This window comes from Mycolicibacter senuensis (genome assembly GCF_002101885.1).
In the GTDB taxonomy this organism is placed as follows: domain Bacteria; phylum Actinomycetota; class Actinomycetes; order Mycobacteriales; family Mycobacteriaceae; genus Mycobacterium; species Mycobacterium senuense.
In genome coordinates, this window is record NZ_LQPS01000013.1 from 1 (window position 1) to 57,671 (window position 57,671).

The 57,671-nt window shown below is 68.8% G+C and carries 53 protein-coding genes and 3 tRNA genes (1 of these 56 running past the window's edge); 31 read left to right on the top strand and 25 right to left on the bottom strand.

From position 1 onward, the window contains the following. Positions 1 to 72 precede the first annotated feature (72 nt). The 6 genes from murJ (at position 73) to AWC24_RS01755 (ending at position 7,507) form a co-directional block, all read left to right on the top strand. The gene (gene murJ / locus AWC24_RS01730; RefSeq protein ID WP_085081786.1) at positions 73 to 3,459 is read left to right on the top strand and encodes a murein biosynthesis integral membrane protein MurJ; all 3,387 of its coding nucleotides are present in this window, start codon (positions 73 to 75) and stop codon (positions 3,457 to 3,459) included. 93 nt (positions 3,460 to 3,552) lie between these two features. After that, positions 3,553 to 4,173 carry an RNA polymerase sigma factor SigM gene (gene sigM / locus AWC24_RS01735; RefSeq protein WP_085081787.1) on the top strand — a complete coding sequence of 207 codons (621 nt, stop codon included), beginning with the start codon at positions 3,553 to 3,555 and terminating at the stop codon, positions 4,171 to 4,173. Between the two features lie 28 nt (positions 4,174 to 4,201). Beyond that, positions 4,202 to 4,699, top strand: a complete 498-nt coding sequence (locus tag AWC24_RS01740) for an RsmA family anti-sigma factor (protein ID WP_085081788.1) — start codon at positions 4,202 to 4,204, stop codon at positions 4,697 to 4,699. 96 nt (positions 4,700 to 4,795) lie between these two features. Next, positions 4,796 to 5,800: a thioredoxin-disulfide reductase gene (gene trxB, locus AWC24_RS01745; protein ID WP_085081789.1), complete on the top strand. Its 1,005-nt coding sequence runs from the start codon at positions 4,796 to 4,798 to the stop codon at positions 5,798 to 5,800. Continuing rightward, the gene (gene trxA / locus AWC24_RS01750; RefSeq protein ID WP_013831259.1) at positions 5,797 to 6,129 is read left to right on the top strand and encodes a thioredoxin; all 333 of its coding nucleotides are present in this window, start codon (positions 5,797 to 5,799) and stop codon (positions 6,127 to 6,129) included. Before trxB ends, trxA begins: the two co-directional genes overlap by 4 nt. 157 nt (positions 6,130 to 6,286) lie before the next feature. Further along, entirely contained in the window at positions 6,287 to 7,507 is a 1,221-nt protein-coding gene (locus tag AWC24_RS01755) for an N-acetylmuramoyl-L-alanine amidase (RefSeq protein WP_085081790.1), read from the top strand. Here AWC24_RS01755 and AWC24_RS01760 read toward each other — a convergent pair. The 9 genes from AWC24_RS01760 to rpmH form a co-directional block, all read right to left on the bottom strand. After that, positions 7,454 to 8,245 carry an acetyltransferase gene (locus tag AWC24_RS01760; RefSeq protein WP_085081791.1) on the bottom strand — a complete coding sequence of 264 codons (792 nt, stop codon included), beginning with the start codon at positions 8,243 to 8,245 and terminating at the stop codon, positions 7,454 to 7,456. The two genes, AWC24_RS01755 and AWC24_RS01760, sit on opposite strands and share 54 nt — an antisense overlap. 234 nt (positions 8,246 to 8,479) lie before the next feature. Further along, complete coding sequence (locus AWC24_RS01765; protein ID WP_085081792.1) at positions 8,480 to 9,478, bottom strand: ParB/RepB/Spo0J family partition protein; 999 nt, start codon at positions 9,476 to 9,478, stop codon at positions 8,480 to 8,482. 51 nt (positions 9,479 to 9,529) lie between these two features. Beyond that, positions 9,530 to 10,480 (bottom strand): ParA family protein, encoded by a 951-nt coding sequence (locus tag AWC24_RS01770; RefSeq protein ID WP_085081793.1) that lies wholly within the window; start codon positions 10,478 to 10,480, stop codon positions 9,530 to 9,532. Next, entirely contained in the window at positions 10,477 to 11,193 is a 717-nt protein-coding gene (gene rsmG / locus AWC24_RS01775; protein ID WP_085081794.1) for a 16S rRNA (guanine(527)-N(7))-methyltransferase RsmG, read from the bottom strand. Before rsmG ends, AWC24_RS01770 begins: the two co-directional genes overlap by 4 nt. Positions 11,194 to 11,262: 69 nt before the next feature. Next, complete coding sequence (locus AWC24_RS01780; protein WP_174813686.1) at positions 11,263 to 11,826, bottom strand: Jag family protein; 564 nt, start codon at positions 11,824 to 11,826, stop codon at positions 11,263 to 11,265. A gap of 74 nt (positions 11,827 to 11,900) precedes the next feature. Continuing rightward, positions 11,901 to 12,965, bottom strand: coding sequence for a membrane protein insertase YidC (gene yidC, locus AWC24_RS01785; protein WP_234807219.1), 1,065 nt, complete (start codon positions 12,963 to 12,965; stop codon positions 11,901 to 11,903). Between the two features lie 43 nt (positions 12,966 to 13,008). Continuing rightward, the gene (gene yidD / locus AWC24_RS01790; protein WP_407663472.1) at positions 13,009 to 13,362 is read right to left on the bottom strand and encodes a membrane protein insertion efficiency factor YidD; all 354 of its coding nucleotides are present in this window, start codon (positions 13,360 to 13,362) and stop codon (positions 13,009 to 13,011) included. Continuing rightward, positions 13,323 to 13,703, bottom strand: a complete 381-nt coding sequence (gene rnpA / locus AWC24_RS01795; protein WP_085081798.1) for a ribonuclease P protein component — start codon at positions 13,701 to 13,703, stop codon at positions 13,323 to 13,325. The genes yidD and rnpA overlap by 40 nt, the downstream gene beginning before the upstream one ends. A 16-nt stretch (positions 13,704 to 13,719) precedes the next feature. Then, the gene (gene rpmH, locus AWC24_RS01800) at positions 13,720 to 13,863 is read right to left on the bottom strand and encodes a 50S ribosomal protein L34 (protein ID WP_005142265.1); all 144 of its coding nucleotides are present in this window, start codon (positions 13,861 to 13,863) and stop codon (positions 13,720 to 13,722) included. 612 nt (positions 13,864 to 14,475) lie between these two features. Here rpmH and dnaA point away from each other — a divergent pair. The 9 genes from dnaA (at position 14,476) to AWC24_RS01845 (ending at position 26,654) form a co-directional block, all read left to right on the top strand. Beyond that, positions 14,476 to 15,948, top strand: coding sequence for a chromosomal replication initiator protein DnaA (gene dnaA, locus AWC24_RS01805; RefSeq protein WP_085081799.1), 1,473 nt, complete (start codon positions 14,476 to 14,478; stop codon positions 15,946 to 15,948). A gap of 541 nt (positions 15,949 to 16,489) precedes the next feature. Further along, entirely contained in the window at positions 16,490 to 17,686 is a 1,197-nt protein-coding gene (gene dnaN / locus AWC24_RS01810; RefSeq protein WP_085081800.1) for a DNA polymerase III subunit beta, read from the top strand. Between the two features lie 37 nt (positions 17,687 to 17,723). Beyond that, the gene (recF, locus tag AWC24_RS01815) at positions 17,724 to 18,884 is read left to right on the top strand and encodes a DNA replication/repair protein RecF (RefSeq protein ID WP_085081801.1); all 1,161 of its coding nucleotides are present in this window, start codon (positions 17,724 to 17,726) and stop codon (positions 18,882 to 18,884) included. Further along, positions 18,881 to 19,450 (top strand): DUF721 family protein, encoded by a 570-nt coding sequence (locus AWC24_RS01820; RefSeq protein ID WP_085081802.1) that lies wholly within the window; start codon positions 18,881 to 18,883, stop codon positions 19,448 to 19,450. The genes recF and AWC24_RS01820 overlap by 4 nt, the downstream gene beginning before the upstream one ends. Before the next feature lie 219 nt (positions 19,451 to 19,669). After that, the gene (gene gyrB, locus AWC24_RS01825) at positions 19,670 to 21,721 is read left to right on the top strand and encodes a DNA topoisomerase (ATP-hydrolyzing) subunit B (RefSeq protein ID WP_109560285.1); all 2,052 of its coding nucleotides are present in this window, start codon (positions 19,670 to 19,672) and stop codon (positions 21,719 to 21,721) included. Between the two features lie 60 nt (positions 21,722 to 21,781). After that, entirely contained in the window at positions 21,782 to 25,546 is a 3,765-nt protein-coding gene (gene gyrA / locus AWC24_RS01830) for an intein-containing DNA gyrase subunit A (protein WP_085081804.1), read from the top strand. A gap of 50 nt (positions 25,547 to 25,596) precedes the next feature. Continuing rightward, a complete protein-coding gene (locus AWC24_RS01835) occupies positions 25,597 to 26,433 on the top strand; it encodes a DUF3566 domain-containing protein (RefSeq protein ID WP_085081805.1) in 837 nt (278 codons plus the stop codon). Positions 26,434 to 26,495: 62 nt separating this feature from the next. Further along, positions 26,496 to 26,569 (top strand) — tRNA-Ile (locus tag AWC24_RS01840). 12 nt (positions 26,570 to 26,581) lie between these two features. After that, positions 26,582 to 26,654, top strand: a tRNA-Ala gene (locus tag AWC24_RS01845). A 63-nt stretch (positions 26,655 to 26,717) separates the two neighbouring features. On the opposite strand, the gene cwsA is transcribed toward AWC24_RS01845, so the two are convergent. After that, entirely contained in the window at positions 26,718 to 27,143 is a 426-nt protein-coding gene (gene cwsA, locus AWC24_RS01850) for a cell wall synthesis protein CwsA (RefSeq protein WP_085081806.1), read from the bottom strand. Between the two features lie 39 nt (positions 27,144 to 27,182). On the opposite strand from cwsA, the gene AWC24_RS01855 reads away from it, so the two are divergent. Further along, positions 27,183 to 27,731, top strand: coding sequence for a peptidylprolyl isomerase (locus AWC24_RS01855; protein WP_085081807.1), 549 nt, complete (start codon positions 27,183 to 27,185; stop codon positions 27,729 to 27,731). Between the two features lie 21 nt (positions 27,732 to 27,752). Here the strand turns inward: AWC24_RS01855 and AWC24_RS01860 are convergent, their stop codons facing one another. Continuing rightward, the gene (locus tag AWC24_RS01860; protein WP_234807218.1) at positions 27,753 to 28,088 is read right to left on the bottom strand and encodes a PH domain-containing protein; all 336 of its coding nucleotides are present in this window, start codon (positions 28,086 to 28,088) and stop codon (positions 27,753 to 27,755) included. Between the two features lie 236 nt (positions 28,089 to 28,324). Next, entirely contained in the window at positions 28,325 to 28,606 is a 282-nt protein-coding gene (crgA, locus tag AWC24_RS01865; protein ID WP_013826956.1) for a cell division protein CrgA, read from the bottom strand. Between the two features lie 93 nt (positions 28,607 to 28,699). Between crgA and AWC24_RS01870 the strand changes: the two genes are divergently transcribed. Continuing rightward, positions 28,700 to 29,452, top strand: coding sequence for a DUF881 domain-containing protein (locus tag AWC24_RS01870; protein WP_085081809.1), 753 nt, complete (start codon positions 28,700 to 28,702; stop codon positions 29,450 to 29,452). A 69-nt stretch (positions 29,453 to 29,521) separates the two neighbouring features. Continuing rightward, complete coding sequence (locus AWC24_RS01875; protein WP_085081838.1) at positions 29,522 to 30,205, top strand: aminodeoxychorismate/anthranilate synthase component II; 684 nt, start codon at positions 29,522 to 29,524, stop codon at positions 30,203 to 30,205. A 21-nt stretch (positions 30,206 to 30,226) separates the two neighbouring features. Here AWC24_RS01875 and pknB read toward each other — a convergent pair whose 3' ends face one another. The 7 genes from pknB to AWC24_RS01910 form a co-directional block, all read right to left on the bottom strand. Beyond that, entirely contained in the window at positions 30,227 to 32,101 is a 1,875-nt protein-coding gene (gene pknB / locus AWC24_RS01880; protein ID WP_085081810.1) for a Stk1 family PASTA domain-containing Ser/Thr kinase, read from the bottom strand. Beyond that, the gene (locus AWC24_RS01885) at positions 32,098 to 33,330 is read right to left on the bottom strand and encodes a protein kinase domain-containing protein (protein WP_085081811.1); all 1,233 of its coding nucleotides are present in this window, start codon (positions 33,328 to 33,330) and stop codon (positions 32,098 to 32,100) included. Before AWC24_RS01885 ends, pknB begins: the two co-directional genes overlap by 4 nt. Then, positions 33,327 to 34,814 (bottom strand): D,D-transpeptidase PbpA, encoded by a 1,488-nt coding sequence (gene pbpA, locus AWC24_RS01890; RefSeq protein WP_085081812.1) that lies wholly within the window; start codon positions 34,812 to 34,814, stop codon positions 33,327 to 33,329. Before pbpA ends, AWC24_RS01885 begins: the two co-directional genes overlap by 4 nt. Then, positions 34,811 to 36,220: a peptidoglycan glycosyltransferase RodA gene (gene rodA, locus AWC24_RS01895; protein WP_085081839.1), complete on the bottom strand. Its 1,410-nt coding sequence runs from the start codon at positions 36,218 to 36,220 to the stop codon at positions 34,811 to 34,813. The genes pbpA and rodA overlap by 4 nt, the downstream gene beginning before the upstream one ends. Before the next feature lie 20 nt (positions 36,221 to 36,240). After that, positions 36,241 to 37,707 (bottom strand): PP2C family protein-serine/threonine phosphatase, encoded by a 1,467-nt coding sequence (locus AWC24_RS01900; RefSeq protein WP_085081813.1) that lies wholly within the window; start codon positions 37,705 to 37,707, stop codon positions 36,241 to 36,243. Then, on the bottom strand, positions 37,704 to 38,171 hold the full coding sequence (locus AWC24_RS01905; protein WP_085081814.1) for an FHA domain-containing protein FhaB/FipA: 468 nt from the start codon (positions 38,169 to 38,171) through the stop codon (positions 37,704 to 37,706). The genes AWC24_RS01900 and AWC24_RS01905 overlap by 4 nt, the downstream gene beginning before the upstream one ends. Before the next feature lie 151 nt (positions 38,172 to 38,322). Further along, entirely contained in the window at positions 38,323 to 39,894 is a 1,572-nt protein-coding gene (locus tag AWC24_RS01910) for an FhaA domain-containing protein (protein WP_085081815.1), read from the bottom strand. A 265-nt stretch (positions 39,895 to 40,159) separates the two neighbouring features. On the opposite strand from AWC24_RS01910, the gene AWC24_RS01915 reads away from it, so the two are divergent. Continuing rightward, a tRNA-Leu gene (locus AWC24_RS01915) sits at positions 40,160 to 40,242 on the top strand. Between the two features lie 367 nt (positions 40,243 to 40,609). Here AWC24_RS01915 and AWC24_RS01920 read toward each other — a convergent pair. The 4 genes from AWC24_RS01920 to AWC24_RS01935 all read right to left on the bottom strand — a co-directional run bounded on the left by AWC24_RS01920 (position 40,610) and on the right by AWC24_RS01935 (position 45,989). Continuing rightward, positions 40,610 to 40,969, bottom strand: coding sequence for a hypothetical protein (locus AWC24_RS01920; protein WP_085081816.1), 360 nt, complete (start codon positions 40,967 to 40,969; stop codon positions 40,610 to 40,612). 72 nt (positions 40,970 to 41,041) lie between these two features. Next, positions 41,042 to 43,180, bottom strand: coding sequence for a DNA gyrase subunit A (locus tag AWC24_RS01925; RefSeq protein WP_085081817.1), 2,139 nt, complete (start codon positions 43,178 to 43,180; stop codon positions 41,042 to 41,044). Positions 43,181 to 43,201: 21 nt separating this feature from the next. Continuing rightward, positions 43,202 to 45,235, bottom strand: a complete 2,034-nt coding sequence (locus tag AWC24_RS01930) for a toprim domain-containing protein (protein ID WP_085081818.1) — start codon at positions 45,233 to 45,235, stop codon at positions 43,202 to 43,204. Between the two features lie 142 nt (positions 45,236 to 45,377). Beyond that, positions 45,378 to 45,989: a TetR/AcrR family transcriptional regulator gene (locus AWC24_RS01935; protein ID WP_085081819.1), complete on the bottom strand. Its 612-nt coding sequence runs from the start codon at positions 45,987 to 45,989 to the stop codon at positions 45,378 to 45,380. A 126-nt stretch (positions 45,990 to 46,115) separates the two neighbouring features. On the opposite strand from AWC24_RS01935, the gene AWC24_RS01940 reads away from it, so the two are divergent. The 7 genes from AWC24_RS01940 to AWC24_RS01970 are packed head-to-tail and all read left to right on the top strand — an operon-like array spanning position 46,116 to position 52,587. After that, a complete protein-coding gene (locus tag AWC24_RS01940; RefSeq protein ID WP_085081820.1) occupies positions 46,116 to 47,486 on the top strand; it encodes a flavin-containing monooxygenase in 1,371 nt (456 codons plus the stop codon). Beyond that, positions 47,483 to 48,394: an alpha/beta hydrolase gene (locus AWC24_RS01945; protein WP_085081821.1), complete on the top strand. Its 912-nt coding sequence runs from the start codon at positions 47,483 to 47,485 to the stop codon at positions 48,392 to 48,394. The genes AWC24_RS01940 and AWC24_RS01945 overlap by 4 nt, the downstream gene beginning before the upstream one ends. Before the next feature lie 8 nt (positions 48,395 to 48,402). After that, a complete protein-coding gene (gene fadD1 / locus AWC24_RS01950; RefSeq protein WP_085081822.1) occupies positions 48,403 to 50,007 on the top strand; it encodes a fatty-acid--CoA ligase FadD1 in 1,605 nt (534 codons plus the stop codon). Further along, the gene (locus tag AWC24_RS01955; RefSeq protein WP_085081823.1) at positions 50,004 to 50,774 is read left to right on the top strand and encodes an SDR family NAD(P)-dependent oxidoreductase; all 771 of its coding nucleotides are present in this window, start codon (positions 50,004 to 50,006) and stop codon (positions 50,772 to 50,774) included. The genes fadD1 and AWC24_RS01955 overlap by 4 nt, the downstream gene beginning before the upstream one ends. A gap of 4 nt (positions 50,775 to 50,778) precedes the next feature. Then, on the top strand, positions 50,779 to 51,804 hold the full coding sequence (locus tag AWC24_RS01960) for a zinc-binding dehydrogenase (protein WP_085081824.1): 1,026 nt from the start codon (positions 50,779 to 50,781) through the stop codon (positions 51,802 to 51,804). A 46-nt stretch (positions 51,805 to 51,850) separates the two neighbouring features. Next, positions 51,851 to 52,240, top strand: a complete 390-nt coding sequence (locus tag AWC24_RS01965) for a ribbon-helix-helix protein, CopG family (RefSeq protein ID WP_085081825.1) — start codon at positions 51,851 to 51,853, stop codon at positions 52,238 to 52,240. Next, the gene (locus AWC24_RS01970; protein WP_085081826.1) at positions 52,237 to 52,587 is read left to right on the top strand and encodes a DUF5615 family PIN-like protein; all 351 of its coding nucleotides are present in this window, start codon (positions 52,237 to 52,239) and stop codon (positions 52,585 to 52,587) included. The genes AWC24_RS01965 and AWC24_RS01970 overlap by 4 nt, the downstream gene beginning before the upstream one ends. Here AWC24_RS01970 and AWC24_RS01975 read toward each other — a convergent pair. Both AWC24_RS01975 and AWC24_RS01980 read right to left on the bottom strand, forming a co-directional pair. Further along, positions 52,584 to 53,561, bottom strand: a complete 978-nt coding sequence (locus AWC24_RS01975; RefSeq protein ID WP_085081827.1) for a pirin family protein — start codon at positions 53,559 to 53,561, stop codon at positions 52,584 to 52,586. The two genes, AWC24_RS01970 and AWC24_RS01975, sit on opposite strands and share 4 nt — an antisense overlap. Before the next feature lie 48 nt (positions 53,562 to 53,609). Beyond that, complete coding sequence (locus AWC24_RS01980; protein ID WP_085081828.1) at positions 53,610 to 54,026, bottom strand: WhiB family transcriptional regulator; 417 nt, start codon at positions 54,024 to 54,026, stop codon at positions 53,610 to 53,612. A gap of 148 nt (positions 54,027 to 54,174) precedes the next feature. On the opposite strand from AWC24_RS01980, the gene AWC24_RS01985 reads away from it, so the two are divergent. From AWC24_RS01985 to AWC24_RS02005, 5 genes are all read left to right on the top strand, one after another. Next, a complete protein-coding gene (locus AWC24_RS01985; RefSeq protein ID WP_085081829.1) occupies positions 54,175 to 54,954 on the top strand; it encodes a helix-turn-helix domain-containing protein in 780 nt (259 codons plus the stop codon). Continuing rightward, positions 54,941 to 55,774, top strand: coding sequence for a C40 family peptidase (locus tag AWC24_RS01990; protein WP_085081830.1), 834 nt, complete (start codon positions 54,941 to 54,943; stop codon positions 55,772 to 55,774). The genes AWC24_RS01985 and AWC24_RS01990 overlap by 14 nt, the downstream gene beginning before the upstream one ends. A gap of 123 nt (positions 55,775 to 55,897) precedes the next feature. After that, complete coding sequence (locus AWC24_RS01995) at positions 55,898 to 57,244, top strand: DUF4226 domain-containing protein (protein WP_085081831.1); 1,347 nt, start codon at positions 55,898 to 55,900, stop codon at positions 57,242 to 57,244. A 15-nt stretch (positions 57,245 to 57,259) separates the two neighbouring features. Then, positions 57,260 to 57,574: a type VII secretion target gene (locus AWC24_RS02000; RefSeq protein WP_085081832.1), complete on the top strand. Its 315-nt coding sequence runs from the start codon at positions 57,260 to 57,262 to the stop codon at positions 57,572 to 57,574. Beyond that, positions 57,574 to 57,671 carry the start of a DUF2694 family protein gene (locus AWC24_RS02005; protein ID WP_085081833.1) on the top strand. 229 nt of this gene lie beyond the right edge of the window, so only the first 98 of its 327 coding nucleotides appear in the window; it begins with the start codon at positions 57,574 to 57,576; the stop codon falls past the right edge of the window. Before AWC24_RS02000 ends, AWC24_RS02005 begins: the two co-directional genes overlap by 1 nt.

The window sequence follows — 57,671 nt, forward strand, 5'->3', positions numbered from 1 at the left end:
CCGCCCACCCGACCCGGACCGCCCCCGCCCACCCGCGGCAACCGCGGGCCGCACCGACCGGGATGCGGACCGATGACCGCACCGGCGCCGCAGCCCGCGCGGCCGGAGTTGACCGACGCCGCCGTGGTGTCGCGATCCTGGGGGATGGCGCTGGCCACCCTGGTCAGCCGGATCACCGGCTTCATCCGCATCGTGCTGCTGGCTGCGATCCTGGGCGCGGCGCTCTCCAGCGCCTTCTCGGTCGCCAACCAGTTGCCGAACCAGATCGCCGCGCTGGTGCTGGAGGCGACCTTCACCGCCATCTTCGTGCCGGTGCTGGCCCGCGCCGAACGCGACGACCCCGACGGCGGGGCCGCGTTCGTGCGGCGCCTGGTGACGCTGGCCACCGCCCTGCTGCTGGCGACCACCGTCATCTCGGTGGCCGCGGCGCCGCTGCTCGTCAGATTGATGCTGGGCGGGGACCCGCAGGTCAATGAGCCGCTGACGATCGCGTTCGCCTACCTGCTGCTGCCGCAGGTGATCTGCTACGGGTTGTCGTCGGTGTTCATGGCAATCCTGAACACCCGCAACATCTTCGGGGCGCCGGCCTGGGCGCCGGTGGTCAACAACGTCGTCGCGATCGCCACGCTGGTCGTCTACCTGCTGGTGCCGGGCGAACTGTCGGTCGACCCGGTGCGGATGGGAAACGCCAAGCTGCTGGTGCTGGGCCTGGGCACCACCGCGGGCGTGGTGGCCCAGACCGCGGTCCTGCTGGTCGCGATCCGGCGGGAGCGGATCAGCCTGCGGCCGCTGTGGGGCATCGACGACCGGCTCAAGCGCTTCGGGGCGATGGCCGCCGCGATGGTGCTCTACGTATTGATCAGCCAGATCGGCCTGGTGGTGACCAACCAGATCGCGGCCACCTCGGCGGCATCCGGTCCGGCGATCTACTACTACGCCTGGCTGCTGCTGCAGCTGCCGTTCGGGTTGATCGGGGTGACGGTGCTGACGGTGGTGATGCCGCGGCTGAGCCGTAACGCCGCCGCCGGCGATGACTCCGCGGTGCTCGCCGACCTGTCGCTGGCCACCCGGCTGATGATGATCACGCTGATCCCGATCGTTGCGCTGATGACCGTCGGCGGCCCGGCGATCGGCAGCGCGCTGTTCGCCTACGGCAACTTCGGCGACGTCGACGCCGGCTACCTCGGCGCCGCGATCGCCATGTCGGCGTTCACCCTGATCCCCTACGCCATGGTTCTGCTACAGCTGCGGGTGTTCTACGCCCGGGAGCAGCCCTGGATCCCCATCGGCATCATCGTGATGATCACGTCGGTCAAGATCGCCGCATCGGTACTGGCCCCGCACCTGACCGACAACCCCGAGCTGGTGGCCGCCTACCTGGGGCTGGCCAACGGCCTGGGGTTCCTCGCCGGCGCGGCCGTCGGGCACATCCTGCTGCGGCGCGCGCTGCGGCCGGTCAGCGGTCACCTGCTCGGCCCGACTGTGGTTCGCACCATTCTGGTGACGGTGACCGCATCGCTGCTGGCCGGCCTGGTGGCCGAGGTGCTCGACCGGGGACTGGGCCTGCGCGCGCTGACCGACCGCGGCGCGGCCGGATCGATGCTGCGGCTGCTGGTGCTGATGCTGGTAATGCTGCCGATCATCGGCGCGGTGCTGGTGCGCGCCAAGGTGCCCGAAGCCGCCGCGGCGCTGGCCGCCGTGCGCCGCAGACTCGGTGCCCGCCGCCCGCATATCGGCATGTCGAACCCACCGTCTCCCGAACCGGTCGTCCCGTACGCTGAGCACAGCCGTTTGCCCACGCCGGGCGGGGACGCCACCAACGATCCCGGCCGGCACATGCCCCCGGACCACATCGCCGGTGGCTGGACACCGAAAGGCACGGAGGTGGCCAACAAACCCTCGGAGGGTGCCGGGGCTCGCACGGGGTCGCGATCGGTTGCCCCGCCGCAACCCCAGCGGCCTGTCGCCGGCTCCACCGACATCCCCGAGCCGGCCGACGAGGGCCAGCTGACACCCGGCCTGAGCATCGCCGGCGGACGCTACCGACTGCTGGTGCGCCACGGCGACACCCCACTGCTGCAGTTCTGGCAGGCCCTGGACACCGCTCTGGACCGGCAGGTGGCGCTGACGTTCGTCGACCCCGACCAGACGATGCCCGAGGAGCAGCTCACCGGCATCCTGTCGCGTACCCAGCGGCTCAGCCAGATCGACCTGCCCGGAATCGCCCGCGTCCTCGACGTGGTGCGTATCGGAGCGGGTGGGCTGGTGGTCTCCGAATGGGTCCGGGGCGCCTCGTTGCAGGAGGTCGCCGGCACCGCACCCTCGCCGATCGGCGCGGCCCGGGCGATGCGGTCGCTGGCCACCGCCGCCGAGGCCGCCCACCAGGCCGGTGTGACCCTGTCGATCGACCATCCGGGCCGGGTCCGGGTCAGCATCGACGGCGACGTCACGCTCGCCTTCCCCGCGACACTGCCCGACAGCCAGCCCGAAGACGACATCCGCGGGATCGGCGCCACCTTGTACGCGCTGCTGGTCAACCGGTGGCCGCTGGAGGGCGCGGCCGACGTGGGACTCGCCGCGGCGGACCTCGACGCCGAGGGCAACCCGGTCAAACCCGACGCGGTCAACCGGGAGATCCCGTTCCAGATCTCCGCCGCCGCCAGTCACGCGATCCAGTCCGACGGTGGCATCCGCGGCGCCTCGACGTTGTCGAACCTGCTGCAGCAGGCCACCGCGCTGCACGAGCAGACGGAGTTGCTGGGCCCGGTCAGCGATGAGCCCCCCGCGCCGCGTCCGGCGCCGCCGGTGGATGCCGAGATGCGTGCCGAACGGCGCCGCCGGGTGTTGATCGGCGCAGGTATCGGCGGTGCCGTCATCCTGGTCGCGCTGCTGGTGCTGGCCTCCGTACTCAACCGGATCTTCGGCGACGTCAACGGGCTGGACAAAACGGAGCTGGGCCTGAGCACTCCGTCGGCATCATCGTCGGCGACGGGCTCGGCCTCGCCCGGAAGCACCGTGAAACCCGTGAACGCGACGGTGTTCTCGCCCGGCGGCGAGGCCGATCGTCCCCAGGACGCCGGGCTGGCGATCGACGGAAATCCCGCGACCTTCTGGTCGACGGACACCTACTCCGATCCGGTGCCCTTCCCGAACTTCAAGAACGGCGTCGGGCTGCTACTGCAGCTGCCCAAACCCACGGTGATCGGCAGCGTCGGGATCAACGTCTCCAGCACCGGGACCCGGGTGGAGTTGCGGTCGTCGACGACGCCGCGGCCGACCCGGCTCGAAGACACCACGCTGCTGGCGCCCGCCAAGGCGCTGCGGCCCGGGGCCAACAAGATCTCGGCGGACTCCTCGGCGCCGACGTCGAACCTGCTGGTGTGGATATCGACGATGGGCAACACCGGCGGCGAGAGCCGCACCCAGATCTCCGAGATCACCGTGCAGGCAGCGTCTTAGACGGTCCCCGCGGCCACCCCCGCCCGGGGGCAGCCCGGCTGGCCTGTGCACAACTGAAGTGCCCTCGGGCCGCCGGCTGGTTAGTGTCCGCCCATGGGTCACCCGGAGCGCAGCGACGCCGAACTGCTGGCCGCACACGTTGCCGGTGACCGCTACGCATTCCAGGAGCTCTACGGCCGCCACCAGCGCCGGCTACGCCGGCTGGCCCGGCTCACCACCGGCTGCCCCGAAGATGCCGAGGACGCCCTGCAAGAGGCGATGCTCTCGGCGCACCGGAGCGCCGGCTCGTTTCGTTACAACGCCGCCGTCGGCAGCTGGCTGCACCGCATCGTGGTCAATGCCTGCCGGGACCGGATGCGGCGCAACAGGATTCACCAGCAGGTACCGCTCGAGGAGTTTCCGGCCGTGGGCGATCGCACCGCCGAGGTGGAGACCGCACTGGAGGTGCGCGCGGCGCTGCGCCGGTTGCCGACCGAACAGCGTGCCGCCGTGCTGACCGTCGACATGCACGGCTACTCCATCGCCGATGCCGCCCGCGCGCTCGGTGTAGCGCAGGGCACGGTCAAGAGCCGCTGCGCCCGCGGCCGGGCCCGGCTCGCGGTACTGCTGAGCCGAGACCACGCCGGTCCCGCCGCCCCGGCCCGCCCGGCGCGCCGGCGGATAGCCTTGGCAGCTGACGGTGCCATGCACGGCCGGGTCGACGACTGTGCCTAGCCACGAAGCGAGCGGGAGCGGCGCTGCGATGGACGCGGATGATCGAGAACGCCGGGAACGGCACCCGGCGCATTCGAGCCGACCGCTGCCCCGGCTCAACCGGATCGCCGCCGTCGCCGGGAGCGCGGCCGCGCTGCTCGCGGTCGGCTTGGGCACCGCGGCCCTGATCCGGTTTCCCGGCGACACTCCCAGCGGACCCCGATCCTTCGACGCCATCACGGTGGCGTCCGAACCGGCACCGGTGTTGCCGCTGACCGAAGCGGAGATCCTCGAGCTGCTCGACCGCACCCCCGAATACGGCCCCCTGACCGACCCCGGACGACGGGCCGGCTGCCTGACCGCCCTGGGCTATCCGGCCGCGACCACCGCGCTGGGCGCACGTGAGATCGCGGTCAACGGCCATCCCGGGATCGTGCTGCTGTTGCCCGGCGCCTCTGCCGACACGATCGTCGCGCTGGCAGTGGCCCCCAACTGCAGTTCCGCCGACACCGGGCTGCTGGCCGACACCACCGTTCGCCGCCCCTGACCGGCACCGCACAACCCGTCCGTATCGGTCCGGGGAACATCGCCCCCTACGCTGACGTTGGTAGACCCTGTAACGGTCCGAGCGGAAAGGCCCTCGATGTCTGAGACACCGACCATCCACGATGTGATCATCATCGGTTCCGGCCCGGCCGGGTATACCGCGGCGATCTACGCTGCCCGGGCGCAACTGGCGCCGCTGGTGTTCGAGGGGACCTCGTTCGGCGGTGCACTGATGACCACCACCGAGGTGGAGAACTTCCCCGGCTTCCGCAACGGCATCATGGGCCCGGAGCTCATGGATGAGATGCGCGAGCAGGCACTGCGCTTCGGCGCCGACCTGCGCATGGAAGACGTCGAGTCGGTGACCCTGGACGACCCGGTCAAGTCCGTCGTCACCGCCGAAGGTGAGATTTACCGGGCCCGCGCGGTCATTCTGGCCATGGGTGCCGCCGCCCGCTACCTGAACATCCCCGGCGAACAGGAACTTCTCGGCCGCGGGGTCAGCTCGTGCGCCACCTGCGACGGCTTTTTCTTCCGCGACCAGGACATCGCGGTGATCGGCGGCGGCGACTCCGCCATGGAGGAAGCCACCTTCTTGACCCGGTTCGCCCGCAGCGTCACCCTGGTCCACCGCCGGGAGGAGTTCCGCGCCTCGAAGATCATGCTCAACCGGGCTCGCGAGAACGACAAGATCCGGTTCCTCACCAACGCGGTGCCGATCGCCGTCGAGGGCACGGACACCGTGACCGGGCTGCAGGTGCGCGACACGGTGACCGGCGCGGAGACCACCTTGCCGGTGACCGGGGTGTTCGTGGCTATCGGCCACGATCCGCGCTCGGGGCTGGTGCGCGACGCCGTGCAGATCGACGCGGACGGCTATGTACTGGTGCAGCAGCCCAGCTCACGCACCTCTTTGGAGGGGGTGTTCGCCGCCGGCGACCTGGTGGACCGCACCTACCGGCAGGCCATCACCGCAGCCGGAACCGGCTGTACGGCCGCCATCGACGCCGAGCGCTGGCTGGCCGAGGCCGCCGACGCCGCCGAAGCCGCGCAGGCCGCGGTGGACCCAGTTACCGAAACCCTGATGGGAGCACCACAGTGACCGACAACCACAACACGGTGACCGTCTCCGACGCCACCTTCGCCACCGACGTACTGGCCAGCGGCAAGCCGGTGCTGGTCGACTTCTGGGCAACCTGGTGCGGACCTTGCAAGATGGTCGCCCCGGTCCTCGAGGAGATCGCCGCCGAGCAGGCCGACCAGCTCACCGTCGCCAAACTCGACGTGGACGCGAACCCCGAAACCGCACGGGAATTCAGCGTGGTTTCGATCCCGACGCTGATCCTGTTCAAGGACGGCCAGCCGGTCAAGCGGATCGTCGGCGCCAAGGGCAAGGCCGCCCTGCTGCGTGAGCTCGCCGACATCGGCTGACCGCAGCCTGAGCCGTCGGGACCCGGTCAGGTTCGCGCACCTTTCTGGCCTCGCCGTTTTCAATAAATCGGCCAGCATCTGAGACAATGCTGCCTAACCTGCTGGCAACCGCCAGCTACGTTTTCGCTGCCAACAGCGACGACTGGAGGGCTCAGTAATGTCGGGTCGGCATCGCAGCGCGGACGACGCGCTGCGCCGGGGCGACCGCAGCGCCGCTGTCGTCGAGATCCGCGCAGCACTGGCTGCATTGGGCCTGGTGGACAGCCCGGACGCGGACCTGACCACCGGCAAACATGTCGCGCTGGACGTGTTCGACGACGACCTCGACCAGGCGGTGCGCGCCTTTCAGCAACAGCGCGGGCTGCTCGTCGACGGCATCATCGGCGAGGCGACCTATCGGGCACTTAAAGAGGCGTCCTACCGCTTGGGTGCACGCATCCTCAACCACCAGTTCGGGGCGCCGATGTACGGCGACGACGTGGCCACGCTGCAAGCCCGCCTGCAGGATCTGGGTTTCTACACCGGCATGGTCGACGGCTACTTCGGTATCCAGACCCACAATGCGCTGATGTCCTATCAGCGTGAGTACGGGCTGTACGCGGACGGTATCTGCGGGCCGGAAACGTTGCGCTCCTTGAACTTTTTGGCCTCGCGGGTGACCGGCGGTTCACCTCACGCGATCCGCGAGGAAGAGTTGGTGCGGCGCTCGGGGCCAAGGCTGTCCGGCAAGCGGATCGTCATCGACCCGGGCCGCGGCGGCGGCGACCACGGGCTGATCACCCAAACGCCGACGGGGCCGATCAGCGAAGCAGACATCTTGTGGGACTTGGCAAGTCGTCTGGAAGGCCGGATGACCGCCATCGGGATGGAGACGTTCCTGTCCCGGCCGCACGGTCGCAGTCCGTCGGATGCCGAGCGAGCCGCCACCGCGAACGCCGTCGGCGCCGACTTGATGATCAGCCTGCGCTGCGCCACCCACGTCAGTCCGGCGGCCAACGGGGTGGCCTCCTTCCACTTCGGCAACTCCCACGGGTCGGTGTCCACCATCGGCCGTAACCTCGCCGACTTCATTCAACGAGAAATTGTGGCGCGCACCGGATTACAGGACTGCCGGGCGCACGGCCGGACGTGGGACCTGCTGCGGCTGACCCGGATGCCCACGGTCGAGGTCGACGTCGGCTACATCACCAGCCCGCGTGACCGCGGGATGCTGGTCTCGCCCGCGACGCGCGACGCCATCGCCGAAGGGATGCTGGCCGCGGTCAAGCGGCTGTACCTGCTCGGCAAGAACGACCGGCCCACCGGCACGTTCACGTTCGCCGAATTATTGGCCCATGAGTTGTCGGTCGAGCGGACCGGCCGGCTCGGCGGTTCCTGACCGGCCGGACACCGAACCCGCCGGGGCGCTGGCCCCGACCGGCGCCTCCAGTTGCGCGCTTTCCAGCAGCCGTTCCAGCGCCGCCTCCACCTCCGCCTTCCAGCCCAGGCCCTTGTCGAGCTCCAGCCGCAACCGCGGGAAGTACCGGTGGGGTGCCACCACGGTGAACCCGACATCGATCAAGAAGTCGGCTTCGATGATGCAGTGCTCCACGGTGCAGTCACCGACGGCCTCGAGCACCGGTGCGACATCCGGCTGCACGTTGCGCGGGTCCAGCAAGTCGCCGACAGCTGCCGTCCGGCCGAACGCCTCCAGGGCGCGGACGCCGCGGCGGATCAGCTCCTCGACCGCTCCGGCGATCAGTTCCCGCGGCAGACCGTCGGCCATCGGCGCCGGTTCGACCCCCATGGACGTCAGCAGCACCGCGTCGGCTGACACCGGTGCCGTCGGGAACCGGTGGGCCCGCGGCACCGCGCGCGGCGGGGCGTAGAGCACGTAGCCCAGGCACGGCGATTCGTCGGAACCCCCGGCGGCGACCGATGGTGTGGCGACCTGACCGCAGCACCCCCACTCCAGCATCACCATCGACAGCCAGGCTTCCTTCTCGAACTCCGGATCCGAGAGGTGGTCGTCGCGGCCAAGGGTCGCCGGAGCCACTTCCCAGAACACGCACCGGCGTGCGTGCTTGGGAAGCTGCTCGAAACCCTCGAGCTTCAGCGGAGCGATTCGGACAGACACTGAACTCCCGATCTCAACCCGTGCTGCCACCGACGGCAGCCCCTTAAGGATAGGAGCGAGGGGCCGCCGGATGCCACCATCGGCCCCGGCCGGCCTCGCCGCCCCGCAGAAGTACGAAAGTCCTTGCCGTTCAGCATGATTCGTCCACAGCCTTGCCGCCGCACCGCTTTACCGTCACAGTGACGTAATTGCCTTGTGCCATTGGACCTGGCTCGACACCGGGTTCAACCGGCCTCAACCGGCTGACCCGCTCATCAGCGCGACGATGCGCTGCAAGTCGTCGACCGACCCGAACTCCACCACGATCTTGCCCTTGCGCTTGCCGAGGCTGACCGTCACACGGGTGTCGAAGGCGCTCGACAGCCGTTCGGCGACATCCTGGAGACCGGGCATCTGGATCGGCTTGCGGCGCGGGGCCACCGGTGTCGAGGTGTCACTGCGGTTGGCCAGCGTGACCGCCTCCTCGGTCGCCCGCACCGACAATCCCTCGGCGACGATCCGGGCCGCCAGCTGCTCCTGCGCCTCGGCACCGCCCTCCAGCGACAGCAGGGCACGGGCGTGGCCGGCCGACAGCACCCCCGCGGCCACCCTGCGCTGTACGGCGATCGGCAGCCGCAGCAACCGGATCATGTTGGTCACCAACGGCCGCGACCGGCCGAGTCGGGACGCCAGTTCGTCGTGGGTCACCCCGAACTCGTCGAGCAGCTGTTGGTAGGCCGCGGCCTCTTCCAACGGGTTCAGCTGCACCCGGTGAATGTTCTCCAGCAGGGCGTCGCGCAGCAGATTGTCGTCGTCGGTCTCCCGCACGATCGCCGGGATCGCCTCCAGGCCGGCCTGCTGGGACGCCCGCCAGCGCCGCTCCCCCATCACCAACTGGTAGCGCGCCGCCCCGGGTGCGGCCCCCGGCAGCGCCCGCACCACGATCGGCTGCATCAGCCCGAATTCGCGGATCGAGTGCACCAGTTCGGCCAGCGCCTCGTCGTCGAAGACCTGCCGCGGCTGGCGCGGGTTGGGCTCGATGTCGGCCGGACTGATCTCGCGATAGACCGCGCCTACCTCGGCGGCCTGCGCCGGGGTGGCGCCGCCCAGAACGACATCCGCCGCGGCGTCACCCATTCGCGGCCCCATGCCGGCGCCCCGGTCCGACGGGGCCGCCCCGTCACCGGGGCCGGTCGGAATGAGCGATGCCAGGCCGCGGCCCAGGCCGCCCTTCTTACGCGACGGTCCGGTCATTTGCGTTGTTCCTTCTCGCTGGGAGTGGTTCCTTCTTGCCGCCGACGGTCATCAACGCCGTCCCTCGGGGCCACCGGCCAGATCGCGTTCGACGAGTTCCCGGCTGGCGTCCAGATAGCTCATCGCTCCGCGCGAGCCCGGGTCGTAATCGATGATGGTCATGCTGTACCCGGGCGCTTCCGACACTTTGACGCTGCGTGGGATCACCGTTCGGAGCACCCGGTCGCCGAAGTACCGCCGGACCTCGTCGGCGACCTGGTCCGCGAGTTTGGTGCGCCCGTCGTACATCGTCAGCAACACGGTCGTCACCTCCAGCCGCGGGTTGAGGTGCGCCTTGACCATCTCGATGTTGCGCATCAGCTGGGACACGCCCTCCAGGGCGTAGTACTCGCACTGGATCGGGATCAGCACCTCCGGCGCCGCGACCAACGCGTTCACGGTGAGCAACCCCAGCGACGGGGGGCAGTCAATGAAGACGTAGTCGAAGTCGGAGTCGTCCAGTTCGTTCAACGCGGTCCGCAGTCGGTTCTCCCGCGCCACCATGCTCACCAGTTCGATCTCGGCGCCGGCCAAGTCGATGGTGGCCGGAATGCAGTACAGCCGCTCGTTGTGGGGGCTCTGGCGCAGCGCGGCCTGCACCGGCATCTCCCCGATCAGGACTTCGTACGACGACGGCGTGCCCGATTGGCGATCGGAGATGCCCAGCGCAGTGCTGGCGTTGCCCTGGGGGTCGAGGTCGATCACCAGGGTCTTGATCCCCTGGACTGCGAGCGCCGCCGCCACGTTGACGGCAGTCGTCGTCTTGCCGACTCCGCCCTTTTGGTTGGCCACGGTGAACACCCGGCGTCGCTTCGGGCGGGGCAGCCGGTTGTGGGTGTGCAGCACCTGCATCGCGCGTTCGGCGGCCGCGCCGATCGGGGTGTCGTAGTCGGGCGACGTTTCACGTGAAACCGGGCCGGCCGATGTTTCACGTGAAACCGGGCCGCGCGAGGGTGTACTCATCTTGCTCTCCTGGTGGTCCGTCGCGTCGGTCCGCCGGCGGTTCGGCCGGGCTCCGCCCGCCGCGCCATCACCACGGTCGCGGGCGGAGTCAAATAGTTCACGCCACATCTCACCACCCTCACGTCGTTCGCGCCTAGTCCGATCATCACACGGCGGTGCTCGTCTACCTCGTCCTGCGCTCGCTCACCCTTCATCGCCAGCATCCGCCCGCCGGTCCGGAGTAGCGGCAGGCTCCACCGGCTGATCTTGTCGAGGCTGGCAACCGCTCGCGAGACGACGGCGTCCCGCTCTCCCGCCTGATCGCGCACATCCCGGTCTTCGGCACGCCCGCGGATGACGTCCACGTTCTCGAGTCCGAGTTCCTCGACCGCCTCGCGGAGAAAGTCGCTGCGCCGGAGTAGCGGTTCGACGAGCACCAGATGCAGATCCGGCCGGACGATGGCCAGCACCATCCCGGGCAGGCCTGCGCCGCTGCCGATGTCGGCGACTCGCTCACCCGGTTCGAGCAACTCGGCCACCGCCGCGCAGTTGAGCAGGTGGCGCTCCCAGATCCGGTCGACCTCGCGCGGCCCCAGGAGGCCCCGCTCCACGCCCGGCCCCGCCAACAACTCGGCATAGCATCGGGCGGTCGGGAGCCCCTCGCCGAAGACATCGGCCGCCTCCGGCGGAGCCGCGGGTGCCGGCGCTCCCCCGACATGTTTCACGTGAAACATTCCTCCGGCTTCCCGGGTAAGGGCGCGCTAGAGAATTACTCGGATGTAATTCCCGGCGGTGCCTACCCGCTAGTCCCGCCGAACGACGACGCGGCGTGACGGCTCCACACCCTGGCTCTCGCTGTGTACTCCGGCGACGGCAGCCACCGCATCGTGGACGATCTTACGTTCGAACGGGCTCATCGGGGCCAGTTCCTCATCGTCGCCGCTTTCCAGCACCCGCCGGGCCACCTCGTCGCCCAACGCGGTCAGGTCGTCGCGGCGCTGCCGGCGCCAGCCGGCGATGTCGAGCATCAGCCGGCTGCGCTCGCCGGTCTTCTGGTGCACCGCCAGCCGGGTCAGCTCCTGCAGAGCGTCGAGCACCTCGCCCTTGCGGCCCACCAGCTTGGTGAGGTCGTTGCCGCCGTCGATGCTCACGACCGCGCGCCGGCCCTCGACGTCGAGGTCGATGTCGCCGTCGAAGTCCAACAGATCGAGCAGTTCCTCCAGATAGTCGCCGGCGATCTCTCCCTCGGCCACCAACCGGTCTTCGAGATCCGCGGCGGGCGTGGCGGGGGCCGTTCCGCCGTCGCCGGTCTCCGGTTCGCCCGCAGTCTCCACCGCCTCTTGCGCCGTGGTCTCCGCGTCGTTCATGTCGGTCATGTCGGTCATGTCGTCTCCCTCCGTGCCCGGCTGCTCACGCGCCGGTTGGCTTGGTGGCGGTGCGGTCACCGCTTGCGTTTCTTCGGCTTCGCGCCGGCGCCCGGGCGGCTACCGCGCTGCGCCGGCCGGCCCGGGTTTCGTTTGGCCGTGTCGGCTTTGGCCGTGTCGGCCTTGGCCGGCTCCGCGCCGGCCGGTTCGGTCACGGTCTCCTCGGCCGCCGGCTGCTCGGACTCGCTGGCGCTGTCGGCATCGGCGGCGGCGGCGGCGCGCGCGGTGCGCTTGGGCTTGGCCCCGGGGGCCGGCGCGTTGGCAGCGCGTCGCCGCAGCGCTTCCTCCTTCTTCGCCTCGTCCTCCTTGGCGATCAAGCCGAACACGTAATGCTGCTGGGCGAACGTCCAGATGTTGTTGGAGAACCAGTACAAGATGATGGCCAGCGGCAAGAACGGTCCGCCGACCACCACGCCGAGCGGGAACACATACAGCGCCAGCTTGTTCATCATCGCGGTCTGCGGATTGGCCGCCGCTTCCGGGCTCTGGCGTGCCACCGATGCCCGGCTGTTGAAGTAGGTCGCGATGCCGGCGGCGATCATGATCGGCACGCCCACCGCGATCACCGAGACTCGGTTGAACTCGGCGAAGGCGTCCAACCCGGTGCGCTGGATCATGGTCGCACCCAGTGGCGCTCCGAACAGGTTCGCGTCCAGGAAGTTGCCCACGTCGGCGGTGCTGAAGAAGTAGTTGCCCAGCTGCCGGTTCAGGTCCGGCGACAGGCCCAGTTGGCCGATCCCGGTGCTGGTGCGGTTGAACGAGCGCAAGACATGGAACAGGCCGAGGAACACCGGGAGCTGCGCGAGCATCGGCAGGCAGCCCAGGATCGGGTTGAAGCCGTGTTCCCGCTGCAGCTTCTGCATCTCCATCGCCATCTTCTGGCGGTCTTTGCCGTACTTCTTCTGCAGCGCTTTGATCTGCGGCTGCAGCTCCTGCATCTGGCGGGTGGTGCGGATCTGCTTGACGAACGGCTTGTAGAGCAGCGCGCGCAGCGTGAACACCAGGAACATCACCGACAGCGCCCAGGTGAAGAAGTTCGCCGGACCGAGTACCAGACCAAAAGCCTTGTACCACAACCACATAATCCCCGACACCGGGTAATACACGTAGTCCAGACTCTGGGGATCAAAGGACACTGCGTTCACCCTCCGCTCGGTTGTCCGAGGCGTTCCCGGACGGGCAGCCGCAGCCGGCGCCATCCTGGGACCGCTCCGGTATCGGATCCCAGCCACCTTCATGCCACGGCCCACACTTTGCCAGGCGCACCGCTGCCAGCCAGCTCCCCCGGATCAGCCCGTACTCGCTCAAGGCGTCCACCGCGTACTGGCTGCACGTCGGCATGAAGCGGCAAGTCGGTAACCGCAGCGGGGAAATCAAGTGCCGGTAGAGCTGGATGACGAAGATCAGTCCGCGGACCGGAGCCGCTGCCAGGCCGTGGCTCACCGCACCGCACCTCCCGGCCGGTGTACCGCCCGCAATCCGGCGCGCAACTGTGCACGCAGCGCAGCCGATTTCGCCCCGCTACTGGTCGGCAACGCCCGGATCACCAACCGCTCACCGGGGTGCAGCTCGCCCAGCATGTCGCGGGCCACATGACGCAACCGGCGGGCCACCCGGTGCCGATCGACGGCCGACCCCACCGACTTGGCGATGATCAACCCGACCTGCGGGGACGCCTCAGCCACGTCGGGCGTATCGATCTGCCGGGCGTCGACCACTCGGCTGTAGACGATGACGTCAGGCTGCACCGCCCTACGGCCCTGCTTGACCGTCGCGCCGAAATCAGCCGACCGTCTCATCCGGTAGTGAGACGGGAGCACCGCCGCGCTACCCGTCTCAAGCAGTCAGCGAGCGACGGCCCTTGCGACGCCGACCCGTGACGATCGCGCGTCCGGCGCGCGTACGCATCCGCAGGCGAAACCCGTGCACCCGGGCTCGGCGTCGGTTGTTCGGCTGGAAGGTCCGCTTGCCCTTGGCCACGGCACACTCTCCTTGTTGCGTCTTGCACCGCGTCTGCCCGACACACCGGAAGCCCGTTGTGCCTGCCGCACGCGACGCACTCGGTAAGCTCGGTGAACTTCTGCGTCTTGCTGGTAACCGGCGCGGTCTCCGGCCCACCGGGCCGGTCGCTGCCGTATCGCCGACGTTCGGGCGACTGTTCGAGGGTACTGACGCAGGTTCGCCGGGTCAAACCCGCCACCGACACCGTCCGGAGCGGCCCGGGCAGTCCTCCGGAGCGGGTTGGGATCAGGCCCATTGTTCACAGTGGTCACACCCGCCACGGGCGTCGTGGGCCGGCCCATTTTCGGCCGATTCATCTCGCAGAAACGAGTGGTCGGCCGCCCGGAAACCTGTTAGCTTGCTTGCCAGCGCCGTTTCGCAACTGGAGCGGTTTCGGCCGTAATCGAAGAGCACGAACCGGCCGGCGCTTCAGGTGTCGCCTGACGATCTGGAGTGGCCGTTGCCGAGCAACTGGCCTGGAGGGCCTCAACGGGGTATGCGCACCTCATCCACACCTGTGGATAACTGTGTGGATAGCATGTCACGGCACGGGATCCGTGCACCACGACTTCGAGCCAGGGGGATTGGGCATTGACCGATGACCCCGGGACCGCGTTCCTCACCCTGTGGGACGAGGTCGTCGCGGAACTCAACGGTGAAGCCGGTTCGCCCGACGGCGCAGCACCCCTGCTGACACCCCAACAGAAGGCCTGGCTCAACCTCGTCCACCCGTTGGCGATCGTCGAGGGCTTCGCCCTGCTCGCGGTGCCGAGCAGCTTCGTCCAGAACGAGATCGAACGGCACCTGCGCGCCCAGATCACCGCCGCCTTGAGCCGTCGTCTCGGGCACGACATCGAACTCGGCGTACGCATCGCGCCTGCCCCGGCCGACGACACGTCCGCCTCGTCCAGCACCGACGGTGCCGCCCCGTCCCGCGTCAGCGACGACGACGAGGACGAGAGCAATGACGTCGAATACGACTGGCCGAACTACTTCACCGAGCGGCCCAGTGACGATTCCGTGACCGCCGACGGCGCCAGCCTCAACCGGCGCTATACCTTCGACACGTTCGTCATCGGGACCTCCAACCGATTCGCTCACGCCGCTGCCCTGGCCATCGCCGAGGCGCCCGCGCGTGCCTACAACCCGTTGTTCATCTGGGGCGAGTCCGGTCTGGGCAAGACCCACCTGCTGCACGCGGCCGGCAACTACACCCAGCGGCTCTTCCCCGGGATGCGGGTCAAGTACGTCTCCACCGAAGAGTTCACCAACGACTTCATCAACTCACTGCGCGACGACCGCAAGGTCGCGTTCAAACGCAGCTACCGCGACATCGACGTCCTGCTCGTCGACGACATCCAGTTCATCGAGGGCAAAGAAGGTATCCAGGAGGAGTTCTTCCATACCTTCAACACGCTGCACAACGCCAACAAGCAGATCGTGATCACCTCCGACCGAGCGCCCAAACAGCTTGCCACCCTGGAAGATCGGCTGCGCACCCGGTTCGAGTGGGGGCTGATCACCGACGTCCAGCCACCTGATCTGGAGACCCGGATCGCGATTCTGCGCAAAAAGGCGCAGATGGAACGTCTCGACGTTCCGGGCGACGTGCTGGAGTTGATCGCCACCAGCATTGAACGCAACATCCGTGAACTCGAGGGCGCACTGATCCGCGTGACCGCGTTCGCCTCGCTCAACAAGACCCCGATCGACCGGGCGCTGGCCGAGATCGTCCTGCGCGACCTGATCGCCGACGCCAGCACGATACAGATCAGTGCGGCGATCATCATGGCGGTGATCGCGGAGTACTTCGACACCAGCATCGAGGAGTTACGCGGCCCCGGCAAAACCCGCCCGCTGGCTCAATCCCGCCAGATCGCCATGTACCTGTGCCGTGAGCTGACCGATCTGTCGCTACCCAAGATCGGCCAGGCCTTCGGCCGCGACCACACCACCGTGATGTACGCCGAACGCAAGATTCGCGGCGAGATGGCCGAGCGCCGCGAGATCTTCGATCAGGTCAAAGAGCTCACCACCCGCATCCGGCAACGCGCCAAGCGCTGAGCCCCCTGCCGGCCACGGTCTTCTCCGGACTTCTTGCAAAAACTTCCGACCCACTCGTACCACCCGTTACGGCCGCTACCTGTGGATACCGCTGCGGACAACCTGTCCACCGTCCGCGGACGAAGCGACCGGGGATACACAGCCGCGGTTCCATACACAGCCCGGCCTCGGCCCCTCGGCGTGTTATTCACCGTCGGTCCCCAACCCGATCCCCCCGTTCAGCAGCAACGATGCCGTGTTGTACCCACCATGCACAGGCCTTACTACTAATACTCAGTTCTCTTCATCGGTTTCCCTACAAAAACAGCCGTTGGGGATTCGCGCCGAGGGGGACTGTTCACAACCCCTCAACTTCCACCCGGTGCGCACAGCCGGGGCAGCCACGGGTGTCATGGAATAACTTTCCCGAAGTGCTTCTAGGCTCTACGGTTGGTGACCTACCGCCCTTGTGCTTTTGTCGAGGGCGTTGCACGGCCGCAGGTGGGGACGTTCACCGGTCGCCGCGGGGTAGAGCTCGATAACGGGGTGACGAGAGGACGCTATGGACGCGGCGACCACGAACGCGGGTCTGACCGACTTGAGATTCCGCCTGGACCGGGACGACTTCGCGGATGCGGTGGCGTGGGTCGCGAAATCCCTGCCGGCCCGGCCCACCGTGCCGTTGTTGGCCGGAGTGCTGCTGACCGGGTCCGACAACGGTTTGACGGTGTCGGGGTTCGATTACGAGGTTTCCGCCGAGGTCCAGCTGGCAGCCGAGATCGCTTCGCCGGGAAGCGTTTTGGTATCCGGAAGACTGCTGTCGGATATCACCAGGGCACTGCCGGCCAAGCCGGTCGAGGTCCAGGTCGAAGCGACCCGGGTGGCGCTGACGTGCGGCAATGCCCGGTTCTCCCTGCCGACCATGACAGTCGAGGATTACCCCACGCTGCCGACGTTGCCCGAGGAGACCGGGGTGTTGTCCGCGGACCTGTTCGCCGAGGCGATCGGCCAGGTGGCCGTGGCGGCCGGCCGGGATGACACGCTACCGATGTTGACCGGTATCCGGGTCGAGATATCAGGCAACACAGTGGTTTTGGCTGCCACAGACCGGTTCCGCCTGGCGGTTCGCGAGCTGACCTGGTCCGCGGCGCCCGGTACCGAAGCCGCGGTGCTGGTCCCGGCCAAAACGCTCGCCGAAGCCGCCAAGGCCAGCGGCGACGGCAATGAGGTGCATCTGGCTCTGGGGGCGGGCCCGTCGGTGGGCAGCGAAGGCCTGCTGGGCATCACCAGCGCCGGCAAGCGCAGCACCACCCGATTGCTGGACGCCGAATTCCCGAAATTCCGCCAGCTGCTGCCCAGCGAGCACTTGGCGGTCGCCACCATCGGGGTGGCGGAGCTGACCGAGGCGATCAAGCGTGTCGCCCTGGTCGCCGACCGCGGAGCACAGGTCCGCATGGAGTTGTCCGAGGGAACGCTGCGGTTGTCGGCCGGGGCCGAGGATGTCGGCCGGGCCGAGGAGGATCTGCCGGTCGACTTTGCCGGCGAGCCGCTGACCATCGCCTTCAACCCGACATATCTGACCGACGGCCTGGGCTCGCTGCACAGTGAGAAGGTCTCGATGGGATTCACCGATCCCAAGAAGCCGGCCGTGCTGCGACCGGCCGGCGACGACGACCCTGCGCTGAGCGGCGCGGGCCCGTTCCCGGCGGTACCGTCGGACTACGTCTACCTGTTGATGCCGGTTCGCCTGCCGGGCTGACCGGCGCGGCCGCCACGACTGGAGGGGTGGTTTCGCGGTGTATGTCCGCCACCTGGGCCTGCGGGATTTCCGGTCCTGGGCGCACGCCGACCTCGAACTGGAGCCGGGCGCGACGGTACTGGTCGGTCCGAACGGCTACGGTAAGACCAATCTTGTTGAAGCCCTGTGGTACTCATCGACCCTGGGGTCACATCGGGTGGCCACCGACGCCCCGCTGATCAGGTCCGGCGCCGAGCGCGCGGTGGTGTCGACGATCGTCGTCAACGAAGGCCGAGAGTTGGCGGTGGACCTGGAGATCGCCGCCGGGCGGGCCAACAAGGTGCGGCTCAACCGGGCCCCGGTGCGGCACGCCCGAGAGGTCGTCGGCGTGCTGCGATCGGTGTTGTTCGCCCCGGAAGACCTGGCGCTGGTGCGCGGTGATCCCGGTGAGCGACGGCGCTACCTCGACGAACTGGCCAGTGTGCGCCGGCCGCGGGTCGCGGGGGTGCGCGCCGACTACGACAAAGTGCTGCGCCAGCGCACCGCGCTGCTCAAAAGCGCCTCGGGTGCGTTGCACCGCGGTGACCGGTCGGTGCTGGACACCCTCGACGTCTGGGACGCCCAGTTGGCGGCACACGGCGCCGAGCTGATGGCCGCCCGGATCGAGCTGGTCGATCAGTTGGCCCCGGAAGTCGAAAAGGCCTATCAACTGCTTGCCCCCGGGACCAGGACCGCGGCGGTTGCCTATCGCCCGAAATTGGAGATTCCCGCCGAGGCGGCGAGCGCGGGCCCAGACGAGCTTCAAGAGCTGCTGTTGGCCGAACTGGCGCACCGGCGCCGCGCAGAATTGGAACGCGGTGTGTGTCTGGTCGGTCCCCACCGCGACGAGCTGGAACTGCGATTAGGTGACCGGCCGGTGAAAGGCTTTGCCAGCCACGGGGAATCGTGGTCGATGGCGCTGTCGCTGCGGTTGGCGGCCTATCAACTGCTGCGCAGCGAAGGGGCCGAGCCGGTGTTACTCCTCGACGACGTGTTCGCCGAACTGGACACAGCTCGCCGCCGCGCACTCGCCGACGTCGCCGCCTCCGCCGAACAGGTGCTGATCACCGCCGCCGTCGCCGACGACGTGCCGGCGGACTGGCAGGCCCGCCAGATTCGGATCTCGGTGGCCGAGGACGACACCGGCAGGGTTTCGGAACTGAACGGGGGCGACGCATGAGTGATTCCGAGCTGCCCGAGCTGCCAGAACCACCGGCGCATCTGGCCGGCCTGACCGGCATGGACCTGGTCCGGAGGACATTGGCCGAAGCGCGCGAAGCGGCACGCAGCCAGGGCAAGGACGTCGGGCAGGGGCGCCGGGCGCCGTTACGCCGGCGCGCACCCGGCGGCGGTGGCGGCCGCCGCCGATGGTCGGGGCCGGGACCGGATGCCCGCGACCCCCAGTCCCTGAGTGCGGCCACCCGCGACCTCGCGCAATCACGCGGGTGGTCGGCGCAGGTCGCCGAGGGCACGGTACTGGGTCGATGGCGCTCGGTGGTGGGTGAGGACATCGCTGCACACGCGACTCCGACCAGGCTTTCGCAGGGTGTACTGAGCGTGTCGGCCGAATCCACGGCCTGGGCGACGCAGTTGCGGCTGGTGCAGTCCCAGCTGTTGGCCAAGATCGCCGCCGCGGTCGGTGACGGGGTGGTGACGACGCTGAAGATCACCGGGCCCACCGCGCCGTCGTGGCGCAAGGGCCCACTGCACGTTTCAGGCCGTGGGCCGCGCGACACCTACGGGTAGCCGGGCTCGAGTCGGCCGACGGTCCGACGAGCCGCGCCTCAGAGGCGCTACGAGCACAAAAATCGCTCTGGCCACCGGCCGGACACATGGTCGACCGCGATATCGGCGTCACGGCGCAACCAGATGGCCGGAAACGCCCTGAGAAAATACCCGCTGAGGCTCGTTCACGGTAGACTGTTCGGGTATCCCCCCCGCGCACCCGGTGATGTGGTGCGCCGAATGCTTGCTCGAGACGTTGAGGAGAGCTCCCCCACTGTGGCTGCCCAAAACAAATATGGTGCCGATTCGATCAAGGTTCTCGAAGGCCTCGAAGCCGTCCGCAAACGACCCGGGATGTACATCGGCTCCACGGGTGAACGCGGCCTGCATCACCTGATCTGGGAGGTCGTCGACAACGCCGTCGATGAGGCGATGGCCGGCTTCGCCAGCAAGGTGGCGGTGCGCATCCTCGAAGACGGCGGCGTCGAAGTCACCGACGACGGCCGCGGTATCCCGGTGGCCATGCACGCCACCGGCATTCCGACGGTCGACGTCGTGATGACCGTGCTGCACGCCGGCGGCAAGTTCGAAGAGGGCGCCTACAGCGTCTCCGGCGGCCTGCACGGAGTCGGTGTCTCGGTGGTCAATGCGTTGTCCAGCCGGCTGGAGGCCGACATCTGCGTCGACGGTCACGAGTGGTTCCAGACCTACGACAAGTCGATGCCCGGGACCCTGAAGAAGGGCGACCCGACCACGAAGTCCGGGACCACCATCCGGTTCTGGGCCGACCCGGAGGTCTTCGAGACCACCAACTACGACTTCGAGACCGTGGCGCGACGCCTGCAGGAGATGGCGTTCCTCAACAAGGGCCTGACCATCGAGCTCACCGATGAGCGGGTGCGCACCGAAGAAGTCGTCGACGAGGTCGTCAGTGACACCGCCGAAGCGCCGAAGTCCGCCGAGGACAAGGCCGCCGAAGCCGAGGCGCCGCACAAGGTCAAGCACCGCGTCTTCCACTACCCCGGTGGCCTGCGCGACTTCGTCGCGCACATCAACCGCACCAAGACCGCGATCCACCCGACCGTCATCGACTTCGACGGCAAGGGAACCGGACACGAAGTCGAGATCGCCATGCAGTGGAACGGCGGCTATTCCGAATCGGTGCACACCTTCGCCAACACCATCAACACCGCCGAGGGCGGCACCCATGAAGAGGGCTTCCGCTCGGCGCTGACCAGCGTGGTCAACAGATACGCCAAAGACAAGAAGCTGCTCAAGGACAAGGACCCCAACCTCACCGGCGAGGACATCCGCGAAGGCCTCGCGGCGGTCATCTCGGTCAAGGTGTCCCAGCCGCAGTTCGAGGGCCAGACCAAGACGAAACTGGGCAACACCGAGGTGAAGTCGTTCGTCCAGAAGGTCTGCAACGAGCAGCTCAGCCACTGGCTCGAGGCCAACCCGGCCGAGGCCAAGGTGGTCATCAACAAGGCGGTGTCCTCGGCGCAGGCGCGCGAGGCCGCGCGCAAGGCCCGGGCGTTGGTGCGGCGCAAGAGCGCAACCGACCTGGGCGGGTTGCCCGGCAAGCTGGCAGACTGCCGTTCGAATGACCCCACCAAGTCCGAACTGTATGTGGTGGAAGGGGATTCGGCCGGCGGCTCGGCCAAGAGCGGCCGCGACTCGATGTTCCAGGCGATTCTGCCGTTGCGCGGCAAGATCATCAACGTCGAGAAGGCCCGGATCGACCGGGTGTTGAAGAACAACGAAGTCCAGGCGATCATCACCGCGCTGGGCACCGGTATCCACGACGAGTTCGACATCTCCAAACTGCGCTACCACAAGATCGTGCTGATGGCCGACGCCGACGTCGACGGTCAGCACATCTCGACCCTGCTGCTGACCCTGCTGTTCCGTTTCATGCGGCCACTGATCGAAAACGGCCACGTCTTCTTGGCGCAGCCGCCGCTGTACAAACTCAAGTGGCAGCGCGGCGCCGAACCGGAATTCGCCTATTCCGACCGGGAACGCGACGGTCTCCTGGAGGCGGGCAAGGCCGCCGGCAAGAAGATCAACGTCGACGACGGCATCCAGCGATACAAGGGTCTTGGCGAGATGGACGCCAAAGAGCTGTGGGAGACCACCATGGACCCGACGGTGCGGGTGCTGCGTCAGGTCACCCTCGACGACGCCGCCGCGGCCGACGAACTGTTCTCGATCCTGATGGGAGAGGACGTCGAAGCTCGGCGCAGCTTCATCACACGGAACGCCAAGGACGTTCGCTTCCTGGACGTCTAGGGATGTGTCGCGACGCCGGCGCCATCCGACCTGCCTGACCGCTGACTGAACGAGGAACAGATGACAGACACCACGCTGCCGCCCGGAGACGAGCCGGTGGAGCGGATCGAACCGGTCGACATCCAGCAGGAGATGCAGCGCAGCTACATCGATTACGCGATGAGCGTGATCGTGGGCCGCGCACTGCCCGAGGTCCGCGACGGACTCAAGCCGGTGCACCGCCGGGTGCTCTACGCGATGTTCGACTCCGGGTTCCGTCCGGATCGCGGCCACGCCAAGTCGGCGCGCTCGGTCGCCGAGACGATGGGTAACTACCACCCGCACGGTGACTCGTCGATCTACGACACCCTGGTGCGGATGGCCCAGCCGTGGTCGCTGCGGTACCCATTGGTCGACGGCCAGGGCAACTTCGGGTCGCCGGGCAACGACCCGCCAGCCGCGATGCGTTACTGCGTCACCGCAGATGCATTAGTGCGGTTGCCTTTTGGGCAGGCTGTGCGGATCGGTGATGTCGTCGGGAACGCCCGGCCCAACTCCGACAACATCGTTGAGTTGAAGGTCGTGGACCGGCACGGCAACCCGGTGGTCGCCGACAGACTGTTCCATTCCGGTGAGCACCAGACGTACACGGTGCGGACCGCCGAGGGTTACGAAGTAACCGGTACGGCGAACCACCCGCTGCTCTGCCTGGTGGATGTTGCCGGCGTGCCGACCCTGCTGTGGAAGTTGGTCGAGGAAATCCAGCCGGGTGATCGCGTTGCGCTGCAACGGACGCCGCCGGCCGAGTTCGGGCCCGCGGACTGGCAGCCGACGATGGAAGCGCTGCTGACCGGCGCCTTCATCAGCGAGGGCTTCGTCTCCGAAGACCGTGCCGGCTTCAACAACCTCGACGCTGATTACTTCGAGATGGTTGTGACGGCCTATGACGCAGTTGTGGGCGGCCCGCGGTATGTATCGCAGCGCACCATCAAGTCGGGCTCGCTGCTGCATGAACTCGATGTCCACAACCTGTCCGACTTGAAGAAGTCGCGGTTGGCGGAACTCGTCGGCCAACGGTCGGCGGAGAAGTCGGTACCGGAATGGATCTGGCATTCGCCGGCGGCCGTCAAGCGGGTGTTCCTGCAGGCGCTGTTCGAAGGCGACGGTTCCTGCTCGTCCTTGCCGCGCAACGCGGTCCAGGTGTCGTACTCCACTCGCAGCGAACGCCTGGCCAAGGACGTGCAGCAGATGCTGCTCGAGTTCGGTGTGATCTCCAAGCGGTACCTCCACGCTACCGGCGAACACACGGTCGTCATGACTAACGGTGGCCAAGCTGAGCTGTTCGCAAGCCAGGTCGGCTTCGGCGGCACCAAACAGCAGAAGCTGGTAGGCATCCTGTCGGCGCTGCCACCATGCGCCGGTATGGACGACGATCACGTTCCGGGGCTGGGTTCGCTTATCCGCACGCAAGGCGGTAGCCGCTGGGTCGACAAGGACTGGCTGAACCGCCACAACATCGACCGACTGTCTCGATGGCGGCGCGATGGCGCAGCGATCCTTTCGCGCATCGCCGACCCCGACGTCCGCGCGATCGCTTCCGAGCTCACCGACGGGCGGTTCTACTACGCCGAGGTCGCCTCGGTCACCGATTCCGGCGTGCAGCCCGTCTACAGCCTGCGGGTGGACACCGAGGACCACGCCTTCATCACCAACGGGTTCATCAGCCACAACACTGAGGCTCGCCTGACCCCGCTGGCCATGGAGATGTTGCGTGAAATCGACGAGGAGACAGTCGATTTCGTCCCGAACTATGACGGTCGGGTGCAAGAGCCGACCGTGCTGCCCAGCCGGTTCCCGAACCTGCTGGCCAACGGCTCCGGCGGCATCGCGGTCGGCATGGCGACCAACATCCCGCCGCACAACCTGCGTGAATTGGCCGAAGCGGTGTTCTGGTGCCTGGACAACCACGACGCCGATGAAGAGACCACCCTGGAAGCGATGATGGAGCGGGTCAAGGGCCCGGACTTCCCCACCTCCGGGCTGATCGTCGGATCGCAGGGCATCGGCGACGCCTACCGGACCGGACGTGGCTCCATCCGGATGCGCGGCGTGGTCGAGATCGAGGAGGACGCCCGGGGGCGGTCCCTGCTGGTCATCACCGAGTTGCCCTACCAGGTGAACCACGACAACTTCATCACGTCGATCGCCGACCAGGTGCGCGACGGGAAGCTGGCCGGTATCGCCAACATCGAGGACCAGAGCAGCGACCGGGTGGGGCTGCGCATCGTCGTCGAGATCAAGCGCGACGCCGTGGCCAAGGTGGTGCTGAACAACCTCTACAAGCACACCCAGCTGCAGACGAGCTTCGGGGCCAACATGCTCTCGATCGTCGACGGGGTGCCGCGCACCCTGCGGCTGGATCAGATGATCCGCCACTATGTCGCCCACCAACTCGACGTGATCGTGCGACGCACCACCTACCGGCTGCGCAAGGCCAACGAACGCGCGCACATCCTGCGCGGCCTGGTCAAGGCACTCGACGCCCTCGACGAGGTCATCGCACTGATCCGGGCGTCGCAAACCGTCGACGTGGCACGCCAGGGCCTGATCGACCTGCTCGACATCGATGAGATTCAAGCGCAAGCGATCCTGGACATGCAGCTGCGGCGGCTGGCCGCGCTGGAGCGTCAGAAGATCATCGACGACCTGGCCAAGATCGAGGCCGAGATCGCCGACCTCGAGGACATCCTCGCCAAGCCGGAGCGGCAACGCGCGATCGTGCAGCAGGAACTCGCCGAGATCGTGGAGAAGTACGGCGATGACCGTCGTACCCGGATCATCGCCGCCGACGGCGATGTGGCCGACGAGGATCTGATCGCTCGCGAGGACGTCGTCGTGACCATCACCGAGACCGGCTACGCCAAACGCACCAAGACCGACCTCTACCGCAGCCAGAAGCGCGGCGGTAAGGGCGTGCAGGGCGCCGGGCTCAAGCAGGACGACATCGTGGCGCACTTCTTCGTCTGCTCGACCCACGACTGGATCCTGTTCTTCACCACGCAGGGCCGGGTGTACCGGGCCAAGGCCTACGACCTGCCCGAAGCGCTGCGCACCGCGCGCGGCCAGCACGTCGCCAACCTGTTGGCCTTCCAGCCCGAGGAGCGCATCGCCCAGGTCATCCAGATCAAGGGCTACGAGGACGCGCCGTATCTGGTGTTGGCCACCCGCAACGGCCTGGTCAAGAAGTCCAAGCTGACCGACTTCGATTCGAACCGGTCGGGTGGGATCGTCGCGATCAACCTGCGCGACGGCGATGAGCTGGTCGGCGCGGTGTTGTGTTCGGCAGAAGACGATCTGCTGCTGGTCTCGGCCAACGGGCAGTCCATCCGGTTCTCGGCGACCGACGAGGCGCTGCGCCCGATGGGCCGGGCCACCTCCGGCGTGCAGGGCATGCGGTTCAACGCCGATGACCGGCTGCTGTCGCTCAATGTCGTTCGCGAGGACACCTATCTGCTGGTGGCCACCGCCGGCGGCTACGCCAAGCGGACCGCGATCGAGGAGTACACCGCCCAGGGTCGCGGCGGCAAGGGCATCCTGACCATTCAGTACGATCCCAAACGAGGCAGGCTGGTCGGGGCGTTGATCGTCGACGACGACAGTGAGCTCTACGCGATCACCTCCGGGGGCGGGGTGATCCGTACTGCGGCGCGGCAGGTTCGCAAGGCCGGGCGGCAGACCAAGGGCGTTCGGTTGATGAACTTGGGTGAGGGCGACACACTGATAGCGATCGCACGAAACGCCGACGAAGAAGCGGCCGACGCGGTCGACGAGGACTCGGATAGCTGAACTCGACAACATCCGGACCGCCGGGCGGCTCGGGGAGGTAAGGAGCGTGAGTGAGCGCACCGAATGAGCCGGGGCACCCGGGCAGCGGTCCGGGCAACGGGGAATCCGCGGGCAGCGGGCCGGCCGAGGCCGCGGGTCAGCGGCAGCCGAGTCGGCCCGGCCGGATCACCGAGACCGGGGAGCCGCCGCCGTGGCAGCGCGGGGGGCAGAACCGGCCACCGGCCGCGGCCCGGCCCGCGGAACCGGCCCGGCCGGCCGAGCCGGCCCGATCGGCCGAGCCGAACGCGGCCGGCCACTCCCCCGGCGTAGACGAGCGGCTGCGCCGTTTCGTCTCCGGCACCGCCGCTGGGCCGCAGCCGGCCAAACTGGCCAAACCCGCGAAGCAGACCGCCAAGCCGGTCCAGCCGGCGGCCAAGCCGGTCCCGGCCGGCGTCGCCGAGGACGCCTACGGCAGTGAGCTGCCGGATCTGTCCGAACCGGCTCAGCGTCGGCCCCCGGCCCGGCGCCCGCACGTGTCGGCCGGACCGCGCGGTCCGGTTCGGGCCAGCATGCAGATCCGGCGGATCGACCCGTGGAGCGCGCTCAAGGTGTCGCTGCTGTTGTCCACGGCGCTGTTCTTCGTCTGGATGATCGCCGTCGCGGTGCTCTACGTCATGCTGGGGGCGATGGGCGTGTGGAACAAGCTGAACAGCAACGTGGGCGACCTGTTGACGAACAACAGTGCCGCAGAACTGGTTTCGAGCAGTTCGATCTTCGGCGGCGCCGCGCTGATCGGACTGGTCAACGTGGTCGTGCTGACGGCGATGGCCACCCTGGGTGTGGTGATCTACAACCTGAGCACCGACGTCGTCGGCGGCGTCGAGGTGACGCTGGCCGATCGGGACTGAACGGCATTTTGGCCGGCGGGCATCGGGTGCGGTAATCTCGGCGCTCGGTCGTAGTCGACTACGGGCCTATAGCTCAGGTGGTTAGAGCGCTTCGCTGATAACGAAGAGGTCGGAGGTTCGAGTCCTCCTAGGCCCACGAGTCCCATCCGGGGCCTTAGCTCAGTTGGTAGAGCGCTGCCTTTGCAAGGCAGATGTCAGGAGTTCGAATCTCCTAGGCTCCACAGCGCCGTTTCGACGGCATCCACTCACCCGGTTATCCGGCGGTCCCCGCCGAGCACCCGCACCTACAGCTTGGGGTGCGCGTCCACGCTCGGTGGGCGCGGCGAGGGTTCCTCCGGCCGGCTCGAACGGCTGATCGCAACCGCCACGGCACCGCCGACCAGAAGGGCCGTGCCGACCGCCCCGGCGATAACCCAGGACCGGCGGATCCGCCGTCGCGACGAGCGGCCCTCGAGCACCTCAGGCAGCCCGGCGACCGCCTCCTGGGCGGCCGCCAACTCCCGGGCGGCGGCATCGGCGGCATCGGCCACGTGGTCGGCCAGCCGGCTCTCCCGGTAGCGCCGGCGCAGTTGCACCGCCCCGCGCTGCACCGCGGCCCCGCCGAGCCCGACGGCGCCACGGGCTACATCGACCGGCCCTCCCGCGGTGTGGGCCAGGCCCCGGGTCAGGCGCTCTCGGTGGGTCAGCTGGGTCTCCTTGGACAGGCGCATGATCCAACGCTACCCGTGACGCAGCCCACCCCGCCGGGAATGGCACACTGTGATGCCATGACCACCAGCCCTATCGCCACCGCAACCGCCACGATGCACACCAACCGCGGCGACATCAAGATCGCGCTGTTCGGCAACCACGCCCCCAAGACCGTCGCCAACTTCGTCGGCCTGGCGCAGGGGACCAAGGAGTACTCCACCACCAACGCCTCCGGCGGCTCGTCGGGCCCGTTCTACGACGGCGCGGTGTTCCACCGGGTGATCGACGGCTTCATGATCCAGGGCGGTGACCCGACCGGCACCGGCCGCGGCGGCCCCGGCTACAAGTTCGAGGACGAGTTCCACCCCGAGCTGGTGTTCGACAAGCCCTACCTGCTGGCGATGGCCAACGCCGGCCCCGGCACCAACGGCTCGCAGTTCTTCATCACCGTGGGCCAGACCCCGCACCTGAACCGCAAGCACACCATCTTCGGTGAGGTCGTGGACCCGGACTCACGGGGCGTGGTCGACGCCATCGCCAACACCGCGACCGACCGCGGCGACCGGCCCACCGAGCCGGTTGTCATCGAGTCGGTCACGGTCTCCTAGCGACCGGTGGTTCGAACGCTGTCAGCGGCCGGTGTAGCCGGCCGCTGACAGCACAGCGAACACGTCGCGGGGATCGGTTCCGAGATCCCAGCGGGACAGGATGAGCAGGTCGTCGTCATCGGTCTCGATCTCCAGCAGGTGGTGTGTGCGTCCGATCCGCTGGAAGTCGGTGACGCGGACCCGGGCGAGGCTGCCGGGTGTCAGCAACCGGGTGCGCCACCAGCCGCGCAGGACCAAGCCCTGATCGGTCAGCGCCAGCCGTGGCCGCGACCGCCAGGAGAAACCGGCAAACACCAGCATTCCGATTCCGGCGAGACCCGCCAGCAGCCGCCCGGGCAGATCTGTGGCGAGCGTCACAGCACTGATAGCTAACACCGCTCCGGCAAGCGCGCAACCAGCGATTCCGCGGCTAGGCGGCCCCCACTGGGTTTGCTGGCTGCGGTAGTCAGTCAATGCGACCTGCGGTTTTGAGGTTATCTACAGGGGTTGTCCACAATGGGGATGAATCACATCGTTGTGATTGAGCAACCGCTTGGTTACCCAGCCGGCATCGTCGACGGCATGACATAACCGAAATCCGAGCCCCGACCAGCTCAGCGCCAGCGCATGGTCAGCAGCAGCCCGGTGATCATGAAAGCAAACGCGATCGCGTAGTTCCACGGGCCCAGCTCAGCCATCCAGTTCAGCGCCGCGGGGGTGTCCAGCCCGGTGGCGGCCAACTGATACACCATCAGCCACACCAGCCCGAACAGCATCAACCCCAGAAACAGCGCGACGAACCACACGCTCGACGGCCCGCCTTTGACCTTGACCGGGGTGCGGCTCACCGACGAGGGGGTGAAGCTGGTCTTCTTGCGAACCTTCGACTTGGGCATCGATACCTCGGGACAGTGCGGCGGTGAAGCTGCGAGTATGGGTCGCGTACGAGATTAACCCAGCCGAGCACTCAGCCGAGAATTGGAGAGCCGATGGAGGGCGCGTCCCCGGGCCGCAGGTCCCCCTGGCGGGTCGGCGTCCCGCTGGTGTGTCTGTCGGCCGGGCTGCTGTTGGCCGCCACCCACGGGGTCTCCGGGGGCAAGGAGATCCGCCGCGGTGACGCGCCCCGTCTGGTCGACCTGGTCCGCGCCACCCAGTTCACGGTCGAAGAGCTCACCGCCAAGCGTGACACGCTGGCAGCGGACGTCGGCTCGGTGCACGGGCGCGGCGCCGGTGCGGCGCTGTCGGCGATGCGCAACCGCGCCGATCAACTGGCCGAGGCCGCCGGGTTGGAGGCCGTGCGCGGGCCCGGCCTGGTGGTGACCCTCACCGATGCCCAGCGAGACGCCAACGGCCGGTTCCCCCGCGACGCCTCCCCCGATGACCTGGTGGTCCACCAACAGGACATCTCCGCCGTGCTCAACGCGATGTGGAGCGCCGGCGCCGAAGCCATCCAGATGCAGGATCAGCGGATCACCGCGGAGTCGGCGCCGCGGTGCGTCGGCAACACCCTGCTACTCGGCGGCCGCACCTACAGCCCGCCCTACGTCATGACCGCGATCGGCGACCCCGAAGCGATGCAGGCCGCGCTGGCCGTCGCTCCGCTGGTCACGCTGTACAAGCAGTATGTGATCCGGTTCGGGCTGGGCTACAGCGAGCAGGTCGGCACGGATCTGCAGGTGGTCGAGACGCCGGGGCCCGCCCGCATGCGCTACGCCGTCCCGGCCGGCCCGGTCGACTACTGAGGTCGGAGGCCTGCGACGAGCGCCCGGCGCAGCGGCACGTCGCCATCACCACGGCGGTAGCCTGTGAGCGTGCAGATCCTGGTCGTCGACAATTACGACAGCTTCGTGTTCAACCTGGTGCAGTACCTGGGCCAGTTGGGTGTGCAAGCTGCCGTCTGGCGCAACGACGACGCCCGCTTGGCCGACCCCGCCGCACTGGGCCAGGTGGTGGCCGACTTCGACGGGGTGTTGCTGAGCCCCGGGCCCGGCACCCCGGAGCGCGCCGGAGCGTCGATTCCCGTGGTCGAGGCGTGCGCCGCGGCCCGGGTCCCGGTGCTGGGGGTCTGTCTGGGCCACCAGGCGATCGGGGTCGCGTTCGGCGCCACGGTGGACCGGGCGCCGGAACTGCTGCACGGCAAGACCAGCACCGTCTTCCACACCGACACCGGGGTACTGAAGGGTCTGCCGGATCCGTTCACCGCCACCCGCTACCACTCGTTGACGATCCTCCCCGAGACGCTGCCCGCTGACCTGGAGGTCACCGCGCGCACCCGCGGCGGGGTGATCATGGGCGTGCGGCACACCGACTTGCCCATCCACGGGGTGCAGTTCCACCCGGAGTCCATCCTCACCGAGGGCGGTCACCGGATGCTGGCCAACTGGCTGGACGGCTGTGGCTACCGGTGCGACGAGGCGTTGGTGCGGCGGCTGGAGGAGGAGATCGCCGCCACCGTGCAGACCGCCCGTAGCCCGGCGATCGCAAGCGCGACGTAGTCGGGCGCAGCGGGTCGCCGGCTACTGGCCGAAGCGCAGCGTGATGTTGCCGTCGGTGTTGACGCCCTGTCCGGCCGACGGGCTCTGATAGAGCACCCGGTTGTGGCCGGAGCCGCCGGCGTCGACGTCGGCGCCCTTGATCAGCATCCCGGTCCAGCCCAGCGCCCGTAGCTGCGGTTCAGCATCGGTCCAGAACATCCCGGCCAGATCCGGCATGACGAACTGATTGCCGCGCGACACCTGCAGTTCGATCACGCCGTCGACGGGTGTGGTCTCACCGCTCGGCGGGCTGGTGCCGATCACCTGGCCGGCCGGGCGCGGACTGTCCACCACCACCTCGGTGATCTTGGTGAAGCCGTAGACGGTCAGGTTCTTCTGCGCGAGCTCCACGGTCTGGCCGCTGACGTCCGGAACGGGTTTGGTAGCCGGACCGGAGCCGATCACGATCACGATCTCGTTGGTGATCGCGGTGGTCTGGTTGGCCGGCGGGTTCGTGCCGACGACCTTGTCCTTGAGTTCCGGCGTGGAGGGCGAGTCGACCTGCTTGAACTTGCCGAAACCGGCCGCGGTCAGCTTCTTGACCGCGTCGGCGTAGCTCAGCGAGGCCACGTCGGGCACCTGACGCTGCTCGGGGCCATAAGACACATTGACGGTGATCTTGTCGCCCTTGTTCGCCGGGGCGCCGGCCGGCGGTTCGGTGCTGATCACGTGGTCGGGCGGGACGTCGGAGTCGGCGCGCTGCTCGGTGCGGGTCTTGAAGCCCTTGTTCTGCAGTTCGGCGATCGCGTCGACCGATGCCCGGCCGCTGACGTCGGGCACCTGGATCTGATGGGTGCGGCCCCCGAAGGTGTTGATCGACACCGTGACGATGACCGTCAGCACCGCCAGCACGATCGCCGCGATCAGCCACCGACCCACCGACCCGGGCCGCTCGTGGCCGAAGTCGAGTTCCTGGCGCGGCAGCGGATCGGTGGGAGCCCCGGCGCCGTCGCCCGGCCGGGAGGCCAGCATGGAGGCGCGATCGGCCTCGGTGAGCACCCGGGGAGCTTCGGGCTTCTCCCCGTTGTGCACCCGCACCAGGTCCGCGCGCATCTCGGCGGCCGTCTGGTAGCGATTGTCCGGATTCTTCGCCAGCGCCTTGAGCACCACCGCATCCAGGTCGGCCGGCAGGCCGGGCTGGTGCTGCGACGGCGGTACCGGGTCTTCGCGGACGTGCTGGTAGGCCACCGCCACCGGGGAGTCACCGATGAAAGGTGCGTCGCCGGTGAGGATTTCGTACAGCACGCAGCCCAGTGAGTACACATCCGAGCGGGCGTCGACGGGTTCGCCGCGGGCTTGTTCGGGCGACAGGTACTGGGCAGTGCCGATCACGGCCGCCGTCTGGGTGACGCTGTTGCCGGCATCGGCGATCGCACGGGCGATGCCGAAGTCCATCACCTTCACCGCGTTGTGCTTGTCGATCATGATGTTGGCCGGCTTGACGTCGCGGTGGATGATGCCGTGTTGGTGGCTGAAATTCAGCGCTTGGCACGCATCGGCGATCACCTCGATGGCGCGGATGGGCGGCATCGGGCCGTCGTTCTGCACGATGTCACGCAGCGTCACGCCCTCGACGAGTTCCATCACGATGTAGGGCAGCGGACCGGCCGGGGTGTCGGCTTCCCCGGTGTCGTAGACCGCCACGATCGCCGGGTGATTCAGCGCTGCGGCGTTCTGCGCCTCGCGGCGGAACCGCAGATAAAAACTCGGGTCGCGGGCCAGGTCGGCGCGCAGCACCTTGACGGCCACGTCGCGGTGCAGCCGGGTGTCGACCGCGCGGTGCACTTCCGACATGCCGCCGAAGCCGAGGATCTCACCGAGTTCATAGCGGTCGGAGAGCCGCTGCGGGCTGGTCATTGCGAAGTCCTGTGCCAGGTCCAGCCGGAGGAGTGTGCGGGCGGTCCCTCCGGGTGCGACTCGGGGCTCGACGACTCGACCGGCGCGCCACCGGTATCGGTGACGGTGGCCGGGGCCAGCGAGCCGCCCGGGCTCTTGGCATTGACCACGATCAGCACCGCGATGATGATCGCCAGGGTGCCCAGCACCCCGGCCGCCCACAGCAGTGCGCGCTGCCCGGCGGTGAAGGTGCGCCTCGGCGCCGGCGGGCGGTGGTTACCGGTGCCGGTCCGGGCCCGCCGTGCCGCGGTGGCTCGCGCCGACACCGGCGGGGCGACCCGGGTCGCCGCCGTCGACGGGATCGCCGACGGCGCGGCACGTCCGGGAGGCAGTGATTGGCTCGGCCGCGGCGGTCGCCGGCCGGACCGCACCGATGCGACCGCGTCGGCGAACGGGCCGCCGCTGCGGTAGCGCATACCGGGGTTCTTGGCCAGGGTGATCTCGACGAGCTCCCGCACGTTGGGCGGCAGTTCGGCCGGCAGCGGCGGGGGCGGCTCCTTGATGTGCTTCATCGCCACGGTCAGCGCGCCGTCGCCGGTGAAGGGGCGCCGCCCGGACAGCACCTCGTAGCCGACGACACCCAGCGAATACACGTCGCTGGCCGCGGTGGCGTCCTGCCCCAGGGCCTGTTCCGGCGCGATGTACTGGGCGGTGCCCATCACCATGCCGGTCTGGGTGACCGGCGCGGCGTCGACGGCTTTGGCGATACCGAAGTCGGTGATCTTCACCTGGCCGGTGGGCGTGATCATGATGTTGCCGGGCTTGACGTCGCGGTGTACCAACCCGGCGCTGTGCGCGACCTGCAATGCCCGGCCGGTCTGCTCCAGCATGTCCAGCGCGTGCCGCAGCGACAACCGCCCGGTGCGCTTGAGCACCGAGTTCAGCGGCTCGCCGTTGACCAGCTCCATCACCAAAAACGCGGTGCGGCCTTCACCGTCCAGGTCGGTCTCGCCGTAGTCGTGCACGCTGGCGATGCCGGGATGGTTGAGCATGGCGGTGTTGCGCGCCTCGGCTCTGAACCGTTCGATGAACTCCGGGTCGGAGGAGAACTCGGGTTTGAGCACCTTGACCGCGACGCGTCGGCCCAGCCGGTTGTCCACGGCTTCCCACACCTGGCCCATGCCGCCGGTGGCGATGAGCCGCTGCAACCGGTAGCGCCCGGCCAGCGCCGCCCCGACCGCCGGACTCATGATCGCCCCTGGAGTGCGGCTTCGATGACGGCGCGACCGATCGGCGCGGCCAGCGCCCCGCCGGTAGCCGACAGGGCATCGTCGCCGTCCGCGGTGCCCTCTACGACAACGGCGACGGCCACCTTGGGGGCACTGGCCGGGGCGAAAGCGATGTACCACGCGTGCGGCGGAGTGTTCCGCGGATCGGTACCGTGTTCGGCGGTGCCGGTCTTCGACGCGATCTGTACGCCCGGGATGGCCCCCTCCTGCTGGGTCACTTTCTCGGCGTCGATCATCAGGTCAGTTAGCTTAGCCGCGACCTGCGAAGACACCGCACGGCGTTGTTCGCGCGGTTGCGTTGTCGCGATGCCGGCCAGATCCGGCCCCTCCAACCCTGCGACCAGGTAGGGCTGCATCGTCAACCCGCCGTTGGCGATGGTGGCGGCGATCACCGCGTTCTTCAGCGGCGTCACCGCGACGTCCTTCTGGCCGATGCTGGTCATCCCCAGCGCGGCGGCATCGCGGATCGGGCCGATGGTGGACTCGGCCACCTGCAGCGGGATGGGTTCGGGCGTGACGTCGAGCCCGAACCCCTGCGCGGTGTTCCGCAGGGCGTCGGAGCCGGTGCGGATACCCAATTGGACGAAGGCGGTGTTGCACGACCGGGCGAACGCCACCCGCAGCGAGACGGTCTGCTCGTTGCCTTCGCAGGTGTTGCCGCCGAAGTTCTCCAGCGTGACGGTGCTGTCGGGCAGGGCGATGCGCGCGGCGTTGGTCAGCTGCTCGTTCTCACTGATGCCGGCCTGCAGCGCGGCCGCGGTGGTGATCACCTTGAACGTCGACCCGGGCGGGTAGGTCTCACTGATGGCGCGGTTGGTCAGCGGCGAGTCGGGGTTGTCACGCAGCCGCTGCCAGGCCTGGCCCTGCTGTACCGAATCGTGTGAGGACAACAGGTTGGGGTCATAGGACGGCGTGGACACCAGCGCCAGGATCTTGCCGGTGGACGGCTCCAGCGCCACCACGGCCCCCCGGCAGCCGCCGCCGCAGCCGTTGCGCATCGCCTCCCAGCCGGCCTGTTGCACCCGCGGGCGGATGGTGGTCTCCACGGTGCCGCCCCGGGGGCTGCGGCCGGTGAAGAAGTCGGCCAACCGCAGCCCGAACAACCGCGGGTCCGATCCGTTGAGAACGGTGTCCTCGGCGCGTTCGAGCCCGCTGCTGGAATAACGCAGCGAATAGAACCCGGTGATCGGCGCGTACACCGCCGGATCGGGGTAGATGCGCTGGTATTTGATCCGGCCGTCGGTGGCGACCGAGTAGGCCAGCAGTTGCCCGGAGGCGGTGATCTGGCCCCGCTGGCGGGAGTATTCGTCGAGCAGCACCCGCTGATTACGCGGGTCGGCGCGCAGCCCGTCGGCGGCGAAGACCTGGGTCAAGGTGGCGTTGCCCAACAGCAGCACTATCAGCGCCATCAGGGTCATCGTGACGCGGCGCAGCGAGGTGTTCATACGCGCTCGATCACCGCCGTGCCGGTATCGCCGATCGGGGTGGTGCGCTGCGGCTGGGTGCTCAGCGGGCGACGCGCGGCGTGCGAGACGCGCAGCAGGATCGCCAGCAATACATAGTTGGCCAGCAACGACGACCCGCCGTAGGACAGCCACGGCGTGGTCAGCCCCGTCAGCGGAATCAGTTTGGTCACTCCCCCGACCACGATGAACAGCTGGATGCCCAGGGTGGCGGCCAGGCCGGCCGCCAGCAGCTTGCCGAAGCTGTCGCGGACCGCGATCGCCGTCCGCATGCCGCGCACGATCACGATCGTGTACAGGATCAGCACACCGGCGAGCCCGACCAGACCCAGTTCCTCCCCGAACGCGGCGATGATGAAGTCCGTGGACGCCGCGGGCACGTAGCCGGGCTGACCGTTGCCCAGCCCGGTGCCGAAGATGCCGCCGGTGGCGAAGCTGAACAACGACTGCACCATCTGATAGCCGGCGCCTTCGGGGTCGGCGAACGGGTCCAGCCAGGTCTGTACCCGCACCCGGACATGGCTGAAAAGGAAGTACGCCGCGACGCTGCCGACAGCGAACAGCAGCATCCCGATCACCATCCAGCTGAACCGCCGGGTGGCCAGGTACACCACCACCAGAAATGACGCGTACAACAGCAGCGAGGTGCCGAGGTCCTTCTCGAAGGCCATCACGGCCACCGAGATCACCCAGGCGGCCAGCAGCGGCGCCAGGTCACGTGGCCGCGGCAGGTTCATCCCCAGGACGTGTTTGCCGGCGCTGGTGAACAGCCGGCGCTTGGAGACCAGCACCGCGGCGAAGAAGATCAGCAACAAGATCTTGGAGAACTCCGCCGGCTGAATCGAGAAGCCGGGCAAGCGGATCCAGATCTTGGCGCCTTGGCGCTCCGACAGTGAGGCCGGCAACAGGCCGGGGATCACCAGCAGCACCAGGCCGACCAGGCCGCAGAGGTAGCCGTTGCCGGCGAGCTGGCGGTGATCCTTGAGCACCTCGAGCACCAGGGCGAAGACGATGACGCCGACCAGCGTCCACAGCATCTGGGAGCCGGCGCCCGGGCGGCCGTCAGCGGCGTCGGCGCCGACGCCGAGATCGATGCGGTGGATCATCACCAGTCCGAGCCCGTTGAGCAGGGCCACCACCGGCAGCAGCAGCGGATCGGCGTAGCGCGCCGATCGCCGAATGACCAGGTGCGCGAAGCTGAACAGCACCAGAAACGCCGTCCCGTAGCCGACCAGATCCCAGCGCAGCCCCTGTTCGTGCCCCGCCTCGACGATCAGCATCGCCACCGCGACGATGATGGTCGCGAAGCACAGCAGCAGGAACTCGGCGTTGCGTCGATCCGGCAGCGCCGGGGTCAGCGTCACCGCCGGCTGCGGCTCTGTGCTCACCGCATCGTCGCCGGGGCGGCTCATGAGGCCGCCCGGCAGTCGGTCCCCGGTTCTGGCGGGGCCGGCGGCAGGTTGGTCAACGTGGGCAGGTGCGGCACCCCGGAGGTCGGCGTGCGTTGAGCGGGGCCGGGCCGCGGACCGGTCGGGGCCGGGCCGGGATCCGGTGCGCGCGACGGCGCCGAACCACTGTCGCCGGTCTTCCCGGTGGTGGTCCGGGTCGGGCACGGCGGCAGCAGTGAGTCACGGGCCAGGTTGCGCAACTGGGTGATCGCGTCGTCGAGGGTGCCGGCCGGCAGCCCGTTGCTGACCTGCTGGCGCGCTGGTGGGCGCAGGTCCTGCAACGTCATCAGCCGGCAGGACAGCTTGTCACCGGATTGGCTGAAGCTGATCTGCACCAGGTCGCCGCGGCTGTCGAGGCAACCCAACAAGTAGGGCTCCTGCAACGGCAGACCGAGAATCGAACCCTGCACACCGCGCATGATCGCCACGGTGTTGCCGTAGGCGGTGACGTAGTAGTTGGTGCGGACGATCCCCCGCCCGATCATCAGGGCGGCGGCCAGCAGGATCAGCAGCAACATCGCGATGACGAATTTGCGGCGCCGGGAGCGCGGCGGCCGCGACAGGGTTTCGATCCGCGGCAGCACCCGCTTGGCGACGGTCTTGCGCGGGGAGATCGCCGACGCCCGCCCGGCGGCGGTGTTGAGGGCGGTCAGGTGATCGTCGTCGCTGTCGGAGACCGCCCCGGCCAGAATCGGCTGGGTCTGGCCGTAGTCGACGTCGACGACGTCGGCCACCACCACGGTCACGTTGTCGGGCCCCCCGCCGCGCAGCGCCAACTCGATCAGCCGCAGCGCGCTCTCGTTGACGTCGGGGATCTCCAGCGCCTCGTGGATGGTCTCGGTGCTCACCGGGTCGCTCAATCCGTCCGAGCACAGCAGGTAGCGGTCGCCGGCCTGCGCCTCGCGCATGATCAGCGTCGGCTCCACCTCGTGGCCGGTCAACGCCCGCATGATCAGGGAACGCTGTGGATGGCTGTGCGCCTCCTCCAAGGTGATGCGGCCCTCGTCGACCAGGGTCTGCACGAAGGTGTCGTCCTTGGTGATCTGAGTGAGTTCGCCGTCGCGCAGCAGATACCCGCGCGAGTCGCCGATGTGGGCCAGCCCCAGCCGGGGGGCAGCGAACAGCACCGCGGTCAAGGTGGTGCCCATGCCCTCGAGCTCCGGATGGTCCTCGACGTAAGCCGCGATCGCCGAGTTACCTTCCTGCACCGCCGATTCCAGTTTCGCCAGCAGGTCGCCGCCCGGCTCGTCGTCGTCGAGGTGGGCCAGCGCGGCGATAACGAGCTGGGAGGCCACCTCGCCGGCCGCGTGCCCGCCCATGCCATCGGCCAGCGCCAGCAGCCGGGCACCGGCGTAGACGGAGTCCTCGTTGTTGGAGCGCACCAGGCCGCGGTCACTGCGGGCGGCGTACCGCAGAACCAGGCTCACCGGCGGAGCTCGATCGCGGTCTTGCCGATTCGTATCGGCGTCCCGACGGGAACCCGTACTGCTGTGGTGACCTTCACCCTGTCAAGGTAGGTGCCGTTGGTCGAGCCGAGGTCTTCGACATACCATTCCGACCCCCGTTGAGACAGTCGGGCGTGCCGGGTGGAGGCGTAATCGTCGTTGATCACCAGGGTGGAGTCGTCGGCCCGGCCGACCAGAACCGGCTGGTCGCTCAGTGTGATCCGGGCCCCGGTGAGGGGCCCCTCGGTCACCACCAGGTGGCGTGCGCCGGCGCGTTGCTGCCGCGACGGCAGCAGCACGCCGCGGATCGACAGGCCGCGACGAACCATCACCGCACCGGTCGGTGCGTAGATGTCGGTCCGCAATATCCGCAGCACCGACCAGATGAACAGCCACAGCAACGTCAAAAAACCGGCTCGCGTCAGCTGCAGCACCAGTCCCTGCATCCGGCGTCCTCTCCGTCCTTGCGCCGTCCATGTCGTGCTCCCCACCGCGGAGCACTTCGGCAAAGTCACGATACTTGGACGTGAGTGACCGTAGGGCAAAGCGGCAGGGCTTTGCTGTTCCGGCCGGTTCGGCGTGGCCCCCGGTCGCCCCCTAGTGGACCCGGACGATGATCTCGGAGTGACCGAGCCGGACCACGTCGCCGTCGGCCAGCTGCCACTCCTGGACCGGAGCGTTGTTCACCGTGGTGCCGTTGGTGGAGTTCAGGTCCGACAGCAGAGCCACCCGGCCGTCCCAGCGAATCTCCAGATGACGGCGCGACACCCCGGTGTCGGGAAGCCGGAACTGGGCGTCTTGGCCGCGGCCCACCACGTTGGTGCCCTCGTGCAGCTGGTAGGTCCGGCCGCTGCCGTCGTCGAGATGCAGCGTGACCGAGGCCGGAGCCGAGTAGGCGCGCTGGCCGTAGCCGCCGCCCGGAGCGTCGTAACCACCCGCGGGTTGCTGACCGTAGTCGTAGCCGCCCTGCGCGTCGCCGTAGCCGCCGGGAGCCTGCTGACCGTAGTCCGGACCGTAGTCATAGCCGCTCGGGGCGCCCTGGGACTCGCCGTAGCGGTAGTCGGGCTGGCCGTACTCCTGGCGACCGTAGGACGGTGAACCCTGGTCGGGGTAGCCGGGGCCGCCCTGGTCGGGGTAGGAGGGCCGTTGCTCGGGCTGCGCCTCGGGGTAGCCCCCCGGCTGGGAGTAGTCGTCGTGGCGGACCGGGGGACGCTCATAGTCGCCGTAACCGGGCTGTCCTCCCCCGCCCGGGTAGCCCGGCGCCGGCGGCTGCTGGTGCTGCGGATAGCCCGGCTCGTAGCCCGCGGGGGCGCCGTAGCCACTCGGCGGCCGCTGCTCGTAAGACGGGGGGTAGCCGCCCTGGCCGCCCGGGTAGCCGCCCTGCTCCGGGTAGCCGCCCTGTTCCGGGTAGCCGCCCTGTTCCGGGTAGCCGCCCTGCTCGGGGTAGCCGCCGTGCTCGGGGTAGCCGCCCTGCTCGGGCCGGCGGGGCGGGGCATAGCCGCCCGGGCCGCCGGGACCCTGGTCGGGGTAGCCGCCACCGCGCTGGTCCGGCTGGTACGGCTCCGGCTCCGGGGCATACTGACCGCGGGGCTCTTGACCGCCGCGGGCGTCGTCGGCCGGCCGGCCGTAGCGCGGGTCGTAGTAGTCGTCGCCGGGACGGTCCTGCTGCCCGTGGGCGCCGCGGTAGCTCGGGTTATCGGTCATCGGTGGCACTCCTGATTCTGCGAAAAACGCATGATCTGATTGTGGCGGGCGGGATTCACTGACCGTGTGGCTGGGTCGGGCATCCGGATTGACAGCGCCCCGCGCGCGGACCTGGCCGGTACGCATACTCGGTGACTGCTCGAACCGGACAACCACATCACCATACGTTTGCCACCCCTGTTCGCCGATATATCCCGCCAAATGCCGGGCGAAGGCCTTCGACGTCCAATCCTGGTCGGCGCCCACATTCTCGTAGTCGTCCATACCGAGGGTAATGACGTATTCGTTGGGTGCCAAAAGCTGATTCCCGGCCAATGCCCGCACCCCCGCGGCGGCCTCGCGGCGCAACGCCGCCTCAACCTCCTCGGGTACGACTTCCCCGCCGAAGACCCTGGCCATCGCATCCTCCACGGCGGATTCGAGCCTGCGCTCGATGCGCTGAACCAGCCCGCGCTGGTTGTCCATCCGCTGCCCGCCTCACTCGCCGCCGTCATTCGTCGCAAACCCGTGGGGACGCGTCGCTGCGGCGTGTCGCTGCGCTGCATCCGCCCTGGACATGGTATCGACCCGGCATGCCACCGCGGCACCCTTGTACGGCGGAGAATCGGATAAGACCAGGTCACGGCGGGGTCACGGTAGGCTGGTTTACGGTGGTCTGCGGGCGCCGAGCGGTCTCTGAGCCGTGTCGAAAGCACCCTTCGGCGACCGTGATAGGCTCCCTCGGTCGCTCGGGCGAGTGGCGGAATGGCAGACGCGCTGGCTTCAGGTGCCAGTGTCCTTCGGGACGTGGGGGTTCAAGTCCCCCTTCGCCCACAATTGTGATGAGTCGCGTCATAGGTGACACCTGAGTCGCGTCATCGGTTACAGATCGCCCCGGCTTTTGCCGGGGTTTTTCTGTTGGTTGGGCCAGTGGTTGTGGTCGGGGTCGATGTGGTGGCTGGCCAGTACGTGGTGGCCGGTCGATGAGGGCCCGCAGGTTCTTCGGCCGCACGTAACAGCGGAAAGACGAGGCGGGAGGCCATCCCCATGCTGACGATCTCGTGGGCGGTCATCGGGACGCAGGCGGGCTCCCCGGTGGCGTGGAATCACAACTTTTGCTAGTTATGGTGCGGATCCCGCCGCCAGGAGAGCAATGATCAGCACTTGCGGATGATCCCGGCCATTGGCCGGGGTCTTCTGGCTATTGATCGCCGGGCGCGTTGATCACGGTTGGAATGAGTTCGACAATGCGTTGCTGCCCGGCGGCGGTCATGTCGAACTTCGCCCGCATTTCGGCGAAGCCACTGTCGACGACGGCGAACTTCTCATCGACTCGCCGAAAGCCTTCGTTCATGTCCTGCCGGAGCGCGTTGAAGCTCACGGTGGTGGCCCGACGGAAGTCGCGGATCTCGGCCCGGATCTCGGTGACATCGCGGTCAGCGGCGCCGGCCAGCACCCGGGCAGCGGCGGCGTCGTGTTTTGTCGCTTGGACCTGCCCGGTCAGATCACGCACCTGCGTCTCCAGGGCTGTGACACGGGCCTCGAGGTTCTCCGGCGGCATGCTGGCAGCGTACGCCGGGGCAGCCTCTCGCTCTCGGCTGTGCAGTCGCCGCGGTTTATCCACAGCCGCCGGTTACGACGCCGGCGTCACGCCATCACCGGAACCCTTGATCGAGGCCTTCGCCCGGGGCTCGGGCCGCACCGCCCGCTTCCCGCGCACGAACCCGGTCGCCGAGACCGACGCCGAAAACAGCGCCTCCTCACCCTTGACGAACGGGTGGAACCCGACGCCGGCGCCGCCGCGCTTCTTGACCGGGATATCGGCGACTTCGGTGACTTTCCAGCCCTTTTCGGACCTCGACAGCAGGGCTTCGCCGTTTCCGCAGCTGAGCGGCAGCGCGGCGATGACTTCATCGCCGTCGCCGGCGAGCTTGACGCCCGCTACCCCGTTGCCGGCCGCGCCCTGCGGATTCACCGTGGCCGGGTCGATGCGCAGCACCTTTCCGAGGCGGGTCACCAAGGCCAGGTGGTGGCCATCGGCCAGCACACCCGAGCACAGCAGTCCGGTGATGTCCGGCGCGACGGGGATGTCGCGGATCTTATACGGCAGCCCGGCGCCGGTGGTGAACTTGATCCGCCCGTCGGTCCACACCGCCCACCCCAGACCTGAGGTGAGCAGCTCGCCGTGACTGTCGGAGAACACGCCGCGCTCATCGAGGCGCCAGGCCGCGTTGACCTTGCGCTCGCGCGGGCCGTCCTCGTCGCCACCGGGCGTCACCGGGGTGGCCTCGGGGTCCAGCACGGTGCGACGGTCGAACTCGGGGCCCTTGAACAGTTTCGCGGTCTCGACCAGCTCCCGGTCGATCACCTTGCGGCGGGCCTCGGGGTTGGCCACCAGCTCGGTCAGTTGGGCGAACTCGGCATCCAACTTTTCGGCTTCGGCCCGCAGCTCGATGACGTCTAGTTTGGTCAGCCGGCGAAGCTGCAACGCCAGGACGTAGTCGGCCTGCTCGGCATCGATCTTGAATCGCTGCTGGAGGCCCTGGCGGGCCTCGTCGACGGTGTCGGACCCGCGGATCACCGCGACCGCGGCGTCGATGTCGAGGTGGATGACCATCAGGCCGGCCACCAGGTGGCGGCGCGCGGCGACCTTCTCCAGCCGGTACTCGCTGCGGTGCAGCACCACGGAGTCGCGCAGCGACAAGAACGCCCGGATCAGCTCACGCACCGACCACCAGCGGGGCACCCGGTTCTCGTCGAGTGCGACCAGGCTGGCGGCGAACGTCGACTCCAGCGGGGTCAGGGCCAGCAGTTGGTCGCGGATCTGTTCGGCGCTGTGCCCGCGTTTGGCGGTGACCACGATCCGGAGCCCGTTGCGCCGGTCGGTCAGGTCCGACATGTCGGAGACACCGGACAGCTCCCCGGATTCGATCAACGACCGAATCCTTTCCTGAACGGTGGTACTCGCCACCCCGGGCGGGAGTTCGGTGACGATCACGTCCTTGCCCTCGACGGAAACCGTGCCCCGTACCGTGAACGCGCCGCGCCCGGTGGTCAGGTATTCACGGAGCCCGGCCGTGCCGACCACGGTGGCGCCGCACCCCCAGTCCGGCCCGGGGATGAGTTTCACCAGCCTGTCGTCGGTCATATTCGGTGTGGCCAGCAGCGCCCGGCAGGCGGCCATGATCTCGCGCGGGTTGTGGGCGGGAACCTTGGTCGCCCAGCCTTCGGCGATGCCGACGGCGCCGTTGCAGAGCAGCACCGGCCACCGTGCCGGCAGCACCGTGGGTTCGGTCCACTCACCGTCGAACGTGGACATCATCGGCACCGCATGATCGTCGAGTTCGGCGGTCAGCGCCGCGCCGGGCGCCGACAGCCGCATCTCGGTGTAGCGGTCGGCGGCCGGGATGTCGCCCTGAATTCGCGGGAAGGCACCGTGGCCGTCGATGACTTTCACCCGTTGGAAGTCGGCGGCCAGCAGCGCTGCGGCCCCGTACATCGACGCCCCACCGTGCGGGTGCAGGTTGCCGGTGACGGCCGAGCAGACCTTCGAGGACTTCTGCGGCTTGTTGCCGGGCAGCAGTTTCGAGTCGTGCATCTGATAGAGCAGACGCCGCTGGCCGGGCTTGAGCCCGTCGAACGCGGACGGGATGGCGCGGTCGCTGACGCTGTAGAGCGCGAACGTCAGCTGGTAGTGGTTCCAGTAGTCATCGGCACTTTGATCGAGCACCAGATCGGCGTTTTGTTCGGGAATGTCCAGGGTGGCGGTCACGGTGTTTCTCCTAGCGGTCCGCTACGTCAGGTCCAGCGCGGCGGTGTCGACACGGGCGGCGACATCGGCCATCCAGGTGCGCCGGCCCTCGGGCGGTCCGCCGAACAGCGTGTGGTGCAGCCGGCTCTCACCGTCATCGAGATGCACCCGAATGACGGTGCGCCGCTGCGGGTCCAGCACCGTGTTCCAGAAGTCGTCGGCGTCCATCTCGCCGAGCCCCTTGTTGCGCTGCACTTCGACCTTGCGTTTCGAGGAGGCTTTCAGCTGCGCGACCGCGGCGTCGCGTTCGGACTCGTCCTGGCAGTAGATCCGTTGGGTGCCGTCCTTGACGACGAACAGCGGCGGCAGGGTCACATAGACCATCCCGGCCTCGACGAGCGGGCGATAGAAGTCCAGGAACATCGAGATCAGGCTGGAGTTGATGTTCCCGCCGTCAGGGTCGGCGTCGGAGGCGAACAGGATCCGGTCGTAGCGGCACAGCTCCGGATCACAGCTGTCGCGCACCCCGCAGCCGAGAATGCGTTCGATCGAATCGAACTCGTCCTTGGCCCGGGCCTTGCTCAAGGCGAAGCCGTAGACGTTGGGCGGCTTACCTTTGAGCGGGAAGGCCGCCTGAAACGTGGCGTCGCGCGCGGCTTTGATCGTGCCGAGCGCCGAATCGCCTTCACACAGGAACAGTTCGGCGCCCGATCCGCGGCCGGTTTCCTTGCTGGGCAGCAGTTTCGGTGGCAGCGACAGGTTGGTTCCCAGCCCTTTGGCCTTGGACGCCGCGCGGGACCGGGCCTTGGCGCCCTCGGCGCTGCGCCGCGCCCGGGCGGCTTCCAGGGCCAGCTTGGTCCACAGTGAGACGGCATCGGCGTTGGCGGGGTTGGCCGCCCAGATGGTGGCGCTGCGCGCCACATCCGGGGCCATCGCGATGTTCAGCGACCGCGAGGACAAAGAGGTCTTGGCTTGGGAGTCCCAGGCCACATCGGGTGCGCGGGTGTCCACGGCCAGCGCCGTGACGGCCGCGAAATCCTGTGGCTCCGGGCCTTCTTCGCCTTTGGCCAGGCCCAGGTCGCGGATCCGGGAGGCGCGGTCGGCCAGTGCTTCGGACAGCCCTTTGATCGCGGCGGTCAGGTGCGATCCGCCGCCGGGGGTGCGCACCGTATTGCAGAACGCGGCCACCGTCGCCGGTTCGGCCGGTCCCGCGGTCAGCGACCAGCGGAACGGGGTCGGGCCCCGGCCGGTGGTGTACTCGCCGCGGCCCTCCACGATGGCGCGGACCTCGGGGCTCGGAGTCCCCGCGGCGGCGCACATCAGATCCAGCAGGGCGTCGGTGCCCCAGGGGCCGCTGAACGGCTCGGTCAACGCCGGCGGAATCTCCTCGCCGGGCCAGCCCTCGTCGACGACGACCAGGTGCACGCCGGGCGACATCCGAGATGCCGCGTGTGCCCGCAGCAGCACCTCGGCGATATCCACGCTGGAGTCGGGCACCACGGCCGGGTCGAACAGGATCCGGACGGTGGTGCCGTGGGCGTTGGGCTTGCGATTGGCAGTGCCGCGCAGCTTCTGGGTGTCGGCGCGGGTGAACGGGGCGTCCGGATCGAAATCGTTGCCCTCGAACACCCCGGGGTAGCCGCCGCCGAAACTCTGCAGGTAGGTCTTCCCGGCCCGGCGCACCGCGACGTCGGTACGCGCGGAGATGAACACCGCGGCCGCGGCGCCGATTCCGTTCAGACCGGCGCCGGTGCTGGCAGCGTCGGCGTGCACCGAGAACTTGCCGCCCGCCCGCGCGGTGCCCAGGGTTTTGACGATGCCGTTCTTCCCGTTCACCGGGTCGGAGTCGACGGGCAGGCCTCGGCCGTCGTCGGCGACGCTGACCGAACCGTCGGCGTGCAAGGTGATCGTCACGGTGGAGCCGCCGTGGCTGGGATCGGCCACCTCTTCGATGGCGTTGTCCACCAGCTCCCGCATCGCGGTGTTGAGCACGTCCAGGCCGAGATTCACCGCCGGCCGCAGGCGGGTGTGCTGGACATCGTCGAGCTCGGTGATGTCGGCCGCGGTGTAGCTCACTGCTCGTCTTCTCCATCAATCCCGGGTGAGGTGCCGCAGGAATGGTAGACGGCGCACCTGACATCTCAGTGGATCCCTGTCGGCGATTGCGGCAGGGTCTGCGCGGCGAGCTGGCTCCGGCGCGCCGCATTGCCCGCCCCGGTCAGGTCGGGCTCGGTGAAACCCGCAGCGCCGGCAGCACGTAGCGGCGCAGATGCCGCCGCAGCGAGACCGGGTCATCGGGGTCGATGTGGCTGCCCGGCACGCTGCCCAGGCTGATCATCACCCGGGCGATCCATTCGCTGGCCTCGTCGATGTCGGTGTCGGGGTGGATGTCCCCGGCCGCGGCGGCGGCTTCGACGAAGGGTTGCCAGAACCCCGCGAGGTCCGGGACCAGGCCGCGGACGCCGGCCCCGGCGCAGGCGGTGAACTCGTCGGGTTCGGAGGTACGCAGCCGCATCAACAGCGTGCCCGGGTCGTCGTAGGCCCGCCGGCCGATCTGCACCCCGGCCACCAGCTGCTCTTCGAAGCCGGGCAGTGTCGACAGCTCGGCGCGGGTCTGCGCCCAGCTGGTCTCGACCAGCCGGATGATCGCCGTGCCCACCAGCGTCGGCTTGTCCGGAAAATTCCGGTACAGCCAGGCCCGCGACACTCCGGCGCGCTCGGCGACGTCGATCATCGTGGTGGCCCGGATCCCCTTGTCGGCCAGCAGCTGCTCGGTCGCGTCCAGCAGCCGGTCGGTTGTCGACGACGCGACTGCCGGCTTTGCGTTCACGGGCCACCTCCTGGCCGGCAAGCCTAACAAGACGGTAGACAGATTCAAGGATCTGTGTACTATTGCGACTCATTGCGTAGACACTTCCGCCACACCTGTCTATCCCCCGACGCCGGAGGTCCACCCGTGCCCGCACCCCGCACCGCGATCATCGGGGCCGGTATCAGCGGGCTGACTGCCGGGAAAATGTTGTCCGACTACGCAGTTGACTACACCTGCTTCGAATCCTCCGACCGGATCGGCGGCAACTGGGCCTTCGGCAACCCCAACGGGCACTCCAGCGCCTACCGGTCGCTGCACATCGACACCTCGAAACACCAGCTGTCCTTCAAGGACTTCCCGATGCCGGCCCACTACCCCGACTTCTTGCACCACACCCTGGTCAAGGAGTATCTGGAGTCCTACGCGGCGGCTTTTGCGCTCAAACGCAACATCGAGTTCGAGACCGAGGTCGTCCACGCGCAGCGGCTGGCCGGCGGTGGCTGGGAGCTGCACCTGGCCGGGGGCGCGCGCCGCCGCTTCGACCTGCTGGTGGTCGCCAACGGCCATCACTGGGATCCGCGCTACCCGGACTTCCCCGGCGAGTTCAGTGGCGAGACGCTGCACGCGCATCACTACATCGACCCGAAGACGCCGCTGGAGTTCAGCGGCAAGCGCATCCTGGTCGTCGGCCTGGGCAACAGCGCCGCCGACATCGCCGTCGAACTGTCGTCGAAGGCCCTGGACAACGAACTGACGCTGTCGACGCGCTCCGGCGCCTGGATCGTGCCGAAGTACCTGGCCGGCAAGCCCGCCGACAAGTACTACCGAACCAGCCCGTATCTGCCGTTCTCCTGGCAGCGCAAGCTCCTGCAGTGGACCCAGCCGCTGATCGCCGGGCAGCCCGAGGATGTCGGGCTGCCGACACCCAACCACAAGTTCTTCGAGGCCCACCCCACCCAGTCGGTGGAGCTGCCGCTGCGGCTGGGATCCGGTGACGTCATCCCCAAGCACAACATCAGCCGATTCGACGGCGCCACCGTGCATTTCACCGACGGCACCCACAGCGACTTCGACATCATCATCTACGCCACCGGCTACAACATCACCTTCCCGTTCTTCGACCCGGAGTTCATCAGCGCACCGGACAACCGGATCGACCTGTACAAGCGGATGTTCTATCCCGGCATCGATGACCTGGTGTTCGCCGGCTTCGCCCAGCCCACCCCGACGCTGTTCCCGTTCGTCGAGGCACAGGCCCGGCTGATCGGCGCCTATGCGGTCGGGCGCTACCGGCCGCCGTCGGTCGCCGAGATGCGCCGGGTGATCGAGGCCGACATGCGCAAGTTCACCGGCCACATGCTCGACACCCCGCGCCACACCCAGCAACTCGACTACTTCCTCTACGAGCACGACCTGCGCACCACCGAGATCCCGCGCGGCGCAAGGCGGGCCGTCGAACGCGGTGCCCCCCGTTGGGCCGAGGTGGCAGTGGGCGAGGGTGAGGTATCGGCGTGAACAGGATCCGGTTCGACAGCGACGGCACCAGCTGCGTCGGGCAGTTCTTCCCCGCCGCCGGCGACGACGACCGCGCACCGGTCGTGGTGCTCGGGCACGGTTTCGGCGGCACCGTCGACTCCGGGTTGGTTCCCTTCGCGCAGCGGTTGAGTTCGGCCGGCTTCGCCGCGTTGGCCTTCGACTACCGCTACTTCGGGCAGTCTGATGGCCAACCACGGCAACGGATTTCGGTCACCGAGCAGGTAGCCGACTTCCGCGCCGCGTGTACGGCCGCGGCACGTCAACCCGGCGTCGATCCGCGGCGGGTGGTGGTGTGGGGTGTCTCGCTGGCCGGTGGCCATGTGTTCGAGGTGGCGGCAACCACCCCCGGCGTGGCGGCCGCGGTGGCGTTGACGCCGCTGGTCAGCGGACCGGCGGCCGCGGTCGCGGCGCTGCCGCACCACCGCCCGGCAACCCTGTTGCGCTCCACGGTGACCGGTTGGCGCAGCGCGCTGGCCCAGCGGGCCGGGCGCCCGCCCGCGACGATCCCGCTGGTGGGCCGGCCCGGTGAACTGGCGACCCTGACCGCCGACGGCTACTACGAGGCCTACCTGGCGATGGCCGGCCCCACCTGGCGCAACGAGGTCGACGCGCAGGTGGGGCTGCAGCTCGGCGGCTACCGGCCGGCCGCCAAGCACGCCGCGGCGATCCGCTGCCCGATGCTGGTGCAGATCGCCGACTTCGACCGGGGCGCTCCCCCGCAGGCCGCGGCCAAGGCGGCGTTCGCCGCGCGCGCCGAAGTGCGCCACTACCCCTGCGATCACTTCGACGTTTTCTCCGGCGGCGACTGGTTCGATCATGTCGTCGAGCACCAGATCGCGTTCCTGGCCAGGCACCTGACCGCACCGACCGCTACCGTCACGGGTTAGGAGGCGCCATGGCCGAGACGATGCAACAACTGCTTGCCGAACGCGCGGACGACGATGGGCCGGCGGTGCTCTACAACGATGCCCACGGCGGGCAGACCCGATGGAGCTGGCGGCAGTATCTGGACCGGGCAACCCGCCATGCCGCCGTGCTGCTCGCCCGCGCCGACCGCGGCCGCCCGATGCACGTGGGCGCCCTGTTGGGCAACACCCCCGCGATGCTCACCGCGGTCGCCGGCGCCGGGCTGGGCGGCTACGTGCTGTGCGGGGTCAACGACACCCGGCGCGGATCAGCCCTGGCCGGTGACCTGCGCACCGCCGACGTGCAGACCCTGCTCGTCGACGCCGCGCACCGCGATCTGTTGACCGGGGTGGACCTGACCGGCATCACCGTCATCGACGTCGACGACCCGGCATGGGAGCAGCAGTGCGCCGGCGCCGGCGCACTGCAACCGCACCGGCAGGCCGAGCCGCTGGACCCGTTCATGCTGATCTTCACCTCCGGCACCAGCGGCGACCCGAAAGCGGTGCTGGTCAGCCACTTCATGGTGCTGGTAGCCGGGCAGAGCCTGACCGAACGGTTCGAGTTGGGCGCCGACGACGTCGTCTACCTGTCGATGCCGCTGTTCCATTCGAATGCGATCGCCGCCGGCTTCGGCCCGGCCGTGGCCGCCGGTGCGGCGATGGCCCCGGCGAAGTTCTCCGCCTCGCGCTTCCTGGCCGACATCCGCGGCTACGGCGCCACCTACATGAACTACGTCGGCAAGCCGTTCGCCTACCTGCTGGCCCACCCCGAACAGTCCGACGACGCCGACAACCCGCTGCGCGTCGCGTTCGGCAACGAGGCCTCCGAACGCGACATCGCCGAATTCGCCCGCAGGTTCGGGGCGCAGGTGGTCGACGCGTTCGGGTCCACCGAGAACGCGGTCACCATCACCCGCGACGAAGGCACCCCGCCCGGCTCGGTGGGGCGCGGCTTCCCCGGCGTGGCCATCTACCGGAGCGATCCGGTCGCCGAATGCCCGACGGCGGTGTTCGACGAGCACGGCGTGCTGACCAACGCCGAGGAGGCGATCGGAGAGCTGGTCAACACCGCCGGATCGGGGTTCTTCACCGGCTACTACAACAACGCCGAAGCCACCTCTGAGCGGATGCGCGACGGCATCTACTGGTCGGGTGACCTGGCGTACAAGGATGCCGACGGCTGGATTTATTTGGCCGGGCGCACCGCGGACTGGATGCGCGTCGACGGCGAGAACCTCGCCGCCGCCCCGATCGAGCGCATCCTGATGCGCCACCCCACGATCAGCCAGGCCGCGGTGTACGCGGTGCCCGACGGCAACGTCGGCGACCAGGTGATGGCCGCACTGGTGCTACGCGACGGCACCGAGCTGACCCGGGACGAATTCACCGAATTCCTTGCCGCCCAGGAGGATCTGTCGCCCAAGGCGTGGCCACGCTACGTCCGGATCATGGCGCAACTGCCCGCGACGGCCACCAACAAGGTGCTCAAACGCGTGCTGGTGGCCGAGGGCAGCGATGTCGGCGCGGACCCGCTGTGGGTACGGCCGGAGCGTGAAAACAACTACGGCACAACGGCGGGAGCTCACCGATGACACAAGCTGTAGCGCTGATCGTCGGCGGCGCCTCGGGCATCGGGCTGGCCACCGCGCAGGCCTTGGCCGCGCGAGGCGACCACGTGGTGATCGCCGACGTCAATACCGAGGCGGCGCAGCAGCGGGCCGCCGAACTCGGCGATGGGGCCACCGCGGTGACCGCCGACGTGACCGACGAGGACAGCATCGCCGCGGCATTCGCGATCGCGGCACAGCGCGGACCGGTGCGCAGCGTGGTCAGCTGCGCCGGGCTGTCGGTGATCGGCGCGATCCCCGACATCGACCTGGCCGGCTGGCAGACCACCATCGATGTCTGTCTGACCGGCACCATGCTGGTGATCAAGCACGCGGCCCGCACCATGGCGGACGACGGCAGCATCGTGGCGGTCTCGTCGCTGAACGGACGCCAGCCCGGGACCGCGATGGCCGCCTACTGCAGCGCCAAAGCCGGTGTGCTGATGCTGATCCAGGTGGCCGCTTTGGAGTTGGCCGCTCGCGGCATCCGGGTCAACGCCGTCTCCCCCGGCCTGGTCGACACTCCCCTGGTCGCCGGGCTGACGATGGTGCCCGGCCTCACCGACGAGTACATCGAGAACACCCCGCTGGGCCGGTCCGGTACCGCGAGCGATATCGCCGACGCGGTGGAGTTCTTGACCTCACAACGCGCCTCCTGGATCACCGGGTCGGCCTTCGACATCAACGGCGGCGCCCACATGAAGCGCTACCCCGACCTGCTCGGCAAGGTCCAGTCACTACTAGAAGGATGACGAGATGCGCAGTGTCGTAATCGATGCACCCGGATCGGTCCGCGTCGACACCCGCCCCGACCCCGGCCTGCCCGGCCCTGACGGTGCCGTGATCGCGGTGACCGCGACCGCGATCTGCGGGTCGGATCTGCACATTTACGAGGGCCACTTCCCCATGGCCGAACCGGTGGCCGTCGGACATGAGGCGATCGGCACCGTCGTCGACGTCGGCCCCGAAGTGACCTCGGTCAAGGCCGGCGACCGGGTGATGGTGTCCTCGGTAGCCGGGTGCGGACACTGTGCCGGCTGCGCCACCCGCGACCCGATCCGGTGCCACACCGGCCCGTTGATCTTCGGATCGGGCGCACTGGGCGGGGCCCAATCGGAGCTGCTCGCCGTGCCCGGGGCGGATTTTCAGCTGGCCCGCATCCCCGAGGGACTCTGCGACGAGGAAGCCCTGCTGCTCACCGACAACCTCGCTACCGGCTGGGCGGCCGCGTTGCGCGCCGACATCCCGGCGGGCGGCACCGTGGCCGTGATCGGGTTGGGCGCGGTGGGGCTGTGCGCGGCACAAAGCGCGCTGTTCCTCGGTGCGGCAACGGTTCTCGGTATCGACCCGGTCCCTCAACGGCGGGACCGTGCGGCAGCGATGGGCGCGACACCCGCACCGCCGTCGGCGACCGTCGCGGCGATGGAGCACACCGGTGGGCGTGGTGTCGACGTGGTGATCGACGCCGTCGGCTCGGACACCACGTTGGCTGACGCCCTGACGGCGGTACGTGCCGGCGGCACGGTGTCGGTGGTCGGCGTGCATGACCTGCAGCCCTTCCCCTTCCCCGCGCTGGCCGCCTTGGTGCGCAGCATCACGCTGCGCATGACGACCGCGCCGGTGCAGCAGACCTGGCCGCAGCTGGTGCCGCTGCTGCAATCCGGGCGGCTATCGGTGGCCGGCATCTTCACCACCGAGATGCCGCTGGACGCCGCGGCCGACGCCTACCGCGCAGTCGCCGCCCGATCCGGGGACGTGGTGAAGGTGCTGCTCACGCCGTAGCGGACGGCCGCTCCCACGATTGTTTACAACGTGCAACACTGTAGGCATGTCGGTGAATGTCTCCGTCCGCCTCGATGACCGCCTGGCTGAGCGGCTGCGATTGCGCGCCCGCGCAGCCGGGGAAAGCCTGTCGGAGCGGCTTCGGCGCTACGCCGAGGAAGGCGCCCGGCGCGACGAGCATCCGTTGATCACGTTTCGCGATGGCCCGAACGGCCGGCGGGCCGGCGTCATCGGCGGGCCCGACGTCTGGGAGATCGCCATGTGGATCGACGACCTCGGGCCGGTCGACGATCCGACGGCCGAACTAGCGGCAGACGGGACCGCCACCCGACCCCAGATCGACGCAGCGTTGGCGTACCGACGTGCGTATCCCGATGAGATTCAGGCCCGCATCGATCTGCATCGCAGTGAGACCGCCGTCGCCGACAACCGGTGAAGGTACTTCTGGATGAGATGTATCCGGCCGCCTTGGCGGAGCGTCTGGAAGCAGCCGGTTTGGCGGTGCGCACGGTGGCTGGCCTCGGTCTCGCCGGCCACGATGACCCGACCGTGTTTGCAGCGGCTGTGGCCGGCGGCTACACGGTTCTCACCGAGAACGTCGGTGATTTCACGCGGATCGCCGCGGAGTACCTTGCCGGGGGTCGGCACCATCCGGGATTGTTGATCGCTTTAGCCACGCGGTTTTCTCGGCGTCCGTCGGGAGTCGCGCCGCTCGCCGCGGCTGTCGTCGCGGTGCAAGCCGAAGATCTCGCCGACCGGACCGTGTTCTTGCAACAGCGTTAGCCGCCGCCTGCCCGGCGGGGCCGCAGCCGCACCGGCGGCAGTGGCGGTGCGGGCAGTCGTTCCAGCCGGCCCCGGTAGCCGCGGACCGCGCCGAACCGGTCATCGCCGTCCTGCCACAGTTGCCGGTATTGGGCGATCTCATCGTGGCTACGGCCGATGAAGTTCCACCACAGCACCAGCTCGTCGCCGAACGGCACCCCGCCCAGCAACAGCACTCGGGCGGGGGAGTCGCCGGTGTTGGCCAGCGCCAGCTCCGTGCGACCCGGCCCCTGGTAGCCCAGCTCGCCGATCCCCAGCGCCGCCCCGGCCAGCGCAACCGCGCCCCGATCACACAGCACACCGTGCTCGAACGCCGGATCGACCTCCAGCGCGAGCTCGCGTCGCGGATCCAGATCGACCTGGGCGCCCAGCAGCGGAGTGAAGGACGGAACGGGGGAGCGGTGACCGGCCAGTTCCCCGAGGAACACCAACGCGGTGGCGCCGGGCAGCGCCGCCGGTTCGGGCGCGAAGTGGTGAAAGGCCCGGGCGGTATGGCGGTCGGCGTCCGGCAGCGCCACCCACAGCTGCACGCCATGCAGCACCGGCGCGGTGTCGGCGTCCACCGAGACCTCCGAGTGGCAGATGCCCGCGCCCGCGGTCATCAGGTTCAACTCGCCGGGGCGCACCAGCGCGTGCACTCCGCCGCTGTCGCGATGCTCGACGCGGCCGTGAAACAGCCAGGTCGCGGTCTGCAGCCCGGTGTGCGGATGGGGCGGCACGTCCATGCCCCCGTCGCGGCCGATGTCATGCGGCCCGTAATGGTCGACGAAGCACCAGGCGCCGATCAGCGAGCGCTCCCGCTGCGGCAGGGTGCGGCGCACCCGGATGGCGCGCGGCCCGCCCAGTGGCACCTCCCGCGGGCGCAGCACCTCGATGCCGTCGGCCGGTGCTGCAGCACAGGCGAATTCAGCCGATGTAGTCTCCAGGTTGCTCAACCGCCCACCTCCGTGCCGTGCACCGAGCCGCGTCGGTGACACTACCGGTCACGCTGCTGAAGGGGAACCGATCCGGCCGGTGGGCAGGTGAAAAACCGCCGCGGCCACCGGCAGCTGCTGCCGTTCGTGGTTGGTCAGCAACGCCTGGTTATCGGGGAGCTCGCGCGAATTGATCGTGCCGGCGGCGATCTCGCGCAGCACCGCGTGGGCCTGCGCGAGCTCGGTGCGCTTGCGGTACTGGCCGCCGGGAAGCTTGACGCCGGCCCACACGCCGTACTCCTCACCGCGTTCCACCGCAAGCGCGGCGCAGCGACGCTGCTGGGCCAGCGGGCAGCGGCGCAGACATAGCAGCCGCGCCTCGGTGGCGGACTGCTCGTAGGCCCGCGCCTTGGCGGCGCCGTCGGCGCCGTCGGCGTCGGGGTAGCCGAACCACAGTTCGGGGTTGGTGGAGCAGGGGAGTGCCATCGGGACCTCCTGTTGGCGACGGATCAGATAACGTAGATGGAAACGTATATGAACGGATAGCGCCGACGCAAGAGAAGTTGATAAAAACATATATGTAAGTCGGGTACGCGGAGGCTGTGTAGTATCCGGTCATGGTCGGGGCGCAACGGTGAGCCGCGAGTCGGCGGGCGCGGCCATCCGGGCACTGCGCGAGGCGCGAGACTGGTCGCTGGCGGAACTGGCCGCGGCCACCGGAGTAAGCGTCATGGGCTTGAGCTACTTGGAGCGCGGCGCCCGGAAGCCCCACAAAGGCACAGTTCAGAAGGTGGAAAATGGTCTCGGCCTGCCGCCGGGAACCTATTCTCGGCTGCTGGTCGCCGACGACGCGGACGCCGAGCTCGCGCAGTTGCTGGCTGTGCCGCAGGTGTCGCCGGCGCGGCCGGCCGGAGCCGTCGTCGTCGACCGTCACAGTGACACCGACGTCTTGGAGGGATACGCCGAGGCGCAGCTCGAGGCGCTGCGTTCGGTGATCGCCCGTCTTCCCTCGGAAGCGTCAGACGAATACGAGACGTATATTCTTTCGGTGATCACGCAGTGCGTCAAGGCGGAGCTGCTGGCGGCCAGCTCCTGGCGGGTGGCGGTCAACGCCGGCGCGGAGCACGCCGCCAAACTCATGGCGCATCTGCAGGCACTGGAGGCGATCCGGAGCGACCTGCTGCAACGGATGCCCAGCAGCCTTCCCGCCCGGTTCGACGACGCATGCGCCCGGTCGTCGCTGCCCGAGCCGGTGATCGCGGCGTTGCTCGGGGTCAGTGCGGAGGAGATGTGGGACATCCGCAACCGGGGAGTGATCCCGCCGGGGGCGCTGGCCCGGGTGCGCGCGTTCGCCGACGGGGCCGCGGATACGCCGGAGCGAGCCGACGAAGGAGGCCACCGTGAGCGACGGTGATCTGGAATTGCTGGACCGCGCCCACCGACTGTTCGCGGGACGCCCGCAGCCGGTGTCACTGAACACCCGGCTGGAGCGCTATATCGACTTGCTCGGACAAGCCGCAGCTGCACCTACCGGCCCCGGGCAGGGCCGTTACCGTCAGACCGTGCTCGCTCAGCGAGAGCTGTTGTCGGGCAACGCCCGTACCGATGCCGCCGCCACCGCCGTGCTCGCCGCCGCGGTCGCCGACCACGCCCGGGCCGGGCAGCAGACCAACGGTGTCGCCGCGGCCGCCCGCGCCGACGCGGCCATCGTCCCCGACACCCCACTGGCACAGCGGGAGGCGATGCGCCGACGAGCGGCACGATTGCGGGCCCAGCGCGCCCACGTGGTGTCGGCCCGGCATCGCGCGCAGGCACATCGGCGGCGGCTGCGGCGATTACGCTACCGGGGTGCGCGCCGCCGGACAGCGGGGCTGGATCGGTTGCGGCTTCCCAACACTCGCGCCGGAACGGCGGTTCGTGCCGCGTTGTCCAGGCTCGGCAAGCCCTACGTCTGGGGTGCGACCGGCCCGGACCGATTCGACTGCTCGGGACTGACGCAGTGGGCCTACACCCAGGCCGGAGTGCCACTGTCGCGCACCACCTACACCCAGATCCACGACGGAATTCCGGTGTCGCGCTCCCAGATCCGGCCCGGCGACCTGGTGTTCCCCAGCATCGGCCACGTCCAGCTGGCGATCGGCAACAACATGGTGGTCGAGGCGCCACACGCCGGGGCAACGGTCCAGATCAGCCCGCTGGGCGCCCATGTCGCGATCCGGCGTCCGGTGCCATGACCCGGCTGTCCCCACCGGGCCGGCAGGTGAATTGTCGGCTCCGCGCGCCATCGGTACAGTCACCGGCCATGGAGCGGTCAGCGCATGAACACCGGGCCGACGCAACGATGTTGGGCTGAAGCAATGGCGACCCGCGACGAGGTGCTGGACGCGATCCGTCGTATCGAAGAGACCGGTGGCGCGGGCGAAGCGACCCGCGCGGCGCAGGCGGCGCTGACCCTTCCGCTGCCGCCGGACGGCTACGACCGAGTTCTGCACCGGCTGGCGCCCGCCGATACACAGCAGGGCAGCGCCGCGCAAGCCATGAGAACAGCGGAATCGGCTCTGGCGCAACAGTTATCGAAGGCCGCGGAATTCGATCGACAGATCATCGCCGCACTGCGGCACGCGCACAAGACCACCCTGGATGGCCGTCGGCGCCTCGACAACGTGCAGACGGAGATCGTCGGCGCCACACAACACTGGGACCTGAGCACCGCCGCGGGCGCGCGCGAGTTCCAGCGATTCCTGATCGTCAAACTCGGCGAGATCATCGGAGTGGTCGAAGAGGCCAACGACGACGACACCTCCAAGCAGGAACTGACCGCCGCGTTGACCGCGCTGTATGCGGCCCCCTCAGCGCACCGCGTCGATCCGGCACCGGTCGAACAGAATCCGGAACCTGGCGGCGGTCCGTCCCCGGCACCCGTCGCCCCGAGCCTTGCCGAGGCTGCCCCGAGCTTTGCCGAGGACGGCTACCTCGATTCACTGCCGGACGAGGAACCGGAAGACGATTACCGGATCTCCGCCCAGCGGCCGGCGGCGGCGCCACCCATGCCCGCGTTCCCAGGTTTCGGGGGCGAGGGCCCCGGATTCGGTGCGATGCCGCCCATGGCAGGGCTGCCGCCGGCCGGATCGCTGTCCGGCTCCGGCTACGGCGCCGAACCCGCCGACGACGAGGGGCCGACAGATGCGGCGACACCGGCCGACGACGACACTTTCTCCGACGGGGGCGAACGCGATGATGACCGCGATGATGCGGCAGCGGAGCCCCGGCAGGACGGCCCGGTCACCGTGACACTGCCCGACGGCGCGACCACCACCGTCGTTGATCCGCAGTTGGCCGCGGCGATGCAGGCAGCCGCCGACGGGACGCCCGTGGCAGAGGCGTTCCGCCGCCAGGGGATTGACATCCCGCCCGCCGGAACACCGGTGACATCACCGGTCGACCAGGCACAGCTGCAGCCGGGGGACATCGGGGTGCTCACCGACCGCCATGCACTGTCGGTCGGGAACGGCAAAGCGCTGCTCGACGGCCAGCTCCACCTCGCTGCCAACCTGCGCGGGCCGGGCTTCCTGGGCTGGCAGCATCCGCCGGTGCGCATCGCGGAGCCCATCACGGCCGGCGAACCGGCCCCCACCAGACCCGCGATGTCGTCGGGGACCCCAGCGAGCTTGAAAATCCACGTTCCAACCGTCATCGTCGATTAGCCAGGGAGGTACCAGATGCCAGAGAACATTCACGTCGATCAGGGCGTTCTGACCAACGCCGCGGGGAACCACCGGGAAGCGTCGGACTACCTGGCCACCGTCCCGGCGTCTCACGAGGCGATCCAGACCACCCTGAGCGCACTCGGGCCGATCTACGGTGACTTTCGCCGGGCGGCCGGCGCCTTGCTCGACGCGCGGAAGAACTGTTATGACGACCAGTCGAACGAACATGCCGAGATGTCGGACAACCTGAACCTGGCCGTGGCAACGTGGAACCAGCATGAAGACGACGCCGCCAAGTCCTTCCGGCATCTCACCGACGGGCGCTGATGACTGAGCCGAACCCCGCGTTCGACACCACCCACCCGAGCGGTGATGTGCTGTTCCGGTCTTGCCGCGGCGGGTATCTGCACAGTGTGGCGCTCAG

Excerpts from the sequence above, each read along its gene's own strand:
- murJ (WP_085081786.1), top strand. The coding sequence starts at position 73 with ATGACCGCACCGGCGCCGCAGCCCGCGCGGCCGGAGTTGACCGACGCC.
- sigM (WP_085081787.1), top strand. The coding sequence starts at position 3,553 with ATGGGTCACCCGGAGCGCAGCGACGCCGAACTGCTGGCCGCACACGTT.
- AWC24_RS01740 (WP_085081788.1), top strand. The coding sequence starts at position 4,202 with ATGGACGCGGATGATCGAGAACGCCGGGAACGGCACCCGGCGCATTCG.
- trxB (WP_085081789.1), top strand. The coding sequence starts at position 4,796 with ATGTCTGAGACACCGACCATCCACGATGTGATCATCATCGGTTCCGGC.
- AWC24_RS01755 (WP_085081790.1), top strand. The coding sequence starts at position 6,287 with ATGTCGGGTCGGCATCGCAGCGCGGACGACGCGCTGCGCCGGGGCGAC.
- AWC24_RS01765 (WP_085081792.1), bottom strand. The coding sequence starts at position 9,478 with ATGACCGGACCGTCGCGTAAGAAGGGCGGCCTGGGCCGCGGCCTGGCA.
- AWC24_RS01770 (WP_085081793.1), bottom strand. The coding sequence starts at position 10,480 with ATGAGTACACCCTCGCGCGGCCCGGTTTCACGTGAAACATCGGCCGGC.
- rsmG (WP_085081794.1), bottom strand. The coding sequence starts at position 11,193 with ATGTTTCACGTGAAACATGTCGGGGGAGCGCCGGCACCCGCGGCTCCG.
- AWC24_RS01780 (WP_174813686.1), bottom strand. The coding sequence starts at position 11,826 with ATGAACGACGCGGAGACCACGGCGCAAGAGGCGGTGGAGACTGCGGGC.
- yidC (WP_234807219.1), bottom strand. The coding sequence starts at position 12,965 with ATGTGGTTGTGGTACAAGGCTTTTGGTCTGGTACTCGGTCCGGCGAAC.
- dnaN (WP_085081800.1), top strand. The coding sequence starts at position 16,490 with ATGGACGCGGCGACCACGAACGCGGGTCTGACCGACTTGAGATTCCGC.
- AWC24_RS01820 (WP_085081802.1), top strand. The coding sequence starts at position 18,881 with ATGAGTGATTCCGAGCTGCCCGAGCTGCCAGAACCACCGGCGCATCTG.
- gyrB (WP_109560285.1), top strand. The coding sequence starts at position 19,670 with ATGCTTGCTCGAGACGTTGAGGAGAGCTCCCCCACTGTGGCTGCCCAA.
- gyrA (WP_085081804.1), top strand. The coding sequence starts at position 21,782 with ATGACAGACACCACGCTGCCGCCCGGAGACGAGCCGGTGGAGCGGATC.
- cwsA (WP_085081806.1), bottom strand. The coding sequence starts at position 27,143 with ATGCGCCTGTCCAAGGAGACCCAGCTGACCCACCGAGAGCGCCTGACC.
- AWC24_RS01855 (WP_085081807.1), top strand. The coding sequence starts at position 27,183 with ATGGCACACTGTGATGCCATGACCACCAGCCCTATCGCCACCGCAACC.
- crgA (WP_013826956.1), bottom strand. The coding sequence starts at position 28,606 with ATGCCCAAGTCGAAGGTTCGCAAGAAGACCAGCTTCACCCCCTCGTCG.
- AWC24_RS01870 (WP_085081809.1), top strand. The coding sequence starts at position 28,700 with ATGGAGGGCGCGTCCCCGGGCCGCAGGTCCCCCTGGCGGGTCGGCGTC.
- pknB (WP_085081810.1), bottom strand. The coding sequence starts at position 32,101 with ATGACCAGCCCGCAGCGGCTCTCCGACCGCTATGAACTCGGTGAGATC.
- AWC24_RS01885 (WP_085081811.1), bottom strand. The coding sequence starts at position 33,330 with ATGAGTCCGGCGGTCGGGGCGGCGCTGGCCGGGCGCTACCGGTTGCAG.
- pbpA (WP_085081812.1), bottom strand. The coding sequence starts at position 34,814 with ATGAACACCTCGCTGCGCCGCGTCACGATGACCCTGATGGCGCTGATA.
- AWC24_RS01905 (WP_085081814.1), bottom strand. The coding sequence starts at position 38,171 with ATGCAGGGACTGGTGCTGCAGCTGACGCGAGCCGGTTTTTTGACGTTG.
- AWC24_RS01910 (WP_085081815.1), bottom strand. The coding sequence starts at position 39,894 with ATGGACAACCAGCGCGGGCTGGTTCAGCGCATCGAGCGCAGGCTCGAA.
- AWC24_RS01920 (WP_085081816.1), bottom strand. The coding sequence starts at position 40,969 with ATGCCGCCGGAGAACCTCGAGGCCCGTGTCACAGCCCTGGAGACGCAG.
- fadD1 (WP_085081822.1), top strand. The coding sequence starts at position 48,403 with ATGGCCGAGACGATGCAACAACTGCTTGCCGAACGCGCGGACGACGAT.
- AWC24_RS01955 (WP_085081823.1), top strand. The coding sequence starts at position 50,004 with ATGACACAAGCTGTAGCGCTGATCGTCGGCGGCGCCTCGGGCATCGGG.
- AWC24_RS01960 (WP_085081824.1), top strand. The coding sequence starts at position 50,779 with ATGCGCAGTGTCGTAATCGATGCACCCGGATCGGTCCGCGTCGACACC.
- AWC24_RS01965 (WP_085081825.1), top strand. The coding sequence starts at position 51,851 with ATGTCGGTGAATGTCTCCGTCCGCCTCGATGACCGCCTGGCTGAGCGG.
- AWC24_RS01980 (WP_085081828.1), bottom strand. The coding sequence starts at position 54,026 with ATGGCACTCCCCTGCTCCACCAACCCCGAACTGTGGTTCGGCTACCCC.
- AWC24_RS01995 (WP_085081831.1), top strand. The coding sequence starts at position 55,898 with ATGGCGACCCGCGACGAGGTGCTGGACGCGATCCGTCGTATCGAAGAG.
- AWC24_RS02000 (WP_085081832.1), top strand. The coding sequence starts at position 57,260 with ATGCCAGAGAACATTCACGTCGATCAGGGCGTTCTGACCAACGCCGCG.